This window comes from Pseudocalidococcus azoricus BACA0444 (assembly GCF_031729055.1).
Lineage (GTDB): Bacteria > Cyanobacteriota > Cyanobacteriia > Thermosynechococcales > Thermosynechococcaceae > Pseudocalidococcus > Pseudocalidococcus azoricus.
Genome location: NZ_JAVMIP010000012.1, coordinates 1 through 57,495 on the forward strand (window position 1 = coordinate 1; position 57,495 = coordinate 57,495).

Sequence of the window (57,495 nt, forward strand, 5' to 3'; positions counted from 1 at the left end):
GATCGCCTAATTGTCAAACCTTATTTGAGTGGAAATAGTCAGAATACTATTCAGTATATCAAAGGGATAAAGGCGATTCATCCCAATCGGAAAATCATTGTGATTTGGGATGGTGCAGCATATCATGACAGTGATAATTTCCGTAAATATTTACATCAAGTCAATGGAAATAAGCCAGAACAAGAATGGCCGATTTACTGCATCAAATTAGCTCCATAAGCACCGGAACAAAATCCGATTGAAGCAGTGTGGCTGCAAGTTAAAAACTTCTTAAGGAAGGTGTGGCACTTATTGAAGACGTTTAAAATTACAAAATATCTATTTGAACTGTTTTTAAGTCATTTTGTTCTCCATTCTTCTCATCTGACTATGTATGGTATTTTCTCATGAATAATTACTGTTTGCTATATATAATTTTCATAAAATGCCAAATACCGGTTTTATTAAGAACTATCTTACGATGTGGTTTCCGAAACTAGGGTCAAGCATCTGAGTTTGAAACTATGATGTTTAAGTTCTCAGTTCCTATTTCAGGTTTGGACTCTTAGGTTCGGAGCATTGCTAAGGCTGATATCTGGAAAACAAATTTTAAAGATGGTTTTTATCCGATTCTTCACCCATCAAATTAGAGCCATGACCAAACTCAGGGGAGAATATCTAGGGATGAACTGAGGAGAATCTGTGCCAAAACTTTTAATTGCTGCTAGCGGAACGGGTGGCCATTTATTTCCGGCTTTAGCGGTTGCCCAGGCCCTGACCGATTATGAAATTACTTGGCTGGGTGTCCCCGACCGCCTGGAGAATGAGTTAATCCCAGGCCATTTCCCCTTAATCACCATCAAAATGGGTGGATTTCAAAGCCGCAACCCCCTTAGTAAAGTTAAACCCATCGTCCAGTTGCTCAAAGCCATTCGGCAAACCCGGAAAATTGTGAAAACCGGAAACTATGTGGGTGTGTTTACCACAGGCGGCTATATTTCATCCCCAGCAATTCTAGCGGCTCGGAGTTTAGGGCTACCGGCCATTCTCCATGATTCCAATGCTCTCCCCGGAAAAGTCACCCGTTGGTTAACGCCTTGGTGTTCAACTGTGGCAGTGGGGATGGATGAAGCGGCCAAACGACTCAAGCAGGGTCAATCCAAAACTCCGATTAAAATCACTGGAACCCCTGTCCGCCCAGAGTTTTTGTATCGGACCACTAACTCAATGAGCCTCCAAATTGAGGATGTCAAAATTCCTGAGGATGTCACCTTAATTGTTGCGATGGGGGGCAGTCAAGGGGCTGTGGGCTTAAACCAGTTAGTTCGCGGTGCAGTCAGGGCCTGGTTACAGCGGGGGGCCTGGGTGGTGCATTTAACGGGCAGTAATGATCCCGAGGCCCAGGCCATACAGCATCCGCATTATTTAAGTCTGCAGTTCTATCACGATATGGCTCCTCTCTTGCAGCGGGCCAACTTAGCCATTAGTCGGTCAGGGGCTAGTGCTTTAACCGAATTAGCGATCACCGCAACCCCGAGTATTTTGATTCCCTACCCCTTTGCCGCCGAGGATCATCAATGGTTTAACGCCCAAGTCTTTGCCCAGGCCGGGGCCGCCTATACCCATCGGCAACAGGAGCTAACCAGCGCGCAATTGCAAGAAATTGTTTTAGATTTGCTCAAACATCCAGCCAAGCTAGAAAAAATGTCCAGCCAAGCTCAGTCTTTAGCCGTTCCCGATAGTGTGGATCAACTCGTGAGCCTGATTAGAAGTCAGTGTACTTAAGCGAATGAATTATTGCGATTGGCGACAGGACATTTTTGATACGCCGCCCAAGATTAACCCTCTAGTTTGGGAATTGCGAGATGAAACCTACTGCCTCTCCCCAGGCCAAACCTTAGACTTCATTGACCAGGCCCTAGTTGACCCAGAAATTCCTCAGCTTTTTACCAAAGAGCAAATTGGGATTGGCTTACAACTTCTGTTTTCTAACGCCTGTGGTAATGCTGTTTTCAGTTACTTAGAAACCCCGGATCATCAGCGCAAGGTCACAGCCATAGAAAACCTTAAATATCTTTATCAAAACTACTTTAATCCCCTCTGCCAGGCCCCGCTTAAATGGATTGGCCATGATCTGGATGATGGCCCCATTGGTTACCTTTGCTATATGTTCTGGGATATTTTTGTCCTGTACCCCGGCCATCAAAGCATCAGTGTAGAAATGACGGATGCTGCCCTAACAGTTATGGCAGAAGCCTTATGTTTTAAAAATGATCAGGTGATTGTTTCAGCCCTTCATGGCCTGGGACATTGGGTGAATTACGCTTCTAAAGCACAAGAGATCATTCATCAATGGCAACTGCAACCTACGACTGAAAATCAGGCCGTTTTAATCTACGCCCACCAGGCCTGGAGTGGTTGTGTCCAGTAGTCATTGCTCTGCCTTTTTAGATTAAACTCTGACAAAGTTCACGGATATTGATCACTTCTCCAATCACAATTAAAGTCGGTTTTTTCGTATTTTCCAGGCCCTCAAACTCTGCCCCCAAGGTTGTGATGATAATTTTTTCTTCGGGTTGGGTTCCGGCTTGAATTAAGGCCATGGGTGTATTAGGGTCTCGCCCTGCAGTTAACAAGGCCTGGCGAATTTGACTCAGGTTGTGCAGCCCCATATAAATCACGATCGTATCGGCAGCATGGGCCACCGCTTCCCAATTCACGTCCGGTTGATATTTCCCCGCCCCTTCATGGCCCGTCACCAACAGTACGGATGAACTTAGTTCCCGATGGGTCAGGGGAATATTTAACTTCGCTGGCACGGCAATTCCACTGGTCACGCCCGGTACAACCTCCACCGGAACTTTGGCCTGGGTTAAGGCGATCAACTCCTCCCCCCCCCGCCCAAAAATAAACGGATCGCCCCCCTTCAGTCGCACCACAATGGCGTGCTCCTGGGCCTGGTCAATCAGCAATTGAATTATTTCCTCTTGGTTTAAGGAGTGATTCCCCCGGCGTTTCCCCACATGGATCAGTTCTGCATTGGGGTTAATTAGCCTAAAAATCTCTGGGCTGATCAGGGCATCATACAAAACCACATCGGCACATTCTAAAAGGGTCTTACCCCGCACCGTTAACAGGCCCGGATCTCCAGGCCCCGCACCCACTAAATAGACTTTACCAACCGTAGAACTTTCACCCATAATTAATTAGAGCTTAAAACAAGAGTCTCGGAAAATCCCAGGCCATCCTGAACCAGATTGACTAATTCCGGGCCTGGGCGTAAACAATCGGTCAAATGCAGCTTTAACTGGGGATAGTCTTGATTCAGATCTTGTACCTGTTGAGTGATCAATTCCAAAAGTTTGCCTGCAAAAAGCAGATAGGGAAAAATTCTCATCTCGGTTATTTCTTGAGACACCCACTGCTCAATGGCTGCTTTAAGGCTTTCCGGTTTTGTCCAATAGGCCGGGATGGCCCCCAGTTCTCCAGCCAGATGATCAATCCAGGCCATCGCCTCTGGCCGCCGACTCCCATGGCCCAAAAATACCCAGGCCTGGTTTGCCTTCAGGATGGATTGCAAGAGTGGCATTAAACCCGGTTGTTGGCCTAGGTAAGGCAGCAAGGTAATCGGTAACGGACTGCGGGCCTGGGCAGTTTTGACCGCGGCAGGCACATCTTCACAGACATGAATACCGGGCAATAAAAATAATGGGAATACGTTAATGGCCGGGTAGCCGCAAATTTGGGCCTGGTCACTAAACTGCTGGATCTGTTCTGCCAAAGAAATCTCCGTTGCCTCTAGCATTCCACCTTCAATTAAGGCTGCTGGACAAGATGACCGTAATTGCCGTAATAGCTCTGTTAGTTCCAGGCCTGGCCTGGGGTCGCGGCTTCCATGAATCACTAAAAAAGTAGCAGTGGACATTAATGCCTAGAGGTAGTCTGAAGTAGGGCGATTATAACAATCCGTTTTAACTCCTGCCAGTCATCTTTTGGGTCAACGAAGACTTGAGCAGCACCCGCAGCGCAGCCGCAATTTAATTAACAAGCTCGACTGGTGAGGAGATTAAACAATATCGCTGTACTCATCTAGCAACGCAATTAAATCCTGCAATCGCTCACGATTTATGTTGGTGGGGTCAAGTTGGAATCGAAAGAGCGCAGCAAAGCATTGACCTTGGAGAGTAGCTCGCCTAGCCGCGCATAGTCTTTCTCGATTTGCTCGTTCTCTTTCTTGATCCGCTCGGTTTCGTTCTTGACTTGCAAGCTCTCGTTCTCGATTTGCTCGGTTTCGTTCTTGACTTGCAAACTCTCGGTCTTGATTTGCTCGATTTCTTTCTTGATTTGCAAGCTCTCGTTCTCTAGCTGCAAGCTCTCGATCTGATTCTGCTGCACGATCCTGTCGTATTTTGCGTTCTCTAGCTGCAAGCTCTCGGTTTCTTGCTTCAGTCTCACGATTTCTTCCTCGATGGAGAGTGTACCACTCAAGGCCGAGATTAGCCACCAAAGCCAATGCGGCCGCCACAAAGGTTGCAAAACTCCATTGGAGGTAGGTGAGGGGGAAGAATGGGAGGGGGATGGATTCGGTGTTTCCATAGAACCTCAAAAGTGCGGCTAAGGCAAAGAGAAACGTGGCTAAGGAGCGGGGCAGGACTTGGAGGAAACTAACCACAATCCCACCCCAACTCTAGCCTAAACTTCCGCCATGACCCGTTTTTCTTGATCTTGGGCCAGAAACTTCTCCAACTCCGTCAGGGCATCGGCATCCACCTTGGTTTGCATCGGACAGAACTTCGGCCCGCACATGGAACAAAATTCGGCGGTTTTATAGATGTCAGCCGGGAGGGTTTCATCATGATATTCCTTGGCCCGCTCGGGATCCAGGGAAAGCTCAAACTGCCGATTCCAATCAAAGTTATAGCGGGCAGTGGACAGTTCATCATCCCGATCGCGGGCCCCAGGCCGGTGGCGGGCAATATCCGCTGCATGGGCGGCAATCTTATAAGCAATTAAACCATTGCGGACATCTTCGGCATTGGGTAAACCGAGGTGTTCTTTGGGAGTGACGTAACACAACATGGCAGTTCCGTACCAGCCGGCCATGGCCGCCCCAATCGCAGAGGTGATGTGATCGTAGCCGGGCGCAATATCTGTCACTAACGGCCCAAGCACATAGAAAGGAGCCTCAGAGCATTCTTCCATCTGTTTGCGGACATTGAATTCAATTTGATCCATCGGCACATGGCCAGGCCCCTCAACCATCACCTGCACATCATGCTCCCAGGCCCGGCGGGTGAGTTGCCCCAAAGTTTTCAGTTCCGCCAGTTGGGCTTCATCCGAGGCATCGTGGGTACAACCGGGACGCAAGGAATCTCCTAAGGAAAATGAGACATCGTAGCGTTTGAAAATTTCGATAATGTCATCAAAGTGGGTATAGAGCGGGTTTTGTTTGTGATGATGCAACATCCAACGGGCAATAATGCCGCCACCGCGGGAGACAATTCCGGTGATCCGACTGCGAACCAAGGGCAAATGCTCAATTAAAATTCCGGCATGGATTGTCATATAGTCCACACCCTGTTGCGCGTGTTTCTCAATGATGTGGAGAAAATCATCAGGGGTGAGGTTTTCGATATTGCCGTGGACACTTTCCAGGGCCTGGTAAATCGGCACAGTCCCAATCGGCACAGGGGAGGCGTTAATGATGGCTGTGCGAATTTCATCCAAGTTGCCGCCGCCAGTGGAGAGATCCATGACCGTATCTGCGCCATATTTCACGGCCAGATGTAGTTTAGCGACTTCTTCATCCAAGTTGGAGGAATTCGGCGAGGCTCCAATATTGGCATTCACCTTACATTTCGAGGCAATCCCAATGGCCATCGGCTCCAGGTTGGGGTGATTGATGTTGGCAGGAATAATCATCCGCCCCCGGGCCACTTCATCCCGAATTAAATCTGGGGGTAAATTCTCTCGCCGGGCCACATAGTCCATTTCTTCGGTAATGATTCCTTGGCGGGCATAGTGCATCTGGGACACATTGGCCTGGCCCTGCCGTTTGGCAATCCATTCAGTTCGCATTCTAAAAACCTCAATAAACAGCTTCCCTCCGCCGGTATGACCCGGTTCAGGTTCTAAGGGTTTGTCTCAGTCTGATCCCCTGCGAGTAGTTGGATTAGACACCCCTAGCTTGTCCTTGATTTTATCATTTCTCCTTAGATCATAAATTCCGCCCCCAGGCCTGGAGACTTTTTTTTATTAAATTTATTTCTATTGAAAATTATCAAAATGGGACATAACGTTACTTTTCCTCATAGGGTTTGGGAGTGACAATTACCCAACCTTGGTTGTGCTCAATAGGTATGCCTGCAAAATTGTTATGGTTTCCGAACGATAGTCATTACCCTTAAGAAGGTAGCATCAGCCTTTTTGAAACCCTACGAGGCAACAGTTTTGAGTGTCTCATTTGGGCAAAAATAACGATATAAGGCTCGGCAAAGACTTCTGACTATAGGGTTACGCAGGTTGTTCTAAGTGAATCAAAATTCTCGCGAAGCTTTGGGAATATTTACACCGCCTTGACCCACAAGCATTTTCTAACTTGTCCGCACCTAAATCTTATATAGATCGGTCAGACCATCACATCCAAAAAAGCTACCGATTTATTCAATCTTGCCTAGGTATTAGTTTAGATGCTGAATAACAATCCCAGGCCTTTGGGACATGGTAGATTGTTTTTGTTAATGTGGGTAGGAGGTCAGTCTAAACAGTAATTTCCCCTTCCTAACCATACATAACCTTGGTATTACTCAAGCCTGAGTTTCCATCTCTTAACATAACCTTGGTGTTTTGATTAACTTAGCTTTACAGAACCAGCTTAAAGTATTGGGGAATACTCCTAGGCACCACCAATATGCCGAATTACACTCCCTCTCACTCCTTTGCAGATTCCCACATAGAATCTCTGGAAGCAATTTATCGGCATCAAGTCAGCACCAGTCCCCTCCCCCCTAAGTTACATAATTTTGCTGCAGGTGATTGTATTTGGCTGCACCCTGAGCGAATTTGGGTTGTTGGTCAGGGAATTGTCCAGTTAAATTTGCTCCACCCCAGTGGCGATGAAGTGATTTTAGGGTTGGCGGGGCCGGGGATGCCCTTTGGTTCAGCTTTAACCACATTGGAAGCCTACCAGGCCCGGGCGTTGACGGCGGTTGAATTGATGTCTTTTACCTTGACCGAAGTTGAGTCTTCCCCCAATCTAAACCAGAGTCTATTTCGGGGTTTGAGTCGGCGGTTGCGGCAAGTGGAAGCCATCCTAGCCATTTCTAGCCATCGCCGGATTGAGGATCGCTTGCGGCATCTATTATTTTTACTCCGGCAAGAAGTGGGACATCCCCATCCCCAAGGGCATCGTTTAGCAGTCCGCCTGACTCACCAACAGTTAGCCAGTGCCATTGGGACGAGTCGGGTGACTATCACCAGGCTATTGGGAAAACTGCGGGAAGAAAATTGGCTCAAGCTTGATCGGGATCGACACCTGATTCTGACCCCGGCACTTGCCCCCTTAAGCCTCTGATGTTTGGGGTTTAACGGCGTTGGGCCTGGATCAGTAGCAATATTCCAATCAAACCCAGGCCAATTTTGGGAGACCAACTGGCGACAAAAGGTGACAAAATCCCCCCCTGGCCAAAGGAGATAGTCACAAAGGAAACCAGATAGTAACTAAAAATCACGGCTACGCTCAGGCCAAAGGCCCAGGCATTATTACTACGAGGTGAGTTAATTCCCAATACTGATCCAATTAAGGCTAAAAGAAGGCATACCCAAGGAAGAGAGCGTTTTTCTTGGAGTTGCACCCGCCAAGTCCGAATTCGCTTTTGATCACCACTTTGGAGCAAGATGCCCAGAAAATCCTTGACCTCCCCACTACTCATAAACTCCGGTGTGCGAATTTCCTGGGCTAATTCGAGAGGGGTGCGGCGATAGGTGAAGGCTTGATGGGTAAAGGGGACAACCTCTTGATAGGCTTGGTTCCCATCCAGAAGGTAGCGCGTGCCATTGCTCAATTTCCAGGCCCGTTCTGGCTCGAACCACTCGGCCGACTCAGCGGCGATAATTTCAGACAATAGTCCCTGGCCAAAATTTAATATGGTCACCCCCTGCATCACCTGTCCATCAAATTCCTGGGCAAAGAAAATCTGCTGAAGATAGCGTTGGGCAAATTCCCGATAGAAAATGTTCCGTTCTTGAAAGGGCGTAACGGGCTGGTCAATTCCCGCTTTTAGCCTCAGATAGGCCTGGTAACTACTGGCTGGGACCACATACTCATTTAAGGCCCAGGTACTCGTCATTGCCACCAGACCCGCCAACAGGGCCGGAACTACTAAACGCCTCGCCCCAATCCCCACACTTTTGCAGGCAATAATTTCACTGCGGCGCGAGAGCCGACTGTAGGCCATAAGAGTGCCAAATAAAATTGCCATCGGAATCCCCAAGACAATAAAACTGGGGAGCCGCAGCAGAAACACTTGCCCAGCCTCAGCCACCCCCAGGCCAGAATCGAGGACACGCCGAATTAGTTCAAAAACAGTCCCAATCACCGCCGCAATAATCGTAAAGATACCCAGGCCCCAAATAAACGGAGCAATCATTTCCAGGAGCAAATAACGATCTAAAACCGGCAGCGAAATTGGTAGCCAAGGGCGAGTTGGGGCAACAGCCACATTTATTCTCCAGTAATGGCTAATCCGTCCACCCAGACAAGGGGGCAGAAACCACCTTGGGTAAATTGCGCAACCGGATCAAGGTGAACAATCTGTTTCAGGACGGCCCGAAAATCCCCCGCTACCGTAGCCGACTCGATACTAATTCTTTCACCGTTCTTCAGTAACCAGCCATCAAAGGGCAAAGAAAATGATCCTTGTAAAGCCTTCACCCCAGCATGGAGAGCATGGAGATCATCCACATAGACGACCCCGTCCACAGTTGCCAAATTATAACTGGAGTTAGCCTCCCGACCGGGCGAGACATCATAGAAATGGCTACTCACTGTTACTTTTGCCCCCATATTGGCATGGCCTGTAGGTTGGGCTTGGAGGCGTTTGGCGGTTCCGGCACTGTGGAGTAATCCGGTTAAAATTCCCTGCTCAATTAAGGGGGTGCGTTGGGTCGGTGTTCCTTCTCCATCAAAGGTTGTAGCCCCAATATGCTCAGGGTGACGGGCATCATCAAAGACATTTAATTCTGGAACGGCGAGGGCCAGGCCAAGGGAGTCGGGGGTGGAAAGGCTTTGGCCATCTAAAATACTTTGGGCGTTAAACAGGTTGGAAAATGCCGAGAGGAGACTTAAAAACGCTTCCGGAGAAAAGATGACGGGATAGTGGCCCGAAGCAATGGGTTGGTAGTCTAAATGGCTGGTGGTTTTTTCTATGGTTTCGGCAATACAACTGGCAATATCCAGGTCTTCCAGGCCATAGCTGAGACGAAAGGCTCCGGCACTGCGGGGTTTCCGACCGGCCACATCGGTTTTGCTATAGAGATAAATGGAGGTGTAGGTTCCCCCCTCTTGGCGCATGGCTCCCTCACTGTTGAGATAAAACCGCGAGATACCCCGTTGGGATAGTCCGTTATAGGGCACACTACTGATGGCCGGGTGAGCTTCAATGACGGCTTGTTCAGCAGCGACCAGTTTTTGAACTAATTCACTGGCGGGGGCGGGAGTGACTGGAGGAAGGTCAATGGGGGCTACAGGGGCCTGGGCCTGGGGACTGAAGTCGGGAATATGTTCTGTAACCCCAAAATGACTGGCATCGCGGGCCATTCCCAAGGCTAACTCCAAACCCCGCCGATCCAAATCCGTTGTACTGGTTACCCCCATTTGTCCCTGCTGATTCCAAACCCGCACCGTAATCCCTGAGCGTTGGGAAGCTTTGACCTGCTTGGGCTGGCCATTTTGAACTTGTACAGAGACCTCATCTATCTGAGAGCCACCGAGATCATATTTGTGAAGGCCCAATTGCTGGGCGGTTGTCTCCACAAGGGTCATTAAGCTGCTGACATCGGTAGTCATAAGTATTTGCCTTGATAAAATTAAGTGCCTGAGCCGCTGTCCTCCCAAGACGGATTGAGGGACTTCGCCTTTTGATCCTAATAGACCGCTGGCTGGCTTTTCAATGCAATAATTTTTAAATGTTTAGCCTAAAAATTCATTAGAAGAATTTATTACTTCTGCTTCTGGAGAATTTCTAAACACGAGCCTGAGGGGGATAGGGCTCAAATCATCCGTGATCTGCCCACTCCTCCATCACCTGATTGGAAATCACGCCGGCCATGCATGACTTGGGGAAGACTCAGTCGGCCTTGCCCTAAAGCTTGCTATCCAATCCTTGAAGAATCTGCACCCGATCAGTTTGGGGGGCATATCTCCAGGCCTGGGGAGGGACTGATGACACCGCATTTTGGGATAACATTTGACAGGCAATTCCAGATCACTTGAGTATTCGTACCATCAAGTAGTTCGATACAACTGAGGAATCTACTTAAGCGTTAGGAATAGCCCTATAGTAAACAGTAATGATTCGTGAGAATAGCCCAGAATTATCTATCCCTGCAAAGTTTTGGTTTCATCCTAGGCTCAACGAGGGGGGATTCTTTACCAAGGCTTCTGATGATCAGTCATTCTCACAAATGAAGACGGACTGCTATATTGCAGACTGAAGATTGAGAAATATTTTCTTTAAGGTTATCTCAGTCATCAACTATCGTGTTACACAGACTGTTCTGACGCGTAAAAATGTTCAAAGTTTCACCAGTGAGAGGTTTTCTGACTTGCTCTTAAGCAGCCCTAAATAAGTCACGCTATATCTATTTCAGCTACTTTGCTTAAAAAATTGAGATTGCTATTCACCCTTGAGTTGTCCTTGGAATTGTAAACACAGCCAACTGCCAAATAGGGCAAAAACAATCCAAAGCCAACCGTGGATGCTGAGGGAGGCAATTCCCCCCAAGAAAGCACTGACATTACAGCCAAAGGACAGTAAAGCACCAAACCCCATCATGAATCCTCCCATTCCTCTCATCAGAGCATCCGGCCAACTCAAAACAAGGCGAACTGTAAAGCGTCCAGCTAAAGCTGCCCCTAAAATTGCCCCTAAAATCAGACCAATATTCATGACAGAACTGACATCGGCAAAAATACTATGATTCAGGGCATATTGAGCCGGTTCACTTTGCCAGAAAGGGGACTGATCCGGTTGCCAGCCTAATTTTTGTGCGGCATGGGCGGCCCAAACCAGAAAGCCCCAGGTAATCCGCCAGGGCTGTCCTGATACAATCAAGGTTAAACAGGCCAGGAGAGCTAAAACTACTGCACCTGTTGCTAAAGACCAGGGGCCACGGATTATCTTCATCAGCCCACGCTCATCGGTATCATGAGCAGGAACTAGCTTCTTCTGAGGAGAATGATCCTCTGGTTGCAATGGATCTCGATTGAAGCAAATAATTACACCAGCCAGAATTCCGAGGAGAGTTAACTGTAAGGTAACGCCGCCAACCCAACCCAATGACTCATTCCAAGCAATGGGTGGCCAACTAGGTAATTGAGCCCAAAAGGGTCGGGTCAAGCTAGCGAGGAATGAACCGAGGCAAAAGGTTAAAATTGTCACAAGGGTTGAAAGATTCCCTTGTCCAAATCCGGCTAACGTACCACAGCCACAACCACCCCCTAATTGCATCCCAATCCCAAACAAAAAAGCTCCCAGCATCCCTGCAATACCAACTGGTGCCAACGCTCCCCGGATGGTTTCTCCAGCTACTTCACCAATAGCCAGCACGGGGGCAAACAAAAGTGTAGCCAGACCTAACAATAAGCATTGCGCCAGCAGTCCCCGTCCATCTCGTTGCAGCCACCATTTGCGATAGGCGGAACTAAAACCAAAGCGGGCATGATGCAACGTCAAACCAAGGCCGATTCCCAAAATAAATAAGATGCTCTGTCGCCAACCATAGACGGATAAGGCAACTGTGCTTAGGACTACCAGGCCAAGGGTAATCGCCAGAACCATTGAAGAACGAAATCCTTGGGAATACTCAGTCCGTTGAGAAAGGCTCATTTTTTCGGAGGTGTTTTTGTTTTGTTTTCAGAAGGAAGGGTACAAGCGGTAGCATCCAATTGGGGCAGTAGAACCAAAGCGGCTGCACTGATGAGTAAAGCACCAACAAGAACCGTAGAGCCTAATATTTTCATAGATAAATCCTGCAAAAGACGAGGCATAGATGAAAAAGGCGACAGCAGCAAAGTCACAGCCAAAAAGATTCAACTGTCGCCTGATGATAATCCTGAAAGACCATGACTTCAAGGTAATGATCTCAATTATCGCCAAAAGAGTTAACCGATGGGATCAGGGCCAGTTTGCACAGGCAAATCAGTGGCACTATATTCTGTCCAAGAACCTTCATAGATACGGACTTTGGGGTATTTGAGTAAGTGCTTCAGGACGATGTATTGCAAGGTAGCTTCTCGACCAGTGCTGCACGTGACAATCACATCTTGGCTGGGGTCAACTTTTTTGCTGGCTAAAATTGCCTTGATTTCGTCCAAAGACTTGAGTTTATGGGGGTTATCTGTAGTTGTGAACGTGGGCCAAGGGATATTCCGTGCGCCGGGAATGTGCCCATTACGGATAAACACATTTTCTTCACCGCTAAAGAGCTTTGGTGGCCGTGGATCAACAAAAACGACCCCAGGCTTACCAATCAGTTGCTTGACCTGAGCCAGATTGACGCGAATGTTTGGATTATCTTGCACTTTCGGTTGGGCGACTGAATACTTGGGATAAGCTTTGGTTACTTCGCCGTTACTCACTTTATAGCCCGTAAACCCACCATCCAGAACTGCAATATCCTGAAAGCCAAGTCGCTCTAGGATATAGGCCACCATCGTTGCACCGAGAACATCCCGAGCATCGGAATAGACCAGGACTTTACTATTGTTGCTAACTCCAGCATTGCCAAGGATTTGGGTGAGTTTAGGCTCAGACCAGTACTGGACAGGCAAGCGACCATCGGGGCCACGAAAGGCAGCATCGGCAATATTTACGGCATTGGGGAGGTGAGCGGAAATGTATTCCAGGGGGTTATTCCGCACGTCCAAGATGCGCAAGTTTGAATTATTGGCTTGAGACTTGACCCAATCTGGACTGACAAATTGGATCGTCGCTCCAGGGGCAGCATTGGCATTGACAATGAGGGTGACAGGCAACGCTACGACAGCCAATAAAAAGGCAATCGCTAAGAATAGTCGCGTGGATCGCCAGCCCAGACGAGATAAGGATCGTTTTAACGCTTTCATAAGACTAAAGTTCCAAAACTCTGCAAAACTGAAAGCCTGAATTAGTATCGTCGTCAAGTAGGCGAGAGATAATATACATCATAAAGCCTACGTCTTTTATGTAGATTATCAGGCTTCATGTAGCCTAGCTCATCCTTTAGAAAAATTCCAGGCCTGTCAGGAGAAAATAATAAGGTTAATTAATGGTCTGTATTGTCTGACTCAATGGTTGTAGCCGCAGTGGGGGTATTTTTGGACTTGGTGGGAGATTTCTTTTTCCGACCCTTGCCATAAATATGAATTTGATAGAGAGGAGCTTGCTTCATCCGCTTGACTCCGCTCAAAATCATCAAGGTCATTAATGTCCCGACTAAGCTGGTAATCCATAACCCACACCCAGCTGCAGTTCCCAGGCCAGCGGTTAACCAGAGAGCGGCGGCAGAGGTCAGACCCTTAACTTCTGGCTTCACTCCATGACTTGACTGTTGCAAAATTAGGCCGGCACCAATAAACCCCACCCCTGTAGCGACCCCCTGCACCGTCCGACTTAAGGCATTGGTGGAATTAAGATCAATCCCGGCCTGGAGGGGCAACATGACAAAAAGGGCAGAACCCACGCTCACAGCCATATAGGTGCGTAGGCCAGCGGGCCGGCCCGGTTGTTGTCGGTTCAAGCCAATCGCGCCACCGACAAAAAACGCCATCCCCAAACGCAACGAAATCGTGAATATATCATCCGGGCTGAAGAATAGGGTGTTTTCTAACGCCATCAGACATACCTCACTAAACCCTGTGAATAAGGGGATTATAGGATTTGAATCAGGTTAAGTAAAGTTTAGGGTTGATCACCATGTCGTCGAGTAGTCGAGGTTCCCACTGGAGAGAACAGATAAATATTCGGACGTTGAGACTGAGGTGAGTTACTTTTCTATGGCTCAGCTAAGGTGTGTTCATCTCTCGCCGCTTTCCAAATGGCCTGGGCCGCATCAAGATTCATAATCAATATCCCAATACCCACGATTAAATCTGGCCAACCGGATAACCAGAGGAGTGTGACCAGGCCGGCTCCAATGATGGCAATGTTGGCGAGAGCATCGTTCCGGGCTGAGAGAAAAGCAGCTTTAACTAAACTACCCTCATGATGGCGATATTGGGCAATCACAAAGGCACAAACCAGATTCACAACTAGCGCGCCTAGGCCAGTCCCAGATAATAACCAAGGTTCCGGTGGAGTTGGGGTCGCAAACTTCTGCCAGACGGCCCAAACGAGCGCAACAGCCGGAATCAACAGCACACCCGAGAGGAACATCCCCACAAATGCCCGTATTTTTGCCGGCCAGCCCAAGGCAATCAGAATTAAAAAATTAACGGCAGCATCTTCGAGAAAATCAATACTATCGGCAAATAGGGAAATGGAGTTGATTTGTCTGGCAACCCAAAATTCAACGAAAAAGTAACTGAGGTTGGCAACTCCTACGAAAAGAATGGCACGACGTAAGCCGATATTTTGGGCCATGATTCAACCTAGCGAGAGGATCTCAATATGTCAGGGTATAGCAAAAAACTCAGGCCTGGGATGAATAGGGGGGATAGGCTACTAAGGTCGTTTTCTGCCGGCCTGTTAGTTTTCGCCCCAAAGACCACAGCCCCAAATAGACTAAGCTGGCAAAAATCAGGGGTAAAAGTTTGGCCACGGTCAACAAGGATTGGAATGACCACCAAAACCGTCTTGGCCAACTCCAGGCCTGGTGAGTGATGGGAAGATACCGAAGCGTTGTAACTGGGCGAGACTGAGACATAAGATAACCTAATTAATTAAAATACTAAAAATCGAGTGAGTTACCGTAAATTAGTTTTTAATTTTGACATACTGGCTGAAGTTTATGCAATGGTTAAGTCTGGGCTAATTAAGAGATGGCTCCAGAAGTTACAGTGATTAAGGCTCTAAAACTGGCTTGAGGCAAGGTATGGGAACAATCCAAGGCATTTATGAAGTGGGGATTGGCACACCGGATTTACGCGCCCAGGTGCAGTATTGGCAGCAGTTGGGCTATCGGATCAGCGCAATGGGTCAATTATCAGCGAGAGAATCCCAGGCCTTGTATGGGGTAGATTCAGCTTTGCAGTCATTGCGCTTAGGGCATCAGGAGGCGGATCATGGCTTGGTACGACTCATGGCCTGGGAAAGCCCGACGGGGCCTGGCCTGGGGTTGGCTTCGATGAGGATGGTTGGTAATCGCTGGGGAACAACTTTAACTGCTGATCTGTTAAATCTTTTGAACCATCTGGAACTGCTCACTCAAGAATCACCCGAAACATACCGCTACACCGAACCCCTGTGGAGTCAAATTTATGCTGCTGCCAAGTCCGCCCGACCCTGGAGTGATCCATTACTGGGAGTGCGAGAAAGTTTGTGGCTGAACCCATTGACCCGTCATGTTTTCTTTCAGCGGTTTAATTACGAACTCCCGCACTATGGCACGGTTAATCCCCATTCATTGCTCCAAACCAGTCAAATTACCCATGTTGGCCTGGTGATTCAAGGGGACAGTGGGGAGGTGCTGAATTTTTATGACCAGGTATTAGGGCTGTTGCGCGCTCGGGATGGCCTGGTGGATCACTATGAAGACAATCCCGCGGCTCGGCCTATTTTGGCTCTGGGGCCTGGAGATTATTACTACACCACTGATTTTGATGATCCCCGCTCGAACATAACAGAATTGAGGCAAGTCAGATCTGGCCGGCTAAAGGTGATTCGCTTTCCAAAATCTTTAAATTTGGAGAATAAACTACAAAACTCAAAACCAGGCCAGCTGGGGATGTCCCTTTATACCTATCGCATCAAGCCTATCTTAGAATTTTGGCAACGAGTTAAAGCCAGTACAGCCACCCAAGTCACAGAGATTATCCTGAATGAATTTGATGAACCGAGCTTTTCCTTTGTGGCTCCCGATGGCTATTTCTGGACTTTAGTAAGTTAGCAACACTGGTAATTCTCAGCCTAGATTTCGATGGCTTCGGTAAACATCTGAGCTTCTGTAAATGGACAGGCCTGGGGTAAATCTCGGGAAAGGATTCAATTTCCGCGATCAGGTTTTCAAGATCGAGTTGGTCAAGCCGCCCCAGCCGAAGAAACTGCGCTTGCTGCTCTGTCCAGGCCAAAGAGTCTTGATCGTAAAGGACATTTACTTGAGTTGGAGTCGGCATAGTCATAGCCCTGTGATTGGTGTCTCCCCTCTGATGTCTATAAGTTTGGCATATTGGCCTTAAACAAAGCGGTTCGTGGGCCCATCCTGACTAGGTTTTAGTTGAATTAGCCTGGACTTTACCCGCTTCCGTGGCCTGGGTCACTTCAATCAACTGCCCCGTCTTCACATCGTAAATAAACCCGTAAATGGGAATATTGCTGGGGACTAGGGGGTGACGGCGAATCCGGCGAACATCAGCAACAACACTCGCGGCTAAATCTGTAAAGGTCAGCCAATCAATAAACTGAGCTTCTTCGGGAAATGCCGACTTAAACGCTTGCCCGACATCCCGCCAACCAGATTCATCAATCACCGCTGTTTCTAAACTTTGGCTGAGGAGTCCCCGAATCACTGCATCGGTAAAAAGCTCCATGCCGCAATTAGAGTGATGAATCACAAACCATTCCCGTGTTCCCAAAAGCTTGTAGGAAATGATCAAGGAGCGAATCGCATCATCACTGGCCCGTCCCCCAGCATTGCGAATCACATGGGCATCTCCTTCCGCCAGGCCAGCGTATTTAGCCGGATCAAGGCGAGCATCCATACAGGTGAGAATTGCAAAATGCCGGCCTGGGGGTAACGGTAATTCGCCCTTATCACCAAAATTCTCAACATAGCTCTGATTGGCTGCCAAAACCTCTGCTAAAACTTGGCTCATAGGGATAGCTCCTAAACATCCGATAAATCGATAGTGTTATGAGACTATATCATGAGTCATAGCCGAGATTGTGAAGATTCCAGGCCAGATAGCCAGCCATAACACTTACTCGAAAGTTGGCAGAAATCTCCTCAGGCCTGGGCAACATCAATCTGTGAGTTTTAGGGTTTACTCCAGGAGAATTGTGCCAATATCATCCAGGGGAGCGGCAAACACATAGTAAAAGACCCCCACCCCCAAAAGAATAATACTCAAACTGGAAATAATCACCCAGCGATCCGGCGGCTCATAAGTATCGTTTTCAATATCATCCCGCACCGTAAAATAATGTTGCATTGAAAGCAAGACAGTAAGCAAACCCACCACGGCAAAAGCCAAGCCCAACCGCCAACCATTCCCCGGAGGTTGAATTGCTAAAGGGGGCCGCAAAATCCGCAAGCGGACAATCAGCACCCCAAATCCCATCAGAGCGACCGCACTCCGCATCCAGGCCAGGTAGGTGCGTTCATTGGCCAGATGATCCCGAATCCGATTGAGATTCTTTTTCTTAGGGGTCTTGCTGTCCGATTCCGGCGACTTCAGTTCAAGGGAGTTATTCATAGACGCTTAAACATTCCAAAAGTCAAGAGTTGGAAATCGGATACCTCAGCCTAAGCATAGGAAACGGCCTGATGGGAAAAGTGTGTCTCTGGCCGCCATGACTGAGTTGGGAGTAGTCTAGCACCAGAATTTATCAAAATACATAAGCTTGACCGAAGTATCGTAGTTTGTATAAGATGTTGGACAATCTGACCTTGAGAAATCATCCCCTAGGTTAAATTAACCGGCCACCGCCCCAGAGTTGAAAGCCTTGATACAGCCTTGATCAGGGATTGAGTCGCAACGCATTAAAAATATTGCAAAGAGTAAATATGAGTCCTTCCTATCGCTTTGAAACGCTCCAAGTTCATGCAGGCCAAGAACCGGCCCCCGGAACCAATGCGCGGGCAGTCCCGATTTATCAAACCAGTTCCTACGTTTTTGATGATGCCGCTCACGGGGCCAGACTCTTTGCCTTAGAGGAATTTGGCAATATCTACACCCGGATCATGAACCCAACAACGGATGTGTTTGAAAAGCGGATTGCCGCCTTAGAAGGGGGAGTGGCAGCCCTAGCAACATCCAGTGGTCAAGCAGCCCAGTTTTTGGCGATTAGTAACATTGCCCAGGCCGGGGATAATATTGTCTCCACCAGCTATTTATACGGCGGCACCTATAACCAGTTCAAAGTGACGCTACCCAGACTAGGAATTGGGGTGAAATTTGTGGCGGGGGATGAAGCGGAGGATTTCCGAGCGGCCATTGATGAAAATACGAAAGCCCTTTATGTCGAGTCCATTGGCAACCCGCAGTTTAATATTCCGGATTTTGCCGCCCTGGCCCATGTCGCCCATGAAAACGGGATTCCTCTAATTGTGGACAATACCTTTGGTGCAGCGGGGTACTTAGTTCGACCGATTGAGCATGGGGCCGATATTGTGGTTCAGTCAGCGACAAAATGGATTGGCGGCCATGGGACTTCGATTGGCGGGGTGATTGTGGACTCCGGGAAGTTTGACTGGGGGAATGGTAAGTTTCCGCTCTTTACCGAACCGGCTCCGGGCTATCATGGTTTGAATTTTTATGATGCCTTTGGCCCCAGTAGCCCCTTTGGCAACATTGCCTTTATTATTCGGGCCCGAGTCGAAGGCTTACGGGATATTGGCGCGGCCTTAAGTCCGTTCAATGCCTTTTTGTTTTTACAAGGCCTGGAAACCCTATCACTGCGGTTAGATCGGCATTTATCAAACACTTTAGAACTGGCTCAGTGGTTAGAAACGCTGCCCCAAGTGGCCTGGGTGAACTATCCCGGCTTGCCGAACCATCCCTATCACGAGCGGGCGAAAAAATATCTCCAGCATGGCTTCGGCGGAGTGCTGAATTTTGGCATCAGGGGCGGTTATGAAGCGGGGCGGGCCTTTATTAATGCCGTCAAACTTGCCAGTCACTTGGCCAATGTTGGAGATGCCAAAACCTTGATCATCCATCCCACCTCCACCACCCATCAACAACTCAGCCCCGAGGAGCAAACATTGGCCGGAGTCACTCCAGATCTAGTGCGGGTTTCCGTCGGAATTGAACATATCGAGGATACAGCACTTTCGGCATCTATTTGGTACATTCAAGCCTTGAATCTAATTCAAAACAGGGGTGTAGCACCTTAAGCTGTACCAGTCCAATATCGAATCCGCTGTATTAAAGCCGACTTTACCCAGGCCTTTGCTGCCATTGAGGGGATTACAGGGGGATAGATGCGCTACCAGGCCCTCATTTCACCAGAGACTCAGTTCTATCAGCATCCACAGCCCTTGACTTTAGAGTTGGGGGGAACCTTAACGGGGGTGCAAGTCGCCTATCGAACCTGGGGGCAGCTTAATCAGAGTTGCAATAATGGGGTACTGGTTTGCCATGCCTTTACCGGATCAGCCGATGTCGAGCAATGGTGGGAACCGCTATTAGGCCCAGGCCACTGTCTTGATCCAACTCAGGATTTTATTATTTGCAGCAATATTCTCGGCAGTTGCTATGGGACGACTGGCCCGACTTCGATTAATCCGTTAACTCAAGCTCTCTACGGCCCTAATTTTCCAGCAATTACGATTCGGGACATGGTACATCTCCAGGCCGAGTTACTCAAAGCCTTGGGGGTAAAACAGTTACGATTGGTCATTGGCGGCTCCTTAGGCGGGATGCAGGTTTTGGAGTGGGCGGTTTTATATCCCGAAATGGTGGCGGCGATTGTGCCGATTGCGGTTTCCGGGCAACACTCGGCCTGGTGTATTGGGTTGCATGAGGCTCAACGGCAAGCGATTTATGCGGATCCCCACTGGCAAAACGGCTACTACACCCAAACTCCAGCCCGGGGCCTGGCGGTGGCGCGGATGATTGCCATGAACACCTATCGGTCTTGGGATAGTTTTCAAATGCGTTATGGACGGACTTACCAGGCCAATGATTTTCGGATTGCCAACTATTTGAACTACCAAGGGGAAAAGTTTGTCGAACGGTTTGATGCCAACTGCTATATCACCCTGACCCAGGCCATGGATCGCCATGATTTAACACGGGGCTACCAATCCTATACTCAGGTTCTTCAAAGCATTGCACAACCGACTCTAGTGATTGGCATTGATACGGATATTCTCTATCCCCCCAGTGAACCGGAAGAATTGGCAGAATTGATCCCTAATGCCCAACTCCACTGGCTGAACTCCCCCCATGGCCATGATGCCTTTTTGATTAATATGACCGAACTCAATCAGAGCGTATTGGAGTTTCGCCAGCGTCAAACCGATCCGTTTACCCCAGCCCTGGCCTGGCATTAAGTCCTGTCTTTTTCAGCCTTTTGAGAACTGTAAATCTGTTGCGGCAGAAATCCCAAAAATAATGCACCGAAGTTCTATAGCACTACGCAGACTGTTCTGGGTGAATAGAAACGGTCTCAGCCTTGACTAAAAAGTGCTTTCTGACTTGTCCCAATCAGAGCCCTAAATGAGTAACGCTATAGATAAAGCATGAATTGAGCGATGATCTACGGCATGGATCTACGAGTGCATGTCGTTAATGTTGTCCATTGAGGGAGCAGAGCAGTTGTAGGGTTGACGAACAGTGCCCAAAATCAGTTGAAATTGGTAGAATAATGTATGTAATGGTAGCGTCAAGCATAAATCCATGAGATTAGTCGAACGAACAAATATTCGTAAAAGCGAACCGTACTTTTCTGTAATTGATGACCTTGCCTGGAGAGCTAAGAATTTGTACAACTTGGCGAATTTCCATGTACGCCAAGAGTTTTTTAAGACTGGAAATTACATCGGCTTTTTCGATTTGTATCACCTCTTGAAAACCACGGATGCTTATTTGGATTTGCCTACGAAGGTTTCTAAACAAGTCGTGAAGCGTGTTGCAAAGACCTGGAAAGGTTTCATGGCAGCGCATCGTGACTGGCAAAAGAACCCCGGCAAATACTTGGGCGAGCCTCGTATCCCTCGCTACCTCGACAAAGAGCAAGGGAGATACTTGGTTCCATTTCCAGTGGACGCAATCAGCAAGCCCACTTTCAAACAAGGCTTTGTCAAACCTTCCATGACTGAAATGTTGATTCCAACAAAGGTCACTGGTCGGGTGTGCGAAGTCCGTTTTGTACCTGGAACTGATTGCTATGTCATGGAGGTGGTGTACGAAGTACCTGACACTGAGTTGACTGGAAGCAATGGAATTGTCGCTGGTATTGACTTGGGACTGAATAACCTCTGCACCGTTGCAATCAATAAGGCAGACATCGCCCCACTGATTGTGAATGGCAAAGGTTTGAAAGCCGTCAATCAGTTGTACAACAAGACTCGTGCGAAGTTTCAATCGAAGTTGACTGGCAAGCGTAAGTCCTCGAAGCGGCTGCGTCAGTTGACCCAAAAACGGAATCAGCGTATTGATTCGGCACTGCACCAAGCAAGCCGACTTGTCTTGAACTACTGCATGGAAAACAACGTCAGTGTCATCGTGGTTGGATACAACAGTCAATGGAAACAAAACATTTCCATCGGAAAGCGTAACAACCAACAATTCGTTCAACTGTCGCACCGCAAACTGGTGGAGCAACTGAAGTACAAAGCGTCCTTGCTTGGCATTGAGGTCATTGAAACCGAAGAAAGCTATACCAGCAAATGTTCTGCTCTTGATCTGGAGCCTTTGAAAAAACAAGCAACGTACCTCGGCAAAAGAGTGATGCGAGGCTTGTTCCAGACTGCCAAAGGCCTGAGAATTAACGCAGATCATAATGGGGCTATTAACATTATTCGCAAAGTATTCAGCGATGAGCTTGTCTCGGAGTTGATAGAGGCACTGCCGTTGTGCCCCAGAGTGGTTAATCCAGTCTGAAAAACAAATCACCATTTTCTACAGATTTGTTGAACGGTATTCGCTCTGGGCTGTCATCCGTCAGACTCCTCCATCAAAATGCTGATCATGGTTGAGTCTGATTCATGGCCTGGCTGCGGAACAAACGCTGATGGTGAGGGTGATAGAGTTGCGAACGGCTGCCCTGATCAGGTCGTAAGGCCGGAGTGACTAAATATAACGTTGTTCGATAAAGATGATGGGCCTGGGTGACGTTAGCCATCTCGGTAAGGGGAACCACATGAATCTGTTCATCAGGCCAGCCCAACCGAAAACAAATCGCCACAGGGGTATCAGGGGGATAGTGAAGGAGTAATTCCGCTTGGGCTTGTTCCACATGGCGGGCACTGAGGTATAGACAGAGGCTGGCCTGGTGGGCGGCAAGGTGAGCTAATGCTTCCTGGGCTGGAACTTGGGTGCGGCCACTGATCCGGGTGAGGATAATGGTTTGAACCAGTTCGGGAATGGTGAGTTCGACTTGGAGCTTGGCCGCTGCGAGTTGAAAGGCACTAATTCCAGGAATCACTTCTACCGGAATATTTGCCTGGGTTAGGGCTTGGAGTTGTTCGTGGAGGGTGCTGTAGAGGCATGGATCACCGGATTGCAAACGCAGCACTAATCGCCCCGCCTGGACGTGCTTAATCATCAGGGGCAGCACCGTTTCCAGAACCTGATCTGCGGTCGGGATGAGTTCACAGTCGGCCTGGGCTAAATGGAGAATCTCCGGGGGAATGAGGGAGTTGGCATAAAAAATTACATCGGCCTGGGAAATTAAGCGTTGGGCTTTGACTGTCAAGAGGTCAGGATCCCCAGGCCCCGCGCCAATTAAATAAAGTTTGCCTGTTTCCAAAATCTAGACCCTCGGCAATAACCGCACCGCCAAGGAAACCACGCCAAAACCGACCAATAGGACACCACTGGCTGGGGTAATCCAGGCCGACCATTGACGCAGGGCCAAGAGCTTTTTGATACTGGCTGTAAATGTACCCGCTATGACCAGAGGCAACACATAACCAACTGTATAGGCTAATAACAATCCGGCTCCGACCACAGGTTTTTGATTTGCTGCCACCCAGGCCAAGAGCGTTGCCAAGACGGGAGTACTACAGGGAGCCGCCACCAGGCCAAAACTTCCTCCTAGCACATAGGATCTCAATCCCTTGGGAACCCGCTCAGGAAGTTCCTCCAGGCCTGGCCAAGTGGGTAAAGTAATCGGCAAAGCATTGAGCAAATTTAAGCCCATGATGATCGCTACTAAACTGACCACAATGGTTAACCCCGGCCCCACTTGTCCATAGATTTTCCCTGCCAAGGCGGCAATGATCCCCAAGATCGCTAAGGTTGTGGCTAACCCCAAGGCAAACCAAGCTGATTGTTTTGCTGCTTGTAGGCGATTTTCGGCATTGTAGCCACCAATATAGCCAATGGTGATCGGCAACATCGAAAGAGTACAGGGGGTGAGGCTGGTGAGTAATCCGGCCATAAAAATAATGGCAATGCTAACAAGATTGAGGTCAGTGAGTTGAGCCACCACAATTTGATTGGCCCATTGCTCCAAGGCATAAAAAAGTTCTTGAACACTGGCCACAGGCTGCCTCAACCTTGGGATGTATTGTATATTGCCAAAGCTTTAACACTATAGCGTCACAGCCACCATTGGCGGCAACTGAAAACCCTGGAGATCAGACGGAGCCAACTGATTCTCACGCAACCCCGCACTTCTGATCTCGTTAGCCATTCAGAGGCCTAGTGGGTCATGTTTTGAAGTTTTATTTTCTCAGATTTTTTAATATTGTCCTCAGTTCCAAGGCCTGGACATTGACCGGCCTATTCTGGATTTAACAGTTACGGTCAATAATCACCTAAGGATAAAAAGCCAACTGCGGTAAACCGAGGGTTTCTGACCAGCCCGACATGAGGTTAAGACACTGCACCGCTTGACCAGCCTGGCCCTTCATCAGGTTATCAATGGCAGACATAATAATTACCCGTCCAGTACGCTCATCCACCTCAATGCCGATGTAGCAGAGATTTGTCCCACAGGCCCATTTAGTTTGGGGATAAATTCCCGGTGGTAAAATCTTCACCCAGGGAGAATGGCGATAAAAGGCTTGGAAAATAGTAATTAAATCTTCTCGCACCAGGCCGGGATCCCGCAGCGTTGCATAGACTGTCGCCAAAATCCCGCGAGGCATCGGGATCAGATGGGGAGTAAATTGGACTTTCACCGTTTGTCCCGCCAAGTCACTGCAAATTTGCTCAATTTCAGGGGTATGGCGATGGCGGGCGACACCATAGGCAGCGAGGGAGGCATCGGCCTCGGCTAAAAGGAGATTAATTTTCCCTTGCCGGCCGCCACCGGATGTCCCAGATTTAGCATCAATAATCACGGTTTCTGGGAGCACCAGGCCCTGTTTCAGCAGTGGGGAGAGGGCTAATAAGCTGGCCGTGGGATAACAGCCGGGACAACCCACTAACTGGGCCAGGGCAATTTTATCGCGATAGAGTTCGGGTAAACCATACACAGCCTGGGCTGCAAGCTGATCATCCTGACGCTCTGTACCGTACCACTGACGATAGGTGGCTAAATCGCGAAAACGATAATCTGCCGAAAGGTCGAGGACTTTACAGCCTTTTGCTAACAGCGGTTGGGCAAGTTCCAGGGCCAGGCCATTGGGTAGGGACAAAAAGACGACTTGGGCTTTGGAGGCAATGACATCCACATCCACCGCTTCCACGGTTAAGTCCAGACAATGCTGCAAATGGGGATAGAGATCGCTATAGGGTCGCCCCGCACTGCCCTCGCCCCCCAGGTAGGTAATTGTGGTTAAGGGATGCTCAAGGAGGAGCCGGACTAATTGCACACCACCATAACCAGAGGCCCCAACAATTGCGACTGATATGGCTTCCATTTGAGTCATGATTGTTGCCCCACTTTCCCCTGGCTGAGTTTTTGGCGATTTGACGATAACTCTGCTAAAGATAACAAAACCCACTCCGAAAACCGCTAAGATCAGATCAAGAAAGTTGTTAAGAAATTTTACGAATTCTCATTCCCACTGTGACTCACTCCTCTGAATCTGACTTTGAATTTGATTCCATTACCTCTGCTCTGACGGCATTAAAACAAGGCCAGGCCATTGTTGTCGTGGATGATGAGAGCCGGGAAAACGAAGGGGATGTCATTTGTGCGGCCCAGTTTGCTACCCCAGCCCTGATTAACTTTATGGCGGTCAATGCCCGGGGACTGATTTGTCTCGCCATGGAGGGAGAGCGGCTGGATCAACTGGATTTGCCCCTGATGGTAACCACCAATACCGATAGTAATCAAACCGCCTTCACGGTTAGTATTGATGCCGGGCCCCACTTGGGGGTTTCCACGGGAATTTCTGCCGAAGACCGAGCTAGGACGATTCAAGTTGCCATCCAGGCCCAGACCCAACCCAGTGATTTACGCCGACCGGGCCATATTTTTCCCCTCAGGGCGCGCGAAGGCGGGGTGCTGAAACGGGCGGGGCATACAGAAGCAGCGGTAGATTTGGCCAGGTTAGCGGGGCTATATCCGGCAGGAGTGATCTGTGAAATTCAAAATCCCGATGGCTCAATGGCCCGCTTACCAGAATTAATTCAATACGCCCAACAATACGACCTCAAAATTATTAGCATTGCGGATTTGATTAGTTATCGGCTCCAACATGAGCGATTTATTTATCGGGAAGCCATCGCCAAATTGCCCTCAGAATATGGGGAGTTCCAAATCTATGCCTATCGCAATGGCCTAGACCAGTCGGAACACGTCGCAATTGTGAAAGGCAACCCCGCAACCTTTAGTCAAGAGGCTGTTTTAGTCCGGGTACATTCGGAATGTTTGACAGGCGATGCCCTTGGCTCCTTACGATGTGATTGTCGGATGCAGTTACAGGCGGCCCTGAAAATGTTGGAAAGTGCCGGACAAGGGGTGGTGGTGTATCTGCGGCAGGAGGGACGGGGGATTGGGCTAGTCAATAAACTGCGGGCCTACTCCCTCCAAGATATGGGTCTGGATACGGTTGAAGCAAATGAGCATTTAGGGTTTCCGGCTGACCTGCGTAATTATGGGGTGGGGGCGCAAATCCTCAATGATCTTGGGGTTAAAAAAATTCGTCTGATTACCAATAATCCCCGCAAAATTGCTGGTTTGAAGGGCTATGGCCTGGAAGTTGTCGATCGAGTGCCGTTGTTAATTGAAGCCAATGATTTTAACTCCACCTACCTAGCCACCAAAGCCGAAAAACTCGGGCATATGCTCCTGCAAACTTATCTAGTTACGGTGGCAATTCAATGGCAGCAACCACCCGCAACCGTCACAGAACGCTATGAGCATTTAGAAAAACTACGTGATCTAGCCCAGGCCCAGCACTTACTGCTGCAAGAAGAAGCCCGTCCAGTGGCCCAGGCCCTATTTGGGGAGACAGATTTGGTTTTTCACCTGGGCCTGGATCAACCGGATGTGGCCGCTCCCAATTGGTATCAACAACCGGGCCACCCCTACCTCTTAGCGGTGCAAAACATGCTGGGGCAACTCACCAGCGGAAAATGGCTGAGTCAGTTAGAGTTTCTCATCTCCACAGGTGTCGATCCAATGCGTAGCTTACAGGTGGGCCTGGAACGGGAAACTTACGCCCTCTCGGCATCAGTCTCGGATACAGGCCAGGCCTGGCAACCACAAGTCATCTACACAGTCAACTTATAAATTCCAGCTTGGCTCCACAACGGAGAACTGACCTGACTAAGCACTTCGCAAGGCCACAATTGGGTCTAACTGAGCGGCACGACGAGCAGGAACAACCCCAAAGAATAAGCCAATTCCCCCAGACACTCCCACTGCCAGAGCAATAGCTGCCGGAGCCACGCCTGCTTCTAGGGGGGTAACTGCACTAATGAACAGGACACCGCCAACCCCCAGGCCTGTGCCAATCAATCCCCCCAATGCCGATAGAATAATCGCTTCAATCATAAACTGCCAGAGAATATCCTCTTGAGTCGCGCCAATGGCTTTGCGTAGACCAATTTCCTGGGTGCGTTCGGTAACGGAAACCAACATAATATTCATAATTCCAATCCCACCCACCAAGAGGGAAATACCCGCAATGGCCGCCAACATCAGGGTCAAAGCATTGGAGATATTCCCAATAATTTCCAGGGCTTCTTTTTGAGTTTGGATGGTAAAGTCGTCCTCATTAACAATTTGGTGGCGGAGGCGCAAGAGATTCGTAATTTGATACTTAGCGGCATCAATACTTTGTTGATCATTGGCCGCAATAGAAATAAACGTTAAGGGAATCCCATAGGGTGAGCGGGTTCCAACGACGCGGTTGGCCATTGTGGTGATCGGAATAAAGGCGGTTTCATCTTGGTTATTACCTAAGAAGGCACCTTTTTCCTTTAACACACCAATCACTTCAAAGGTGATGCCCTTAATCCGAATGGATTCCCCAATAGGGTCTTGGCGGACAAAGAGTTTATTGGCCATGTCCGAGCCAAGCACCACGACCCGATTTTGCCGAGCCAGATCTGCATCGGAAATAAATCGCCCTCGATCCACTTCAAAACTGCGCACCGTTAAAAAATTCGGCGTTGTTCCCACCACCAGGCCAGAAAGGTTCCGACTATCAAAGGTAATCCGCTGCTGACTTTGAATTTGGGGAGCCACCTCTTTCACCGAAGGCACTTGTTGAGCAATAGCTTTAGCATCGGCTAAGACCAAGGTTTGAGGCAGGTCAAAGGTACGATTACGAGCTTGAGGGGAACCAGGGACAACAAACAAGGTATTGGGGCCGAGAGATTCAAACTGACCCGCAGCATAGCGTTCCGCCCCTTGACCAACCCCGACCATAGCAATTACCGAGGCATTTCCAATCACAATCCCTAGCATGGTCAAACCGCTTCGGAGCCGATTTGCACTTAAGGTGGCCACTGCAATTTTGAGACTTTCCCAAATTTCCATGACAATTCCCCAGGCCTGGTGTGGCTAAATATCGGTGTGGAAAGAAAGCATCCCTATGTTCACTTTACTTAATTTATTGTTACAGTTGCTCCCTCATCCCCTGATCCGCCCCCACACTCCAAGGTAAAATACAATTGGTTTGAGAGACAAACTCCCCTCAGCCATCCTTACGACTACCCGCACATCTAGAGAACAATCTGTCATGGAAGGATTCTGGCAAAACGTCTTTCGTTATCAGCGCTATTTTGTCACAGTCTTATTGGGTGTTGTCTGGAATGTGGTTGAACCCCTAATTCCCCTCTTCAAAAAACCGGTCACCGCCGTTGCCTTGGTGGGATTATTAGTCGGGAGTTTAGCCTTTGTCACCTTGACGATGCGAGCCATGCTGGGCCTACCGGTGAGCTAAATCCCCAACCTTAGTCATAGCCAATTAAACTACCCACCCGCTCGTACCACTTCATCAACACTTGAGCCAACTTGGCCGAATCGTGACGGACTAACTTCTTGGCATGATTCTCCACCATGACATCGGCCAAAATTAGGCGGCAGCCCAGTTCCCTTAACTCCTCCCGATTAATGGTGACGGGTTGGGAATGATTGAGTTGATAACGGGATTGGGTAATTTGGCTAGGGGGTGTTTTTTGCATTAAGACCGCATCAAAAACCCGCTCCCCACACACATGATCTAAGACCCGGATATGATCCCCAACGCTATAGCCATCGGTTTCTCCAGGCTGGGTCATTATATTGCAGACATAAACACAAGGACAGTGGCGATTGAGGAGGGCGGCCGTAATATCGGGGACGAGCAGGTTCGGGGCAATACTGGTGAACAAACTCCCTGGGCCCAAAATAATGTAATCAGCGTCTTCAATGGCCTGGATTGCTTTCGGGAGGGCGGGGGGATGGGGGGGATGGCAACCAATTTGGATAATCCGGCCCCCGGCTTCAGTGATATTCGACTCACCTTGCACACATCGCCCATCGGCTAACTCAGCCCAGAGGGTCATATCCGTTAAACTAGCGGGTAAGACTTGTCCACGAATGGCCAACACCTGGGAACTGGCGGCAATGGCCTGCTCCAAATCACCCGTCACCTTTTCCATGGCGGTAATGAACAGGTTGCCAAAGCTATGCCCCTCCAGGCCTGCCCCAGACTCGAACCGATATTGAAACAGTTCTGTAATTAATCTTTCTTCATCCGCAAGGGCCGCCAAACAGTTGCGAATATCCCCTGGTGGTAATACGCCAATTTCCCGCCGCAACCGCCCAGAGGAGCCACCGTCATCGGCCATGGTCACAATTGCCGTAATGTTGGCACTATAAATTTTTAAGCCCCGCAATAAGGTGGAAAGCCCAGTCCCCCCCCCGATGGCAACAATTTTGGGCCCCCGTCCTAAACGCCGATGGGTCAAGAGGCGATCTACCAGTTCCCGATCCCCGTCCGGTAAAAGAACTTCCGTAATGGAGCCTAAGGTGCGCGATTGTCCCCACCAAATTAAAAACAGGCCGATCAAAATGGCAATCGGGCCACTGATGTAACTAGGAAAGACTTCAGCAAAGGCCTGGACTAACTTGCCAATGAATTGAAATGTAAAGAAAATGGGCGTGAGTTTGATGCTAATCGCCAGGCCGAGGCTAACTAAAATAATTCCGGCCGCACTGATCAGTAACCAGCGTTTGACCACCAGGCCGGGTTGCAACCATTTTGACCAACGATTAATCTGGCGGGTGGAACGGGGGCGGGGGGGTTTGCGGGAGAAGGGACGGGGCTGAGTGGAGGTCATGGGCTGTTGGCCAGGGGCATGAATTAAGAAACGTGAACAAGGGGGGAGATTCTTGAGGATCTAGAACAGAGCTAGAACCATGATCAGGCCTGGGATTTAGGAAAATACGCCATAATCTGCCCGGCAGCTCTAGCCCCCATCCTCCCAGTTCCAAAGAGCAAAGTTAAGAGATAGTAGAGTTTAGGAATGAATCTTGATGCTCTGCCACCTTACGTTACATCCTGCCATACCGCCTATGTTTCCAACCCATCGCCCCCGTCGCCTCCGTCAAACACCCCAATTACGGCGGATGGTGAGTGAAAATACGTTATCCACAGCCGATTTAATTTATCCCTTGTTTGCGGTTCCCGGTGAAGGGGTGGCCCAGGAAGTTAAATCCATGCCAGGGGTCTATCAGCTTTCGGTGGATAAAATTGTGGCTGAAGCTAAAGAGGTTTATGGCCTGGGGATTCCGGCGATAATTTTATTTGGCATTCCCGACGTTAAAGACAATGAAGCCACCGGGGCCTGGCATGATTGCGGAATTGTCCAAAAAGCAGCAACGGCGGTTAAGGCCGCAATTCCAGATTTGATTGTCATTGCTGATACTTGTTTATGTGAATACACCAGTCACGGCCATTGCGGTTATCTCCAAACTGGGGATTTAACCGGCCGCGTTTTGAATGATCCCACCCTCGAGTTATTGCAGAAAACCGCTGTGTCCCAGGCCCAGGCCGGTGTGGATATTATTGCGCCCTCTGGGATGATGGATGGGTTTGTCCAGGCCATTCGCCAGGGATTAGATGGGGCCGGATTTACAGAGATTCCAATTTTATCCTACGCCGCTAAATATGCCTCTGCCTACTATGGCCCCTTCCGGGATGCCGCAGAATCCACCCCCCAATTTGGCGACCGGCGCACCTATCAAATGGATCCGGCTAATTCTCGGGAGGCCCTCAAAGAAATTGAATTGGATATTGCTGAGGGAGCCGATATGCTGATGGTGAAGCCTGCTTTGGCCTACATGGATGTCATCTGGCAAGTCAAACAAGCCTCAAACTTACCTGTGGCTGCATACAATGTTTCCGGGGAATATTCAATGGTGAAGGCCGCGGCCCTAAATGGTTGGATTGACGAACGCAAAGTAGTTTTAGAAACCTTGATTAGCTTTAAGCGGGCTGGAGCCGATTTAATTCTCACCTATCACGCTAAGGATGCGGCCCGTTGGTTACAAGAGTAATCAGGGTTCTCGCCTATCTAGGATCACTCTTAAAATTTCCACAAACACCAGCCTCAATCAATGGAAAAATAGGCATGATTCCTATCACTGCCACGATTTAGGTTGGGCTGCATGATGCACTTTCTTTTCTTCACTCGGATTGCTGATATTTTCTCGCCCCTAACCTTACAGACCAAAAGCTTGGGTGGTACGGAAAGTTGCGTCTATTACTTAGCCAAAGCCCTGGCCAAATTGGGGCATCAAGTCACGGTGATTAATAACTGTCGTGCAGAGGCAGGAATTTATGATGGTGTAGAATATCGGGACTATCATCCTCGCCGGGGCCTGTGGGAAACCATTGACTACGCCCGTCAGCACCCCATTGATTATTTGATCATTGTCCGGGATTTTGCTGGCCCAGTTTTTCCCATCCCCGCCAAGCGGACTCTTTTTTGGGCCCATGACGACTTTTCAGCTTTAGGCATCTATCCTGAACAGGCCAATGGCTGGAAAAAAACGGCGGGGAAATTTGTCCTCCGGCTGTTGGGACTCTTATTTCGCCGGATTGATCGGGTAATCACGATTTCGCAATGGCAAGCTGAAACCTTTATTCACGGTATGGGACTCGCACCGGCAAAAATCCTAGTTTCTCCCAATGGGATTGATCTGGACTTGTTTGATGTCGAAAACTGGTCAAAATATCCCTGGCGGATCATCTATTCTTCCCGACCAGAACGGGGCCTGGAGGTACTGGTGAGCCAAATTTTTCCCAAGGTTAAACAGGCCTGCCCCGAAGCTGAACTGCATATTTTTAGCTATGTAGATTTAGCCGATTACCAACATTGGCAAGGAAACGGGATTATTTTCCGGGGCCAGGCCAGTAAAGCCCAACTCGCCCAAGAACTGATGCAAGCTAGCCTCTGGGTTTTACCCCAACTTCCCCATGAACCCTCGCCCCAGGCCATGTATTCCTTTAATGCCGAAACCTTTTGTATCGGAGCCGCTGAGAGCCAATGTGCCATGACCGTACCAATTTCTTCCTATCGTGGGGCTTTACCCGAAACAACCATCCCCGGAAAAACGAGTATTTTGGTGGACTGGGAGTATCCAATAACAGAGAAATTTATGGACGACTTTGCCCAGGCCATAATTGATCTTCTTAAAAATCCAGACAAACGCGCCAAAATGGCCCAGGCCGGGCGGACTTATGCCTTGGAACGCTTCGACTGGAACCGGATTGCCAGAAACATTTTAGCAAACCTCCAAACTTAATTGGGATTACACGGAGGAGCTAGGAAAAAATCGTCCGGTCTGGGGTTGGGTTTTGACAATCACATGGGTACCCACAGGGAGGGGGTGGGGCGTGACGGAGCGAGCATGAAGTTCACGACCAGAGGCCGTCTGGAGGCAATACCGATACTCCCGGCCTAAAAACTGGCGAGTCCGAATCACAATATCGGATTGGGCCACAGGTTCCAGAATCAGTTCCTCCTCCCGTAGCATGAACTCCCCAGGCCCATGACCCGACTCTTCTGGGGTGGTAAATTGTCCAACTTCAGTCTGGCAAGTAGACCCTTCGGCCTGGGCTGGGAGGAAGTTGGCCTGGGTAACAAATCCGGCCACAAAGCGGGAGGCTGGCTGGAGGTAGATGTCTTCAGGTGTCCCCCATTGCTCTAACTTCCCCTGCTGCATGACTGCCACCAGATCAGAAATTCCGAGAGCTTCTTCTTGATCATGGGTGACAAAAATAGCCGTCGTTCCCGCCGCCTTGAGAATCTGCCGGAGTTCTTCCCGGAGTTGGACACGGACAAGGGCATCCAGATTGCTGAGGGGTTCATCTAACAAAATTAAAGTCGGCTCAGGGGCCAAAGCTCTGGCCAACGCGACCCGTTGCTGCTGCCCACCAGAGAGTTGATGGGGATACCGCTGGGCCATACCCTCCAGGCCCACCAAGGCCAGACTAGATGCTACCTTAGCGCGGATCATTCCCGCTTTTAAACGCTGTTGTTGCAAGCCAAAAGCAATATTTTCAAAAACGGTTAAATGGGGAAAGAGGGCAAAATCCTGAAAAACCATCCCTAAGGAGCGCTGTTCGGGTGGGAGACCCCCTTTGGCGGTGGCAATCCGGTGCTGATTCAGGTAAATTTCCCCCTGGTCAATGGTCTCAAACCCCGCAATCAGTCGCAGTAGGGTTGTTTTTCCGCAGCCAGAAGGTCCGAGTAAACTTAAAATCTGACCTGATTGTAATTCGAGGGAGATGCTTTCAACTGCGGGGCGGGACTGGGGTTGATATCTTTTGGTCACTCTCGCAAGGCGCAAAATTGGTTGCCTAGTGCTTAGGGAACTGGGATCAGACGGGGCCTGGAGATCAGATGTCAGCATGGAGCAGTTAAAAAAGGGAGATAAGAATAATTCTCATTAGTATAATCTAACCATACCATTGCCCCAATGTCTCCACTCTAGTTATGTCTCCCGTTAAATTTCTCCGGGAAGTTGGGAGGTAATCCCTGGCTCAACTGAGGTTGTGGATATAGTTGCCCAAGGTTGTTTCCAGTTCACCCATGGAATATTTCTCAATGTCATACTCAATCACAATGCTACAGGCCTGGAGATTGACCCGCACATTTTTAACACCTTCCAAAGAAAAGAAGAACGACTCAAAGTGAACCCCATAGATCATGTTATTTTTCAAAACTGGAAATTTAAGCCGCAGCCGTCCCGGAATATGATGGGCCACTTGCAAATCAATATAGCCAAAGAGTTGGGCAAAAGTCAGATGATGTCTGGCCCGCCGCCGCTTAGAAACAGATACCGAAAAGCCCTCTTTTTCTTCCAGATAATTGACTAAGTCAACTAAATAGTTCTGCACCCGTACCAAACGTTGCCGCCCCGTAAAGTCTGCGGTGGGTTGAGCTTTATCTATGGCATGGAGGGCATCGCGAATATTCAGATAGAGGGCCGAGCGTTCATTCCGTTGATTCTTAATTTGTTCCTCAAAATCATAAAGAGAAATGGACTCAAAACTGGGAAACTGGGACTCGACTGGAGGTAAGTGGGTATTCAGATGGGCAGTGTTAGCAGCATGGGCATAGGCAATTGCAGTGGGCTTCACAAAGGTCAGACCGAGGGCTTTTTGTTCGGGGTATGAGAAGTAAAAGGCATCTTCTTCGGCTTCGCTAGCGTGGGTAATGTCGGAAAACATCTCTGAGACTTGGCGGGTGAGTTCAATCAGTTTTTCGTCACTGGTATAGGGGCCATAGCGATAGATCGTGAACGACCAACCAAAATAAATCACGATGGTATAGACAATTTCTAGGGCCGCTGCCGAAAACCCAGCATAGCCTTGACGGGTTTCTTCGCCGGGGAGTTTATGGTAATTGCCGCTGAGGTAGTTATAGAGAGCATCTTGAAGTTCTTCGGCGGCGAGAATAAAGGGATTGACATAGAGGGCAGCATTGCGATCTCGTTTCGCTTCTTCTTCCTTATCCTGCTGCTGTCGCCAGGTGAGCACAGTCCAGGCCGCGGTACAGACCCCTGAAAGGATCGAAGCAATTAAACCAAGTTGTATCGGATCCATCTATCGCATCGCTTAACGGCTACCCCCATATCCTAATTGACGCGCAGGAGTTCCTCATTTCCTCTGCCAGGCCCCTAACAAATACGTTCAACACTATGGCGCTGAAAGAGAATTTCGCCGCGGCGGGTGCATTTGTTAACGATACGGGGATGCATGAGTTCTCTTAAGGCAGTTGTGACATCAGTTCCTAACAGTTGAGTGGCATCTTCAAGGGTGAGCCATTCTTGCCCCAGTTTTTCTAGGATTGGCCCATCGGGGGTTTGTTCTAAGCGGTTAACTAACTCTAGGGTTAAGTACCAACAGGCCAGGGTATCTGCTTCGGCGCGATGAGAGGTATCTACAGGAAAATCAAAATGGCGGACGAGATCCGGTAAACGGCGGGATTTCAAATGGGCGAGTAAAATTCGGGAGAGCTTAACGGTACAAAATTGGGCATCTAAGGGGCGGCTGAAGGGGATATTTAGTTTTTTATACTCTGACTGGATGAAACCGTAATCAAATTCCAGATTGTGAGCCGTAAAAATACCGGTGTCGAGGAGGGGGAAAAATTCCGGCCAAACTTGAGTTGGATCAGGCGCATCAATCACCATCTCGGGCGTAATTCCGGTAAAGCGTTGAATATCTTGAGGAATTGGGATCGGTGGTTTGATCAGTTGTGTTCTGTGTTTGGTAATCCCGGCCCGGGGGCATCCCTGAAGAACAGAAATTTCAATCACCCAATTATGGTCGGGTTTACTCCCCGTTGTTTCCACATCTACAACGGTTAAATCACTGGTTCCCAGGTGCCGATATAAGGCCAGAATGTCTTGGGAGTGGAGCATCAAAAGAATCTCTGCTTAAGGCTTCGGTTGATCAGCGGGAGTCGGAACCGCGCGCAGGGCCTGGCGAAATCCGAGGACAACGAAAATATTGGCTACGGTCAAAAAGGCTTCTGCAGCCCCATGCAACCAATCCACATTCGCTAAGGAGGTATGATAAACCCGTAAGGCATAGAGTCCGGCTGGAATTGTGACGGCAACAAAGACTAAAGTGCCATAAAATCCCATTAACGCGAGCCGGGGCATGGTGGGGGTTTTGGTTAAAAAATAGAGAAAGCCAAGAAAGGGAAACAATGACAGGGCAAATAGGGTATTAACATCCATGGGATGGGTTAGGCTCGTTAAACAATTTTTGACGCAGGAAACCACGCTTTATATTATCCAACGCTTGGCCCAGGCCCTGCTGACCTTATTTTTAGCCTCTGCTCTCAGTTTTGCCATTATTCAGTTAGCCCCTGGTACTTATCTGGATACTCTCAAGGCGAATCCCCGCATTTCCCCGGAACGGTTAGCAGAGTTGGAGCAACAGTTTGGCCTCAATCGCTCGGCTGTGGAACAATATTTTCGCTGGCTCTGGCAGATTATTTCCCAAGGGAATTTTGGCACAAGTTTTGTCTATCAACGGTCGGTTGCGTCTTTGTTATGGGATCGGGTTCCGGCCACCTTGCTCTTGGCGTTTAGTTCCATTCTGGTGACGTGGGGGATTGGGATTCCCTTGGGGATTGTGGCGGCGGTGAATCAAAATCAGTGGGCAGACCGGGTCTTGCAGGTGGTAAGTTATCTGGCCCAAGGGTTTCCCAGTTTTGTTGCCGCGTTATTGTTATTATTCTTAGCTCAGAGTACGCCCTTGTTTCCTGTCGGGAATATGACCAGTATTGATTATGCGGACTTCACGGGCCTTGGCAAGGTGCTAGATATTGGCTGGCATTTGATTTTACCGACTTTAGCGTTGAGTATTACCAGTTTTGCCGGGTTACAACGGTTAATGCGGGGCAATTTACTGGATGTCTTGCGACAAAACTATATTCAAACGGCCCGTGCTAAAGGCTTACCCGAACATCGAGTCATTTATGTTCATGCCCTCCGCAATGCAATCAATCCTTTAATTACCTTGTTAGGGTTTGAATTTGCCGGATTATTGAGTGGGGCTTTTATTGCCGAATACTTTTTTAACTGGCCAGGCCTGGGGCGGTTGATTTTACAGGCGGTTCAGGTGCAAGATTTATATCTCGTCATGGCTAGCTTAATGATGGGAGCAGTGATGTTAATTGTCGGAAATTTATTGGCAGATTTATTACTGAAGTTTGTCGATCCCCGGATTCAACTTGGTCAAGGTTCCAACTAATTTAAAGTTAATTTACTGGGCTCAATACTATGCCTGAAGCAACATTCAACCCGACTGAAACCTATTTTTCCTACCTTGAACAGTATCAGGTCAAACTTGATTCAGACACCGAAGCAAAAATTAAAGCAATCATCGATTCTACAAATTGGGATGAGCCGATCACTGGCCTGGATTTTAATAACTGTGCTGTGATGGCCTTGATTGAAGCTGAAAATTCTGAGGAGAGCGAACTTAGAGAAACTTATATTGGCCTGGCAGTAGAGTATTTAGAAACTGGCTCAGAAAATCATCCACTTTGCTTAGCCCACGCCTTAATGATTGAGTTGCTCTTGCAGAAAACCAATTGGGAGACACTTTATCAAACCTACTTAGGCTTCCTCCAAAATGCTTATACCAAAACTGAATTACCCGGCCTGGTGTATTGCCCTTTATTTTTTGCACGTCATTCTCGGGAAATTCCAAATTTATATGCATGGAGCAACCAAAATGAAAATGGCTATTTACAGGGGATTTTAGTTTTATTTACCGCTTTGCAGAATCATATCGTTTTCTATAACCAGCTTGGTGTTCTACTATCCCAACTGAGGCAATTAGTTTCTGATTTTTCGGGTTTACTTTTCCGTTTAGGCGTTTCTTTGGCATTAAAGGCTCAAACTGAATCTATTGCCTATCTTCATGCAACCCAAACTAATAGTTCCAAAAATCCCCAAATTATTCAGTCACTTTATCTAGCTTATCGAGATTTAGGCAATCAACAACAGGCAGAGTATTGGTGTAAATTTGCTCAAGAACTTAGTAAGAATAGTCAGGATTTAAACTTGGCCTGGGTAAGAATTGATTCCTCAGCAGAGTTTACTTATCTTAAATTTGATCAGGATATTTGCTTGGCAGTTGAACCCAGTTTAAGAAGTATTGTTACCAGTGTTTTATTAGTGGAAGGGGACTGGTTTGAGAATGAATTAGATTGGTGGCGAGACTATCTCAGGCCTGGGATGACGGTGATTGATGTTGGAGCTAATGCTGGAGTTTACACCTTTAGTGCAGCAAAACGGGTTGGTTCTATTGGTAAAGTAATCGCGATTGAGCCTTTTAGTCCTTGTATTAAACTTTTAGAACAAACCAAAGCAATTAACCAGTTTGATCAGGTTGAAATTTTTGAAGCAGCCGCAAGTAATCATCCAGGCCAGGCCTATTTGTCCATCAGAGCTTCTAGTGAACTAAACGAACTAATTACTGTAAAACCAGGCCAAGAGATTCCAGCTAATGCAGTCACGATTAATTGTTTAACTCTTGATAGCTTATTAGATACAGATCAACTCAGTTCGGTGGATATTCTCAAAATTGATGCCGAGGGCCATGAATTGCAAGTTTTACAAGGTGCAGAGCAAATCATCACTCAATTTAAGCCCATAATTTTATATGAGAACATTTCTGGAACTAAATTAGCCAGTGCAGATGTGAGTGTTTTTTTGATTGAGCATAACTATGAATTATTTACCTACAATCCCTTGCTAAAAACCTTAATTCCAATTGAAGATCAGCCTATGTACCAATCCTTAAATATCATTGCCCAGGTCAAAATTAAGTAGTCCAAACAGGAGCTAAACCCATCACAAATCCAAGTAGAACCGCTTCTCCACTTAATTTGAGGATTTTCCAGAATTTCCACTCCTTGCCCAGTCCGGTAAATGTGAGCAGGTCTGGTGTCTGGGATAATCAACCAACCGAAACGCAACCCGTTCTCAAGATATTCCTGCATCTTGGCCTGGAGTAGCCTTTCATAAAGCATTTTCTGACTTGTCCCCATCTCACCCTAAATGACTAACGCTATAACGATTGCCAACGAGCCAAAGACAGCCAACTTAAATCCGGCGAACGGGCGGGGCCCCCTTGGGTAAAACGAACCCCGTAGATGAATCAAACACCTTGCCTAATCGAGTTTTGCGGTTCCAGTCCTAAAGTTGGCCAATTAACTCCGTATTGCGCGCCCCTGCTTCTCCCCCATCTGATGCCATAATTATCAACTCTCCCGTGGCAGACATCTCAAAGCGTAGGTCTCGACTGGCCTGGACGAGTTCCGTAAATTCTGCATTGCTGATATAAAACCCTTGGGTCAGTTGAGTATCGTGGTCATCCCTGCTCTCCAGGCCTGTCTACTTGCCTGACCTCCTTATCTTAATTCTCCAGCCCCCAAGTCAGAGTTAATCAGAACTGAGGGATCGACTTTTAAATGCTCTCTCTAGTGTTATAAAACAAGTAGTCAAGCCCTAGCCCGAGATATCCATCACCAGTCGCATAAAGAATATGTCAGCCCCCCACATTGTTGACCGGACTCAACCTTGGCTCAAATCCCTGGGACTGGAATTAGACCGGCCCCGCTGGTGGCTGGAGATTGCCGTGATTTCCCTTCTCTATACTGGTGCCTGCTGGCTTGTGCTCAAAAGACTTCCGATTCTGGATGCGATCAATGGTTCTCCCTTCTGGCCTGGGGCAGGGATTACGGTGGGGGGCTTACTGACCTGGGGGCGATCACGGTGGTTTGGAGTCACGCTCGGAGCTTTGCTGGTTAATTGGGGGGTTAAGGCCGATCCGCTCGGGAGCGCGCTCATCGGCACAGTGGGCATCACCTTGGGCGTACTGCTAACCGTGACTATTCTGCGACAATTGCTTGGCACTAACGAACCTTGGCGAACTGTGCGGAATGTGGTCATCTTTACCGTTTGCGCCTTATTTACTGGAACACTGATTCAATCCATTACCGGAGTTGGTTTAGTTTTGGGTTCTGGAATGATTGCAGTTGAGAATGTCCTCCAATTTTTTGCTAACTGGTGGATTGGGGATAGTATTGGAGTTCTCGTGATTGCGCCGGTTTTTTATACGTGGCTTTCTAAGAAATCCCAGGCCTGGCCTGCTCTCAACCTCTCGACGCGCATGGGTAACCTCAAAGAACTAGGGATGATCCTGATCTGCGAGGGCCTGATTCTTTACCTCGCCTTTGGCCTGGGACAGCCGCTTGAATATTTACTATTTCCGCCCTTAATTTGGTGTTCGTTTCGTTTCCCGGCTAGAGTAACCACCCTACTCGTTGCCCTGACTGCTACTGTTGCGGCTGTCTCCACCACCTATAAGTTGGGAACCTTTTATCGGCTTTTTGAGGAAAGTCAATCCCTGTTGCTGTTGCAGTTATTTATTGGCGTGATGGCAGTGACAGTTTTAGTGGTGTTGGGTGTCGTGGCTGAAAATCATCAAGCGGAATGGCGTCTCAGTCAACTCAATGAAGAATTAGAACAACGGGTTTTAGACCGTACCGATGCCCTCCAGACCAGTGAAGCCAACGCCAAAAATCTCGCTGCTAAAGCCGAAGCGGCCAACCAGGCCAAAAGTGCCTTTATTGCCAACATGAGTCATGAACTACGATCCCCCCTGAATGCGGTGTTAGGCTTTTCCCAACTGATGTTACGGAGCAAAGAACTCTCACCATCGCAATATGAAAATGTCGGAATCATCTATCGGAGTGGCGATTATTTACTCACATTAATCAATAATATCCTTGATCTCTCTAAACTTGAAGCCAACAAAGCCACCTTTAATCCCCAAAACTTTGACCTGATTCGCCTACTCAATGATCTTGAGGATATGTTGCACTTGCGCGCGACAAATGCTGGCCTGGACTTGGTTTTTTCACGGAGTCCGGATCTCGTCCGCTATGTCCAAACGGATGAGATGAAATTGCGCCAAGTCTTAATCAACCTCCTCAGCAATGGGATCAAATTTACCCCTGCCGGCCGCGTCTGGCTCCAGGCCACCAGTCAACCCACCCCCAGCCCCGAAACCTGGCAACTGACCATTACGGTTGGAGATACCGGAGTGGGCATTAGTCCTGAAGAATTGAGCCAACTCTTTGAACCCTTTACCCAAGGTCAAGCCGGCCGAGAAAAGCAGGAAGGCACTGGCCTGGGACTCAGCATTAGCCGCAAATTTGTCCAATTGATGGGGGGCGATATTCAGGTCAAAAGCCAAATCGGACTCGGGACACAGTTTCATCTGCAAATACCCGTCAAACTCGGGCAAGGCACCATTCGGGATAGTGCTGAAGGCAAAAAACAGGTCAAAGCCCTTGCTCCCGGCCAGGCCCAGTACCGCATCCTCGTTGTTGATGACCAAGAAGTCAACCGCAAGCTATTGATTAAACTGCTCGAGCCTTTAGGGTTTGCGATGAAAGAAGCCGTCAATGGCCAAGAAGCCGTAGCCATTTGGGATGTCTGGGAACCCCATCTGATTTGGATGGATATGCGGATGCCGGTCATGGATGGCTATGAAGCCACTAAGCAGATTAAAGCCACGACTAAAGGTCATGCAACCGCGGTCATTGCTCTCACCGCCAGCGTCCTAGAGGAAGAACAGGCAATAATCCTCTCGGCCGGTTGTGATGACTTTTTGCGGAAACCCTTTGCCGAACACACCATCTTTGATGCCCTGACGAAACATCTGGGAGTGACCTATATCTACGAAGACTCCACTCCCCCCCTCTCCCCGTCCTCCGATCAAACCCTCACCACAGAGAAACTCTCAGGACTAGCTTCAGAATGGTTGTCCCAGGTCTATACCGCCGCCCTTGAGGCCGATAATCAATCCATCCTGTCATTAATTGAGGAACTTCCCCCCCACTACCTGCATCTTCAAACCCCCTTAAGCTTGATTGCCCGGCAATTTCAGTTTGAAACCCTGATTGATCTGATTGAACCTTTGCTGCCCTCTCCCAGCTAATCCCAGTGAACATCTAAACTAAAATTGTCAGTCTATATCTGTCAAGACAAACCCAGCCCTAAATTTACAATGACTCTTGCTTATCCTCCCTTTGGGGCCAGCCCGATGAATTCTCCAACTGACCAGACATCCGAGAGTAAAGGGAATGTTTTATTAGTGGACGATATTCCCGAGAATCTGCAACTCCTGAGTGATTTACTCGTGAAATTAGGCTACACTGTCCGCAGTGTCACCAGTGGCAAAATGGCCCTGAAAACCATACGCGTCAAACAACCTGACATTATCTTGCTAGACATTAAAATGCCGGAAATGGATGGCTATCAAGTTTGCCAGGCCTTGAAAGCAGATGCAGACTTAAAGCATATTCCAGTCATTTTTATTAGTGCCTTAGATGATGTCTTTGACAAGGTAAAAGCCTTTAATGTGGGTGGTATAGACTACATCACAAAGCCCTTTCAAGTCGAAGAAGTCGTGGCTCGGATTGAAGGCCCCTTAACCATTCAACGGCAACAGAAACAATTACAAGAAGAAGTTAAAAAACGACAAGAAGCCGAAGAAGTTCTTTATCAATCCCGTTCCTTATTAGTCAGTGTTTTGAACTGCTCTTTGGATGGAATTGCGGCCATGCAAGCGGTGCGCGATCCGGCCACTGGGGACATTGGTGATTTTCGCTGTTTAGTGGTTAACCCCGTCATTGCCCGAATTCTCAACCGAGATCGCAATGAATTAGTCGGTAAAATGGGTTTTCGGAAATTCTTAGGCCAGTTCGATCCCCATCTGTTTACCAAGCTAGTCACCGTGGTGGAAACAGGCGAGGCTCTCTCGGAAGATATTTTTGTTTCCTCCCAATCCCAGGCCTGGTATCACTTATCGGCAGTGAAGTTGGGGGATGGCTTTGCCGTAACCTTACGGGATATTACCCATCGCAAACAAACCGAAGTTGCTTTACAAGATGCCAATCAAAAACTTGAACAACTAGCCAACCTAGATGGTCTGACCCAAGTGGCAAATCGGCGCTGTTTTGATCAACGGTTGCAACTGGAATGGCATCGCTCCCAACGGGAGGAAGAACCCCTGGCCGTGGTTATGTTGGATATAGATTCCTTCAAGGCCTATAACGACTTTTATGGCCACTTAGCCGGAGATGAATGTCTGATTGGGATCACCCAGGCCTTGGAACAAATTCTCAAACGCCCGACTGATCTCCTCGCTCGCTTTGGTGGGGAAGAGTTTATTATCCTTTTACCTAATACAAATGAAATTGGCGCGATTAAGCTGAGTCAAGAAATCCAGACTTTAGTGGACTCCCTCGCCATTCCCCATCATCAAACGATTGTGGAGGGCAAAGCAACCATTACCGTAAGCTTGGGCATCGCCAGCTTTATTCCCGACCCAGATTATCTCCCCGAAACCCTGGTTGCCCTTGCAGATCAAGCCCTCTACCAGGCCAAGGAACAGGGCCGTAACTGCTACGTGGTTGCACTGCCCCCAGCCTAAAGTATAAAAAAACTAGCCTAGGCCTGCACCCAAAAACTCAGATGATAGAGGGTATTTTTGGCTGGGTGGGCCTGGATTTCTTGGAGAACGGCTTGCCCCGCCCAGGAAATTTCGGGAATCGTCACGTCAACCACAGCCTTTTGACCCCGCGCATCCCGGACTAAAAACTCGGCCAGCTTAGTTTTAATCATTAGGGGCAAAGACTCACTGCCATTGTGGCCATAGAGAACCGCGGGGGTTAACCCGGACTGGCGCAGAGCATTGGGCTTACTATCCGCAGGGCGAACTTGACATTCAATAGCTAGGGACATAGTAGAACTCCTAAAAACAGAAATGAAAAATGAAAGACCAAGGGCAATCGGGTGATCGCAACTCCAACACAGGCTTATCTCAAAGGCGGGGGTGGGCCATTACTGCCATCTCCGTAAAGTAAGGCGCGCTTGGGTCCATGAATGGGATCCTCGACAATAATGGTTTGGCTGCGTTCGGCTCCCACGGAAATAATCGCAATCGGCACAGACATCAACTCGGCCAATACTTTTAAGTAATTCAGAGCCGCCGGGGGCAGTTCCGCTAAACTCCGACAATGACTGGTGGATTGCTGCCAGCCGGGGAGGGTTTCATAAATGGGCTGACATTGGGCAAAGTGATGGGCATTACTGGGAAAATCGGCGCACCGCGACCCCGCCACCTCATAGGCAACACAGACCTTAATTTCTGGTAGGTCATCTAAGACATCGAGTTTTGTAATTGCCAAGCAATCCAGGCCATTGATTCGGACTGCATAGCGACCAATCACGGCATCAAACCAGCCACATCGCCGCGCCCGTCCCGTGGTTGTCCCAAATTCTGCCCCCCGATCTCCGAGCAATTTACCGGTGTCATCCAGAAGTTCGGTCGGAAATGGCCCTTCTCCAACTCGCGTCGTATAGGCTTTGGCCACCCCAATCACCCGATCAATAATGGTTGGCCCGACCCCAGCCCCGACACAGGCCCCGCCCGCCACTGGATTCGAGGAAGTGACATAGGGATAGGTGCCATGATCTAAATCTAAGAGAGTCCCCTGGGCCCCTTCAAAGAGAATATTCCGCTTATGGGAAACCGCATCATAAATTCGCAGTGAGCCATCCACCACATGGGGTTGCAAGCGTTGGGCATAGCCGAGGTATTCATTGACAATGGCTTTGGCATCGAGGGGCGGTAATCCATAGAATTTTTCCAAGAGCACATTCTTAGACTCCACAGCCCACTGCACCTTGGCTTCGAGGTTAGCCGCATCAAGTAAATCCAACACCCTTAAGCCCGTCCGCTCCGATTTATCCGCATAGGTAGGGCCAATTCCACGGCCTGTGGTGCCAATTTTGTGAGTCCCGCGCCGTTCTTCCGAGGCCTGGTCAATCAGTCGGTGGTAGGGCATGGTCACATGGGCCGTCTCGGCAATGTGCAGATTAGCGGTACTAACGCCGGCCTGCTCCAGTTGATCCAATTCCTGAATCAATAATTGTGGATCAATCACCGTCCCTGTGCCGATAATACATTCGGTTTCCGGATAGAGGATGCCCGATGGAATCAGGTGGAGCTTGAGGGTCTGATCATTGACCACCACTGTATGGCCAGCATTGACCCCACCTTGATAGCGCACCACCACATCCGCCGACCGACTCAGCAGATCTGTGATTTTACCTTTGCCTTCATCGCCCCACTGAGCGCCGACTACAACTACGTTTGCCAAGGGTTTACCCCAGGATTGATATGCACACAAACCCCTATTATAGGCCTAGAATCACCTTAAGAAAATAGTCTGATTTAGGGTTACGGCACAACTAAGACTGGACAGGGGGCTAGGTTAATCACCCGGTTACTGACACTTTCATTGGCTCCTTCTTGGGTTAAACCAATCCCCCGGCAACCCATAACAATTAAATCGGCATTCAATTCATCGGCAATATCACAGATCACAAAGGCGGGAATACCTTGGCGTTGCAAAACTTCTGTCGTTAAACCCTGATTGGTAAAGCCCAGTTTTAATTGCTCTAAAAAACTATCAATGGCCTGGGTGGTTTCCGGGTCAGGTTCCCCTTCTTGAACCGCAAGCAACCATAACTGGCCTTGGCAAAACTGGGCTAACTGAATCAGAGTTTCAGCCGCATCTTGGGTATCACGACTCCGATCAACGGGAAATAAAATCCGCTTAAACATTGTCTTCGATCTCCTTTGGATTAGGTGGCAGGGTACGCACTTCGGTAAAATTGGTTACGGCAATTGGGCCAGATTTGGGATTAGCCACTACTGCCATTGTCTTACGATTGGATACCCTCCCAGGCCTGGGGTCGGGTGACATTGCCACACTTGCACACGCAACGCAGATTTAGGAGTCAATTACCGTGTCAAAAAAAACATTAGCAGATTTAACCGCCGCTGACTTAGACGGGAAACGGGTATTAGTTCGGGCGGATTTTAATGTCCCCCTCGATGGCACGGGCGCAATCACAGACGATACACGGATTCGGGCCGCACTCCCGACCATTCAAAATCTGACTAGCAAAGGCGCAAAAGTTATTCTCGTCAGTCACTTTGGCCGGCCAAAAGGCGTAGATGACACACTCCGGCTCAATCCGGTGGCCACCCGCCTAGGTGAACTTCTTGGGCAAGCCGTAAGCAAGCTGGATGATTGTATTGGGGATGCCGTGACTGCCCACTGCCAGGCCATGACTCCCGGTGCGGTGACGCTGTTGGAAAATGTCCGGTTCTACCCCGAAGAAGAAAAAAATGATCCAGCCTTTGCCGCAAAATTAGCCTCCGTAGCCGAAGTCTATGTCAACGATGCCTTTGGGACAGCCCACCGGGCCCACGCCTCCACCGCCGGAGTCACCCAATACCTGAGTCCCTGTGTCACCGGCCTGCTGATGGAGAAAGAACTGGAATATCTGCAAAACGCCATCGAAAATCCCCGCCGGCCCTTAGCAGCCATTGTCGGGGGGTCGAAAGTGTCCTCCAAAATTGGCGTGATTGAGACCCTCTTAGACAAGGTGGACATTCTGATCTTGGGGGGCGGGATGATTTTTACCTTCTTCCAGACCCAGGGTTTGAGTGTCGGTAAATCCTTAGTGGAAACTGACAAGTTAGAACTGGCCACCGCCCTCGAAGCCAAGGCCAAAGCACGGGGGGTGAAATTACTCTTGCCAACCGATGTGGTGGTGGCCGATGCCTTTGCCGCCGATGCCAGTGCCCAAACTGTTCCTGTCACCAATATTCCTGCTGGCTGGATGGGGTTAGATATTGGCCCCGACAGCATTGCCACCTTCCAAGCTGCTCTCAAAGATTGTAAAACCGTCATTTGGAATGGGCCGATGGGGGTATTTGAGTTTGATCAATTTGCTGCCGGAACGGAGGCCATTGCCCGGACGTTAGCGGAACTGACCCATACCGGCGTTTGCACCATCATTGGCGGTGGAGATTCCGTTGCGGCTGTGGAAAAAGTTGGGGTTGCCGAGCAAATGAGTCATATCTCAACCGGGGGGGGAGCTAGCTTAGAGCTTCTGGAAGGGAAAGTTCTTCCTGGTGTAGCCGCTTTAGATGATGCTTAATCCTCTCTGATTGATGCGACTCCTAAGTTCAGTGTTTGGGCTGGTGAAGACTTTCAACCGTCAGATCTGGCCTAGGCTGATATGTTGTGCAAGCCACTGACTGGAAATTGCTCCAGGTTTTTTTGGATAAAGGTTTTGGCCGTTTGGCGCGTCGTTTCTCCGTTAAGGGTTCCCAGGCCCCAGGCCCCTTGGGGAGATTGCCACAGTTGGGCATGGGTGACAGCAGGTTGGGCAAAAAAGTGATTTTGGTTCCCCCAGGCCTGGCTACAAACATCTGTAATCCAATCATGGCTAACCGTCACAAGCGGGAAATTGCCCCATAAGGGTACTCCCCAAGCATCAATCACCACGACCCCACCGACAATTCCACCCAATGCTTGCCAGCGTTCTGCCGCTCCCAGGCCCCCCACCACTCCAGCACTATAGGCCACCATCACTAAGGGTTGGGTCGGATCACAGTGGGCCTGGCAGAATTCAAGGACAGCCCCTGGAGAATAAACAGGTTCTAATCGGGGCAAACACCTCACCTGACTTGCTTCTATGGCCATCCCCCCTAGCCATTTACCCGTCCAGGCCGGCTCATGAAATCCCGGACAAATGATCAACGGATTGGGCATATAGCATTACGCAGACTGTTATAAGAGAATAGAAATGTCAAAAAGACGGCCCATAAAGCATTTCCTGGCTTGTCTCTGTCTTACCCTAAATGAGTAAAACTATATTTTCTGAGATAAAATATTCTCAAGTCAAAAAGTTATAAAAAATTTTTTTAAACCGATGACCATGCCCCTTAAATCAGGGTACTCAGTTGCGCAATGGCCTGGGTTGCAGAACTAAATCGAGCCGCAGGATTGGGATCAGTCAATTGATTAATCACATCGGCTACGGCTGAATCAAGGCGGGGAATGTCCTCGGCATACAGGCGATATTCTTTCACACCCCAGCGGAAATAGGCATCTGGCTCATAGCCTGTCAGCAAATAAACTAAGGTTGCTCCCAGTCCATACAAATCAGAGGCCGGTTGCACTTGGCCAGCCTGTTGCTCTGGAGGGAGATAACCCATATTACTCATCATGGTTCCCGTTTCCGCCGTAGTCACCACCACATGGCCCCACCCCACCAACACCCATTCCCCGGCCGGGCCATCAGGGGAGGTTCCAGGCCGAGGCAGTAAGGCCCTCACAAAGTTGCGAGGTTCAATTTGCTGATGAATGAGGGGCGGATGCTGGCGGTGGTTACGGTCGAGGAGTTCACAGATCGGTTCTAAGCGTTGGCAGACCTCGGCCAAATCCAAGGCCCCTGCTGCTTTAATCTGGGCTTCGAGGGTGGGGCCGTAAACCATTTCTGCCGATAAATAGGACTGGCCATCCACGGCAAAGGCTTCATAGAATTTGGGTAAGCTGGGGTGGTCAAGTTGACATAATTGCCGGGCCTGGTGGCGAAATGTGGCGCGATTAGCAATGCTGGCCTGGCGAGCTAAGGCTTTCAAGACAACGGTTCGTCCACCGCGCCAGGCCAAAAACTCCCCCTCTTCTGTCCATTCCCGAATCACTTTATAGGGGCCGAGAATCTTCTGCACTTGCAAGGGGAAGCCACAATCTGGACAGAACAGATCCCGCTCAGTCTTGTGGGGATGCTGGCATTCACTTCCCTGGTACTCCCCCAAAAACTCTAGGGGTAAATCACCGACAACATGGAATTTTCGGTCACTTTCCTCATCATCCTCTTCCCCGGTTTGGGACTGCCCTATACCCTGGGGGCGGGTTTCAGCCTCGGTTTGGACACCACCAATGGTCATCTTAGCCGGATCCACATATTGCTCAGGGACTGTTCCTCGTTCTGGCATCGTATCCATGCGGGCATTGGGGGGCGGCGGCTGGCTAGAAGTACCAATCCGAATTTGAATATTGGGCCCCGATCGGGCTAGGCGGAGGATGCCACCGTCATTTAGGGAGGCTTGTTGAACCCGTTTTCCATCTAAGTACGTCCCATTTGTGCCCAGATTGACCACTTCCCAATGCAACCCACTCCGGCGGAGTTCCACATGGTGACGAGATACAACTGCGCTGTACAGCACCACATGATTATCTACGGCTCGACCGATGCGAACAACAGACTCATGCTCAAATGTCCAGCTTTGTACGGGAGTGGCCTGGACGGGATGGAGAAGAGTAAGAGTGATCACGATATTAACCAGGGGGACATAGTGAAAAAACGTTAAAAATGGGACTCTGATGCAAGCCGGACAAGAGCCTAAAATACTTGCCTAGGGACAGAAAACTTAACCTCATCTCTAAGATTAAGTCATAGATCAGGGCATGGAGTGAGGCAAACATGATTGAATGACTAAAAGAACAAAAAAAGACCGGCTTAGATCATGATTTGAAAGATAAACGTCACCAAATCTCCTTTGCCGAAGGCAATCCGATCGCCGTTCTTAAGGGAGTAACGATTCCCAGGGGGTAGGGGTTGATTATTCACATAGGTACCATTGGCACTACCCACATCTTCTAAGAGGATTGTTTCTCCATCTAAGCAGAGATCAGCATGAATCCGGGAGACAATTTCGGAATTGGGAAAACCAGACAGATCAATGTTGGGGGGAATGCGGTCGTTGGGCTTGCCGATGTGGATAACCGCCAGGCCAGTGGGAATGGGGACAGGAATTTTGGTTTGGATGTGGTAAAGCTGCGCCTTGATCTGAGCCAAGGGGGTGGAAGGCACACTAAACACTGAGGGCGGGGGTGGGATCGGGGGGCGGGGCAAGGTAGAAACAGGGGTCAGGGATTCTGGTGCACCTAACTCAGGAATATCAGTTAACTCGGGAATATCGGTAAAGGGAGGTGTGAGGGGAACTGATAAATCCGGTAAGGGGGGCATATCTGGTGGGGGGGGAGCCATGATCTGACGCAGATTAAAGCCACACTGGCCACAAAAGCTGGCATCGGCCTGGACAGGAGCTTGGCAATTAGGACAAGTATTCATTTGGGGTAGCGCCGAAAAGCAATTCTCGCATTGCACTGCATGGTCAGGGTTTGGGTGTTGGCAAGTAGGACAAATAATCATAGGAACATCGTAGCCCCAAACAAGTTTGGCCAATTAGCCCACTTCTAAACTATCCCGAAAGGTGACTCGGAATTGATCACTATGGACAGTTATCCGGCTATTTTATAGTGAATCATGCAGAAATCAGGGAGAAATTTGCGGAAATTTGCGGCTAAGATTATTCGTCACTCCAACCCAGGCCAGCCTCTTGATCCAACAACCAAATCAAGGTTTCATCCGGTTGAATTAGCCGGGCCGGATAGGCCTGTGGATCACCCGTTTTCGTTAAGACTTGTCCAAGGGCTGCTTGCTTGTTTGCTCCAGCCACCAGAAACAACACGCAACGGGCCTGGTTAATGACTGGAACCGTCAGGGTTAAGCGGGGTTGTCCCTCTTTCTCTCCCACAGTGACAAATTGATCAGTTACATTGAGGGCGGGGGTATGGGGAAACAAAGAGGCTGTATGTCCATCCGGGCCCATCCCCAACAGAACAAGATCAAAGTCTGGCGTTGGTTTATCCAAGGACTGAAAGTAGACTAGAAGCTCTTGGTGATACTGCGCTGCGGCCTGGTGAGGGTCAGGTAAAAAGGTCGGCATTGGATAAATTTGCGCGGCGGGAATCGGAATGTGATCTAACCAGGCCTGGCGGGCCATCCCTTCATTGCTATCGGGGTGATCTGGAGGCACATAACGCTCATCTCCCCAAAAAACATGAAACGCTGACCAGGGTAAGGCCTCTTGAGATAGTCTTTCATAGAGACTTTTGGGTGTGCTGCCTCCCGCTAGAACAATATTAAACCGACCCCTCGCCGCCAGGGCCAACTCCATTTGCTCAACGGTAATTTCGAGGGCCCGCTGGCTCAGGCTCTCCAAATCGGGCAAGACTTCAATCCGTTGTTCAGCAGGCATACATTTAACCAAGGATCAGCAACAGAGGTCTAGTCAACAATAGCTTATTCCCAGCCGAGTCAGGATAATTCCTCAAGCCCCATGCAACCTCCATAAAAAAGCCATAAAAAAACAGTGCCTAGGAAGACACCGTTAGAATTATTTTGACAGTAAATTATTAGTAGCGGAGATTTAGTCAGCAGTTGGCGGTGAGAAATCTTTTATTCCATAACTTCGATGCGGACTGAACCAACTCCACTACTGACCAGGCCAATCACTTCAGCAGCCCCTCGGGACAGATCAATCACTCGACCTGGGGTAAAGGGGCCACGATCATTAATTCGCACTAAGACCGAGCGACCATTGTTCAGGTTAGTGACTCGAACCATCGTGCCAAAGGGTAAGGTTTTGTGAGCCGCCGTCATGGCATATTGGTCAAACCGTTCACCACTGGAAGTCCTTGCCCCATGAAATCCTGGCCCATACCAAGAAGCCATCCCCGTAAAGAGGGAGCGCGCGGCCCCAGAGTTGAAATTACTGGTTGCCACTCGAGTTTGGGTGGGATAATTTCGTCCCTCTGCAGTTGTTAAAGCCGGGGCATTACCCAGTTGTCGCCGAATCAGGTTGGTAATTTGGAGTGCATCCCTAGAGAGATTTTTACCGCCTTGAGGAAAGATAATACTACCATTGACAGTGACCAGGGCATCCTGACGTGGATCTTGACCTGCATAAATGCGATAGCTGTTAATGTTCGGATTCCAGGCCAAGCGGATTGTTTTAGCATCAACCCCACTGGTGTGAAGCTGGTTTAGCCGTTCAGCTAACTGATTGGCCTGGACAACCGCGGTTATTGGAGCTGCATTGCGAGCAATCCCAAGATTTGCCGCTGAAGCAACTTGCACACCGCTGGGAGGAGAAGCCTGAGACCCCAAAAAGGTCATAGCCGGAATTCCCCGCAGATAGAGGGTGACAACTTCTCGGCCATTCAAGTCATGGATCAAGGTTGTGGCAATAGGGCGGATGGTCGTAGCTGTGGAGGCAGAGTTGTCAAAAGCTTGTTGGGCAGATTGACCCGAGGTTGTGGCGGCGGTGGGGGCAGAGTCTGCAATGGAATTGGCTGCAGGTGTAACTGAGGCGGAAGCAAGAGATTGAGACGGTTGGGAGTCAGCAGAGCGTTCTGGGGTAGCCTCACTCCAAGGTAAGAAGCCCAAGACAGCGAGAACCGTAGTCGCCATCCCCAAAATAAGGTTTTTTTGATTCATACACTACGTCCGTTAAACATAGGCTTGTGGTGAACATTGCGGCCAGCACTAGCAACAAGCTTGAAAACTGGGTTCGCAGACAACTCGAAGTTGAGCCGAGTTTGCCCTCAACAAGCGGGACTGTTTTAACGTACCACGAAGCTTTGGAGGGCCGGGATCGCTTGATCGGCCAGGTTTTATTTGATTTTTTCAGGATAAATTATAGGTATATTTCCCCAATCCCAGGCCCCAAAAAGTTTTTATCAGGCTGCAAAACTTCGGAGAATGATAAACAATCTTAATGATTGCCTACAAAAATTTTTCAATTCCAAAATTAATTCGTGATCTAAATCACAAAGATTTTGCTGAGATTTCGAAATAGTCAAAATTCTCTAGGCTGTCATAAAATTAAGGCGAGGGTTCGATGGCTAATATTTTGATATTTTGGCTCAAGAAGTTTTATTTCCCTTGGGGACGATCAGGGTAAAAAAATAGAGTAAAGAAAATTATGTTTTGTTTTTATCCAAGTATTTTTCGGAAGTAACTCCCTGGGAAGTTGTGCTTCGCATTACATTCAAACCTACTCACTGGGCCAGAAAACCGTCAGGAAAGTGTGCCAATTTGTGTGCCGGTACATTAGATATGGAGGAAGATAATTTTATGAGGGAGATTGCCTTGAATATAAAATTTTTTCGGAATTTATTGTTATTTTTCATCAAAGCCCAATAAAATCTTCCTCAAGGTTCACTAATGTGGATCTATTATGTCTCTATATATATGTCTTAGGTCTAGATCTCTCCTCTGCGCTTTTGCATCTACTGGTAGGCAAGGTTTAAGACGTTAAAACCACTATTCTTGGTTCCAGATGGCATTGGTGGTTATCCCCATGTTGGCTTGGGCAATTGTGAGGAGGGTCTAGGCCCCGATATGATTGCTAACGCGAGTACTGACACGAGGAAAACGATGGACTACCGGGAAGCAGGGGTAGATGTCCAGGCCGGGCGGGATTTTGTCCAACAGATTCGGGGCTTAGTGGCCAAGACCCAGCGACCTGAGGTTTTAGGGGGACTGGGGGGGTTTGCTGGATATTTTGAATTGCCCAGTGGCTATCAGCAGCCTGTTTTAGTCTCGGGAACCGATGGGGTCGGCACCAAGCTGAAAATTGCCCAGGCCATGGGTCAACATCAGACGATTGGCATTGATTTAGTCGCCATGTGTGTCAATGATGTCCTGACTTCTGGAGCCAAACCCCTCTTTTTTCTTGATTACTTGGCAACGGGAAAACTTGACCCCCAGGCCTTGGTGGATGTGGTGGCCGGCATAGCTCGCGCCTGTGAGGAAGTTGGTTGTGCCTTGTTGGGGGGAGAAACGGCGGAAATGCCGGGATTTTATGCACCAGGGGAGTATGACTTGGCCGGTTTTTGTGTCGGAATTGTCGAAAAGGCACGGTTATCAATAGAGGTGAATCTGGGGGATGTGGTGATTGGCCTGGCCAGTAGTGGAGTCCATAGCAATGGCTTTAGTTTGGTGCGGCGGATTATGGAAACCAAGGGCTGGGCCTGGACTGATCAGGTTTTGGAATTAGGGAAAAAATCCTTAGGGGAAATTTTCTTAACTCCGACCCAACTCTATGTTGCCCCTGTTCAAGCGGCCCTCCAAGCTGGCCTGGAGATTCATGGCATGGCCCACATTACTGGGGGGGGCTTACCGGAAAATTTACCCCGTTGCCTCGGGTCTGATCAAAGTATTGCCATTGAGTCGGGGGCCTGGGCGGTTCCAGAATTATTTGACTGGTTACAATTTCAAGGCGAAGTCAGTCCCGCGGCCATGTATGAGACCTTTAATATGGGGATTGGGTATTGCCTGATTGTCCCCCCAGCCGAAGCCCAGGCCGCCCAAGCATTTTTCCAGGTCCAGGGTCTTAGGAGTGACATCATCGGCAGCGTGATTTCTGGCAATGGTGAATTACTCGGTTTGCCCACTTAAGGGATTCAGCATCTAAGTATTTTTTGGCCTTGTCTCTGTCATGCCCCGCAATCCTAGCCAACAGGTTTCATTCACCACAGAACTTGCCCAAGTCAATACCCGCTTAAAAGTGGCGCGTCTTGGCCTACAACTGGAACAACGGGGACAGAAACTTAATCTCCGGGGCATTTTTCCGCCTAAGCCCGACAGTCATCGCTTAGTTCCCCATCAGCAACGCCTCAGTTTGGGCCTTCCCGCAACCCCCCCAGGCCTGGAAATGGCGGAACGAAAGGCGATGGAGATTGCCCTACTCCTGATCCAAGGTCGTTTTGATTGGCAGCCCTATCTTTCCCCCATTAAGCACTTAGGCCCAGATGCCACCGTTGCGGATCAAGTTTTCGCATTCCAGGCCCATTTTTTTAACCAGCCCCCCACCCTCGGACAACGCTCCACCTGGTCAACGGCCTACCGTCCCTATTTTCGGAAACTGGAAGCCCTCGCCGCTACCCGCAAAAATATTTCCCTTGTCGAACTGATTTATGCCACGATTCAATCCACCCCTGCCAATTCCCGCAGTCGCCAGGCCTGTTGTACCGCGATGCAAGCCCTGAGCCAATTTTTAGAAATCAAACTCCCCTTACCCCTGGCCAACTTTGCTGGACATTACAGCCCCACCCGCACCCAACGCCGTCAACTGCCCAGCGATACGGAAATTCTCCATTACTACAAGCAAATCCCCAACCCGGCCTGGCGTTTTGTCTATGGCATTATGGCCACCTATGGGTTACGCAACCATGAGGTCTTTTTTTGCGACTACAGCGGCCTGCGAGATCAGGAACCCGAAGCCGTCATTGAAGTTCTGGATACGACTAAAACCGGGGGGCATCAAGTTTGGCCGTTTTTGCCGGAGTGGGTTGAAACCTTAAAGCTATACGATATTAACTTGCCAACGGTGAATACGGATCTAAGAACGACTACTCTCCAACGGATTGGCCAACGGGTAACTCAACAATTTAGCCGCTATCAAATTCCCTTTAGTCCCTATGATCTCCGCCATGCCTGGGCCGTGCGCACGATTCATATTGGTTTACCGGATACCGTCTCAGCCCGGATGATGGGCCATTCCGTAGCCATTCACACCCGCACCTATCATCGTTGGATTACAAGACGGGATCAACAACAGGCCGTTACCGCAGCCCGCCAACGCTGGGGAGTTTTACAGGGGAATTGATCACAGTCATATCCTCGCTTGATTTATATTTTAGGACTGCTTTTGCTGGCTCAACTTCACTAAAAATTCCGGTGAAACTAACTCCTCAATGGTTTGGGTCAAGCTCCAGGCCTGGGGAAATGCCACGTTAGGATAATTTGCGTTGACTTCTTCAAGGGCATCCGTCCAAATCTCCGGGAATTGCGCGTGGGCATAGTTTTTTAGGCTGGGGGAATCTTTCAGGATTTGCCGGAGTTGTCGTTGTTGTTCCCGAATCGTCGCGTCCCAACCTCGGTAATCTTGTCTAGACGGAACATAAAGACGCTTGAGATAATGGCAGACTAGGACAAACAGACGACTTTTTAACTCCCGCCGCTCTCGATTCGCCAAGCTTTCAATTTCCTCAATTAAGTTCTCAATATCTAAGTCATTAAAGTCGTGTTGCTTGAGGCGGGTGATCGTTTCTTGATACCACAGCATTAAATCCTGGTCATAGAGATCCTGGGAAATTTTAGTGGGGGTAAGCGTCATAAGGACTGGCCTGGGTCATGTCTGAAATGTACTGGAAAGCTACGAACTCTATAAGTTAACCAAACGCTGGATGATTATGGCTGTGTTTGCTGGTTTAACTTCACTAAAAATTCCGGTGAAACTAACTCATCAATAGTTTGGGTCAAGCTCCAGGCCTGGGGAAATGCCACGTTAGGATAATTTGCGTTGACTTCTTCAAGGGCATCCGTCCAAATCTCCGGGAATTGCGCGTGGGCATAGTTTTTTAGGCTGGGGGAATCTTTCAGGATTTGCCGGAGTTGTCGTTGTTGTTCCCGAATCGTCGCGTCCCAACCTCGGTAATCTTGTCTAGACGGAACATAAAGACGCTTGAGATAATGGCAGACTAGGACAAACAGACGACTTTTTAACTCCCGCCGCTCTCGATTCGCCAAGCTTTCAATTTCCTCAATTAAGTTCTCAATATCTAAATCATTAAAGTCGTGTTCCTTGAGGCGGGTGATGGTTTCTTGATACCACAGCATTAAATCCTGGTCATAGAGATCAGTGGAAATTTTAGTGGGGGTAAGCGTCATAAAGACTGGCCTGGGTCATGTCTGAAATGTACTGGAAAGCTATCAACCATCATAAGGCAGGTACTATCGTGTTACTCATTGAGGGTGAGAGGGAGACCAGTCAGACAATGCTTGATGGGCAGTCTTTTTGACATTTCTACTCTTTCAGAACAGCCTGCGTAACGCGATAACTTTGGGTCTTTTAGGATTAAGTCACCGGACGCATAAACTTCAGAGATAATCAAAAGAACCCCAATTTAGCGGTTACTGGCCCCCTACTGTTTTCCCCTATGTCTCCAACCCTCACTTCTGTGTCCCTCACCGCCAACGTGCTTAAAACTGAACTGGATAATGGCCTGGTGGTGCTGCTTAAGGAAATTCGGACAGCCCCAGTGGTGAGTTTGCAGGTGTGGTATCGGGTTGGTTCCGCTCAAGAAGCCCCAGGCCAGAATGGGATTGCCCACCAACTCGAACATTTAATGTTTAAGGGAACCCAAAGCCGGCCAATTCAGTTTGGGCAGTTATTTAGTGCGATTGGCAGCCAGACGAATGCCTTTACCAGCTATGACATGACGGCCTATTTCCATACCGTGCGGGCGAGTCAGTTGGAGCCGTTGTTGATCCTCGAAGCCGACCGGATGGTAAACACAGATATTTCCCCCAATCAACTCAGCAGCGAAAAACGGGTCGTGATTTCGGAACTCCAAGGCTATGAGAACAGCCCGGAATATCGCCTCAGTCGCACCTTAATGAATACGCTCTATCCCAATCATGCCTATGGCTTACCTGTGGGGGGAACCGTTGCTGATGTGGAGAGTTTTAGTTTAGAGGCTGTGCAGAGTTATTACCGCCAGTTTTATCGCCCCGACAACGCTGTGATTGTGATTACCGGAGATATTGAAGCGGAACCGACTTTGCAACTGGTAGAGGATATTTTTGGGGCAATTCCCAGGCCAGGTTTACCCTTAGCCAATTTCACCCCGACCCCGCCCACCCCAGGCCCCGTTCCCCAACAGCCAATCACTCTTTCAGAACCCGGCAGCGCGCCCCTGTTACAGATTTTGTATCCCCTCCCGGCCTGGACAGATCCCGATTTTGCCGCCATTGAAGTTTTGGATGCGATTTTGACCGCCGGCCGCAGTTCGAGGTTATATCAAGCCCTAGTCGAAACCGGATTAGCCAGTTCAGTCAGTGCCTATGCTGCCGGATTACAGGCCGGGGGCTGGTATGAAGTGGATGCGGTGGCCACCTTAGAAACCAGCCTCGAAGAAATTTTAGAGGTTCTCCAGGCCGAGATTAGCCAAATTCAAAGCGAACTCGTCTCAGCTGCCGAACT

54 protein-coding genes, 1 pseudogene and 1 riboswitch (1 of these 56 only partly in view) are annotated in these 57,495 nt (G+C 49.0%); of the genes and pseudogenes, 21 read left to right on the top strand and 34 right to left on the bottom strand.

The genetic code is table 11. The annotated features are described in order from the left end of the window. The 3 genes and pseudogenes from RIF25_RS11320 to RIF25_RS11330 all read left to right on the top strand — a co-directional run. Positions 1 to 219: pseudogene (locus RIF25_RS11320) on the top strand (IS630 family transposase); the annotation flags it as partial. A gap of 462 nt (positions 220 to 681) precedes the next feature. Then, the gene (murG, locus tag RIF25_RS11325; RefSeq protein WP_322878650.1) at positions 682 to 1,764 is read left to right on the top strand and encodes an undecaprenyldiphospho-muramoylpentapeptide beta-N-acetylglucosaminyltransferase; all 1,083 of its coding nucleotides are present in this window, start codon (positions 682 to 684) and stop codon (positions 1,762 to 1,764) included. A 4-nt stretch (positions 1,765 to 1,768) separates the two neighbouring features. Continuing rightward, positions 1,769 to 2,410, top strand: a complete 642-nt coding sequence (locus RIF25_RS11330) for a hypothetical protein (RefSeq protein ID WP_322878651.1) — start codon at positions 1,769 to 1,771, stop codon at positions 2,408 to 2,410. A gap of 16 nt (positions 2,411 to 2,426) precedes the next feature. Here the strand turns inward: RIF25_RS11330 and cobA are convergent, their stop codons facing one another. The 4 genes from cobA to thiC form a co-directional block, all read right to left on the bottom strand. Continuing rightward, positions 2,427 to 3,179 carry a uroporphyrinogen-III C-methyltransferase gene (cobA, locus tag RIF25_RS11335; protein ID WP_322878652.1) on the bottom strand — a complete coding sequence of 251 codons (753 nt, stop codon included), beginning with the start codon at positions 3,177 to 3,179 and terminating at the stop codon, positions 2,427 to 2,429. Positions 3,180 to 3,181: 2 nt separating this feature from the next. Continuing rightward, complete coding sequence (locus RIF25_RS11340) at positions 3,182 to 3,904, bottom strand: sirohydrochlorin chelatase (RefSeq protein WP_322878653.1); 723 nt, start codon at positions 3,902 to 3,904, stop codon at positions 3,182 to 3,184. A gap of 200 nt (positions 3,905 to 4,104) precedes the next feature. After that, entirely contained in the window at positions 4,105 to 4,575 is a 471-nt protein-coding gene (locus RIF25_RS11345; RefSeq protein WP_322878654.1) for a hypothetical protein, read from the bottom strand. 96 nt (positions 4,576 to 4,671) lie between these two features. Next, a complete protein-coding gene (gene thiC / locus RIF25_RS11350; RefSeq protein WP_322878655.1) occupies positions 4,672 to 6,057 on the bottom strand; it encodes a phosphomethylpyrimidine synthase in 1,386 nt (461 codons plus the stop codon). Between the two features lie 6 nt (positions 6,058 to 6,063). After that, positions 6,064 to 6,173, bottom strand: a riboswitch (TPP riboswitch). Between the two features lie 716 nt (positions 6,174 to 6,889). On the opposite strand from thiC, the gene RIF25_RS11355 reads away from it, so the two are divergent. After that, positions 6,890 to 7,552: a Crp/Fnr family transcriptional regulator gene (locus RIF25_RS11355; RefSeq protein WP_322878656.1), complete on the top strand. Its 663-nt coding sequence runs from the start codon at positions 6,890 to 6,892 to the stop codon at positions 7,550 to 7,552. 10 nt (positions 7,553 to 7,562) lie between these two features. On the opposite strand, the gene RIF25_RS11360 is transcribed toward RIF25_RS11355, so the two are convergent. From RIF25_RS11360 to RIF25_RS11395, 8 genes are all read right to left on the bottom strand, one after another. Further along, on the bottom strand, positions 7,563 to 8,699 hold the full coding sequence (locus tag RIF25_RS11360) for an LptF/LptG family permease (RefSeq protein ID WP_322878657.1): 1,137 nt from the start codon (positions 8,697 to 8,699) through the stop codon (positions 7,563 to 7,565). A gap of 2 nt (positions 8,700 to 8,701) precedes the next feature. Next, positions 8,702 to 10,045 (bottom strand): TldD/PmbA family protein, encoded by a 1,344-nt coding sequence (locus RIF25_RS11365; protein WP_322878658.1) that lies wholly within the window; start codon positions 10,043 to 10,045, stop codon positions 8,702 to 8,704. Positions 10,046 to 10,874: 829 nt separating this feature from the next. Continuing rightward, the gene (locus RIF25_RS11370; RefSeq protein WP_322878659.1) at positions 10,875 to 12,086 is read right to left on the bottom strand and encodes a YeeE/YedE family protein; all 1,212 of its coding nucleotides are present in this window, start codon (positions 12,084 to 12,086) and stop codon (positions 10,875 to 10,877) included. Beyond that, entirely contained in the window at positions 12,083 to 12,283 is a 201-nt protein-coding gene (locus RIF25_RS11375; RefSeq protein ID WP_322878660.1) for a hypothetical protein, read from the bottom strand. The genes RIF25_RS11370 and RIF25_RS11375 overlap by 4 nt, the downstream gene beginning before the upstream one ends. Before the next feature lie 78 nt (positions 12,284 to 12,361). Further along, the gene (locus tag RIF25_RS11380; protein WP_322878661.1) at positions 12,362 to 13,324 is read right to left on the bottom strand and encodes a sulfurtransferase; all 963 of its coding nucleotides are present in this window, start codon (positions 13,322 to 13,324) and stop codon (positions 12,362 to 12,364) included. A 179-nt stretch (positions 13,325 to 13,503) separates the two neighbouring features. Continuing rightward, on the bottom strand, positions 13,504 to 14,073 hold the full coding sequence (locus tag RIF25_RS11385) for an MgtC/SapB family protein (RefSeq protein WP_322878662.1): 570 nt from the start codon (positions 14,071 to 14,073) through the stop codon (positions 13,504 to 13,506). A gap of 158 nt (positions 14,074 to 14,231) precedes the next feature. Then, the gene (locus tag RIF25_RS11390) at positions 14,232 to 14,819 is read right to left on the bottom strand and encodes a cation transporter (protein WP_322878663.1); all 588 of its coding nucleotides are present in this window, start codon (positions 14,817 to 14,819) and stop codon (positions 14,232 to 14,234) included. Between the two features lie 49 nt (positions 14,820 to 14,868). Further along, complete coding sequence (locus tag RIF25_RS11395; protein WP_322878664.1) at positions 14,869 to 15,102, bottom strand: hypothetical protein; 234 nt, start codon at positions 15,100 to 15,102, stop codon at positions 14,869 to 14,871. 168 nt (positions 15,103 to 15,270) lie between these two features. Between RIF25_RS11395 and RIF25_RS11400 the strand changes: the two genes are divergently transcribed. After that, positions 15,271 to 16,284, top strand: coding sequence for a VOC family protein (locus tag RIF25_RS11400; RefSeq protein WP_322878665.1), 1,014 nt, complete (start codon positions 15,271 to 15,273; stop codon positions 16,282 to 16,284). On the opposite strand, the gene RIF25_RS11405 is transcribed toward RIF25_RS11400, so the two are convergent. The 3 genes from RIF25_RS11405 to RIF25_RS11415 form a co-directional block, all read right to left on the bottom strand. After that, on the bottom strand, positions 16,208 to 16,516 hold the full coding sequence (locus RIF25_RS11405; protein WP_322878666.1) for a DUF29 family protein: 309 nt from the start codon (positions 16,514 to 16,516) through the stop codon (positions 16,208 to 16,210). The two genes, RIF25_RS11400 and RIF25_RS11405, sit on opposite strands and share 77 nt — an antisense overlap. 84 nt (positions 16,517 to 16,600) lie before the next feature. Further along, positions 16,601 to 17,209 carry a beta-class carbonic anhydrase gene (locus RIF25_RS11410; RefSeq protein WP_322878667.1) on the bottom strand — a complete coding sequence of 203 codons (609 nt, stop codon included), beginning with the start codon at positions 17,207 to 17,209 and terminating at the stop codon, positions 16,601 to 16,603. Between the two features lie 168 nt (positions 17,210 to 17,377). Continuing rightward, a complete protein-coding gene (locus RIF25_RS11415) occupies positions 17,378 to 17,809 on the bottom strand; it encodes a YidH family protein (RefSeq protein WP_322878668.1) in 432 nt (143 codons plus the stop codon). A 311-nt stretch (positions 17,810 to 18,120) separates the two neighbouring features. On the opposite strand from RIF25_RS11415, the gene RIF25_RS11420 reads away from it, so the two are divergent. The 3 genes from RIF25_RS11420 (at position 18,121) to RIF25_RS11430 (ending at position 22,165) form a co-directional block, all read left to right on the top strand. Beyond that, the gene (locus RIF25_RS11420) at positions 18,121 to 19,452 is read left to right on the top strand and encodes an O-acetylhomoserine aminocarboxypropyltransferase/cysteine synthase family protein (protein ID WP_322878669.1); all 1,332 of its coding nucleotides are present in this window, start codon (positions 18,121 to 18,123) and stop codon (positions 19,450 to 19,452) included. A gap of 87 nt (positions 19,453 to 19,539) precedes the next feature. Further along, on the top strand, positions 19,540 to 20,613 hold the full coding sequence (gene metX / locus RIF25_RS11425; RefSeq protein WP_322878670.1) for a homoserine O-acetyltransferase MetX: 1,074 nt from the start codon (positions 19,540 to 19,542) through the stop codon (positions 20,611 to 20,613). Positions 20,614 to 20,959: 346 nt separating this feature from the next. After that, positions 20,960 to 22,165, top strand: a complete 1,206-nt coding sequence (locus tag RIF25_RS11430) for an RNA-guided endonuclease InsQ/TnpB family protein (protein WP_322878671.1) — start codon at positions 20,960 to 20,962, stop codon at positions 22,163 to 22,165. 85 nt (positions 22,166 to 22,250) lie between these two features. Here the strand turns inward: RIF25_RS11430 and cobM are convergent, their stop codons facing one another. The 3 genes from cobM to argC all read right to left on the bottom strand — a co-directional run bounded on the left by cobM (position 22,251) and on the right by argC (position 25,104). Beyond that, positions 22,251 to 23,033 carry a precorrin-4 C(11)-methyltransferase gene (gene cobM / locus RIF25_RS11435; protein ID WP_322878672.1) on the bottom strand — a complete coding sequence of 261 codons (783 nt, stop codon included), beginning with the start codon at positions 23,031 to 23,033 and terminating at the stop codon, positions 22,251 to 22,253. 3 nt (positions 23,034 to 23,036) lie between these two features. Continuing rightward, positions 23,037 to 23,771: a cytochrome c biogenesis protein CcdA gene (locus tag RIF25_RS11440; protein WP_322878673.1), complete on the bottom strand. Its 735-nt coding sequence runs from the start codon at positions 23,769 to 23,771 to the stop codon at positions 23,037 to 23,039. 274 nt (positions 23,772 to 24,045) lie between these two features. Continuing rightward, on the bottom strand, positions 24,046 to 25,104 hold the full coding sequence (gene argC, locus RIF25_RS11445) for an N-acetyl-gamma-glutamyl-phosphate reductase (RefSeq protein ID WP_322878674.1): 1,059 nt from the start codon (positions 25,102 to 25,104) through the stop codon (positions 24,046 to 24,048). Between the two features lie 140 nt (positions 25,105 to 25,244). Here argC and ribBA point away from each other — a divergent pair, with 140 nt between their 5' ends. Next, positions 25,245 to 26,915, top strand: a complete 1,671-nt coding sequence (gene ribBA, locus RIF25_RS11450) for a bifunctional 3,4-dihydroxy-2-butanone-4-phosphate synthase/GTP cyclohydrolase II (RefSeq protein ID WP_322878675.1) — start codon at positions 25,245 to 25,247, stop codon at positions 26,913 to 26,915. 36 nt (positions 26,916 to 26,951) lie between these two features. Here the strand turns inward: ribBA and RIF25_RS11455 are convergent, their stop codons facing one another. After that, positions 26,952 to 28,169: an ABC transporter permease gene (locus RIF25_RS11455; protein WP_322878676.1), complete on the bottom strand. Its 1,218-nt coding sequence runs from the start codon at positions 28,167 to 28,169 to the stop codon at positions 26,952 to 26,954. A gap of 202 nt (positions 28,170 to 28,371) precedes the next feature. On the opposite strand from RIF25_RS11455, the gene RIF25_RS11460 reads away from it, so the two are divergent. After that, a complete protein-coding gene (locus RIF25_RS11460) occupies positions 28,372 to 28,575 on the top strand; it encodes a DUF751 family protein (RefSeq protein WP_322878677.1) in 204 nt (67 codons plus the stop codon). Positions 28,576 to 28,585: 10 nt separating this feature from the next. Here the strand turns inward: RIF25_RS11460 and RIF25_RS11465 are convergent, their stop codons facing one another. Continuing rightward, positions 28,586 to 29,956 carry a gluconeogenesis factor YvcK family protein gene (locus tag RIF25_RS11465; protein ID WP_322878678.1) on the bottom strand — a complete coding sequence of 457 codons (1,371 nt, stop codon included), beginning with the start codon at positions 29,954 to 29,956 and terminating at the stop codon, positions 28,586 to 28,588. Positions 29,957 to 30,191: 235 nt separating this feature from the next. Here RIF25_RS11465 and hemB point away from each other — a divergent pair, with 235 nt between their 5' ends. Further along, on the top strand, positions 30,192 to 31,175 hold the full coding sequence (hemB, locus tag RIF25_RS11470; RefSeq protein ID WP_322878679.1) for a porphobilinogen synthase: 984 nt from the start codon (positions 30,192 to 30,194) through the stop codon (positions 31,173 to 31,175). 111 nt (positions 31,176 to 31,286) lie between these two features. Continuing rightward, positions 31,287 to 32,426, top strand: a complete 1,140-nt coding sequence (locus RIF25_RS11475; protein ID WP_322878680.1) for a glycosyltransferase family 4 protein — start codon at positions 31,287 to 31,289, stop codon at positions 32,424 to 32,426. Between the two features lie 6 nt (positions 32,427 to 32,432). Here RIF25_RS11475 and RIF25_RS11480 read toward each other — a convergent pair whose 3' ends face one another. From RIF25_RS11480 to RIF25_RS11495, 4 genes are all read right to left on the bottom strand, one after another. Beyond that, the gene (locus RIF25_RS11480) at positions 32,433 to 33,536 is read right to left on the bottom strand and encodes an ABC transporter ATP-binding protein (RefSeq protein WP_322878681.1); all 1,104 of its coding nucleotides are present in this window, start codon (positions 33,534 to 33,536) and stop codon (positions 32,433 to 32,435) included. Positions 33,537 to 33,666: 130 nt separating this feature from the next. Continuing rightward, entirely contained in the window at positions 33,667 to 34,731 is a 1,065-nt protein-coding gene (locus RIF25_RS11485; RefSeq protein WP_322878682.1) for an HMA2 domain-containing protein, read from the bottom strand. 74 nt (positions 34,732 to 34,805) lie between these two features. Next, positions 34,806 to 35,552, bottom strand: coding sequence for a 3'-5' exonuclease (locus tag RIF25_RS11490; protein ID WP_322878683.1), 747 nt, complete (start codon positions 35,550 to 35,552; stop codon positions 34,806 to 34,808). Between the two features lie 15 nt (positions 35,553 to 35,567). Continuing rightward, a complete protein-coding gene (locus tag RIF25_RS11495) occupies positions 35,568 to 35,873 on the bottom strand; it encodes a DUF3593 domain-containing protein (RefSeq protein WP_322878684.1) in 306 nt (101 codons plus the stop codon). Between RIF25_RS11495 and RIF25_RS11500 the strand changes: the two genes are divergently transcribed. The 4 genes from RIF25_RS11500 (at position 35,872) to RIF25_RS11515 (ending at position 43,158) form a co-directional block, all read left to right on the top strand. Beyond that, complete coding sequence (locus RIF25_RS11500; RefSeq protein WP_322878685.1) at positions 35,872 to 36,894, top strand: ABC transporter permease; 1,023 nt, start codon at positions 35,872 to 35,874, stop codon at positions 36,892 to 36,894. The genes RIF25_RS11495 and RIF25_RS11500 overlap by 2 nt on opposite strands. Before the next feature lie 29 nt (positions 36,895 to 36,923). Next, positions 36,924 to 38,483: an FkbM family methyltransferase gene (locus tag RIF25_RS11505; RefSeq protein WP_322878686.1), complete on the top strand. Its 1,560-nt coding sequence runs from the start codon at positions 36,924 to 36,926 to the stop codon at positions 38,481 to 38,483. Between the two features lie 715 nt (positions 38,484 to 39,198). Then, the gene (locus RIF25_RS11510) at positions 39,199 to 41,661 is read left to right on the top strand and encodes an MASE1 domain-containing protein (RefSeq protein WP_322878687.1); all 2,463 of its coding nucleotides are present in this window, start codon (positions 39,199 to 39,201) and stop codon (positions 41,659 to 41,661) included. Between the two features lie 69 nt (positions 41,662 to 41,730). After that, positions 41,731 to 43,158, top strand: a complete 1,428-nt coding sequence (locus tag RIF25_RS11515) for a diguanylate cyclase domain-containing protein (RefSeq protein WP_322878688.1) — start codon at positions 41,731 to 41,733, stop codon at positions 43,156 to 43,158. Between the two features lie 17 nt (positions 43,159 to 43,175). Here RIF25_RS11515 and rplY read toward each other — a convergent pair whose 3' ends face one another. The 3 genes from rplY to RIF25_RS11530 all read right to left on the bottom strand — a co-directional run bounded on the left by rplY (position 43,176) and on the right by RIF25_RS11530 (position 45,357). Further along, the gene (gene rplY / locus RIF25_RS11520; protein WP_322878689.1) at positions 43,176 to 43,469 is read right to left on the bottom strand and encodes a 50S ribosomal protein L25; all 294 of its coding nucleotides are present in this window, start codon (positions 43,467 to 43,469) and stop codon (positions 43,176 to 43,178) included. A 74-nt stretch (positions 43,470 to 43,543) separates the two neighbouring features. Continuing rightward, positions 43,544 to 44,890 carry an adenylosuccinate synthase gene (locus RIF25_RS11525; protein WP_322878690.1) on the bottom strand — a complete coding sequence of 449 codons (1,347 nt, stop codon included), beginning with the start codon at positions 44,888 to 44,890 and terminating at the stop codon, positions 43,544 to 43,546. Between the two features lie 80 nt (positions 44,891 to 44,970). Next, positions 44,971 to 45,357, bottom strand: a complete 387-nt coding sequence (locus RIF25_RS11530) for a universal stress protein (protein WP_322878691.1) — start codon at positions 45,355 to 45,357, stop codon at positions 44,971 to 44,973. A 50-nt stretch (positions 45,358 to 45,407) separates the two neighbouring features. On the opposite strand from RIF25_RS11530, the gene RIF25_RS11535 reads away from it, so the two are divergent. Together RIF25_RS11535 and RIF25_RS11540 are read left to right on the top strand one after the other, a co-directional pair. Continuing rightward, a complete protein-coding gene (locus RIF25_RS11535) occupies positions 45,408 to 45,530 on the top strand; it encodes a hypothetical protein (RefSeq protein WP_322878692.1) in 123 nt (40 codons plus the stop codon). A 12-nt stretch (positions 45,531 to 45,542) separates the two neighbouring features. Next, complete coding sequence (locus RIF25_RS11540; protein WP_322878693.1) at positions 45,543 to 46,745, top strand: phosphoglycerate kinase; 1,203 nt, start codon at positions 45,543 to 45,545, stop codon at positions 46,743 to 46,745. A 71-nt stretch (positions 46,746 to 46,816) separates the two neighbouring features. Here RIF25_RS11540 and RIF25_RS11545 read toward each other — a convergent pair whose 3' ends face one another. The 5 genes from RIF25_RS11545 to RIF25_RS11565 all read right to left on the bottom strand — a co-directional run bounded on the left by RIF25_RS11545 (position 46,817) and on the right by RIF25_RS11565 (position 51,941). After that, on the bottom strand, positions 46,817 to 47,362 hold the full coding sequence (locus tag RIF25_RS11545; protein ID WP_322878694.1) for a hypothetical protein: 546 nt from the start codon (positions 47,360 to 47,362) through the stop codon (positions 46,817 to 46,819). Between the two features lie 173 nt (positions 47,363 to 47,535). Further along, a complete protein-coding gene (locus RIF25_RS11550; protein ID WP_322878695.1) occupies positions 47,536 to 48,930 on the bottom strand; it encodes an FHA domain-containing protein in 1,395 nt (464 codons plus the stop codon). 185 nt (positions 48,931 to 49,115) lie between these two features. Continuing rightward, positions 49,116 to 49,811 (bottom strand): FHA domain-containing protein, encoded by a 696-nt coding sequence (locus RIF25_RS11555; protein WP_322878732.1) that lies wholly within the window; start codon positions 49,809 to 49,811, stop codon positions 49,116 to 49,118. Between the two features lie 157 nt (positions 49,812 to 49,968). Then, a complete protein-coding gene (gene pgl, locus RIF25_RS11560) occupies positions 49,969 to 50,700 on the bottom strand; it encodes a 6-phosphogluconolactonase (protein ID WP_322878696.1) in 732 nt (243 codons plus the stop codon). Between the two features lie 200 nt (positions 50,701 to 50,900). Further along, complete coding sequence (locus RIF25_RS11565; protein ID WP_322878697.1) at positions 50,901 to 51,941, bottom strand: septal ring lytic transglycosylase RlpA family protein; 1,041 nt, start codon at positions 51,939 to 51,941, stop codon at positions 50,901 to 50,903. 942 nt (positions 51,942 to 52,883) lie between these two features. Here RIF25_RS11565 and purM point away from each other — a divergent pair. After that, on the top strand, positions 52,884 to 53,906 hold the full coding sequence (purM, locus tag RIF25_RS11570; protein ID WP_322878698.1) for a phosphoribosylformylglycinamidine cyclo-ligase: 1,023 nt from the start codon (positions 52,884 to 52,886) through the stop codon (positions 53,904 to 53,906). A gap of 40 nt (positions 53,907 to 53,946) precedes the next feature. Next, positions 53,947 to 55,116, top strand: a complete 1,170-nt coding sequence (locus tag RIF25_RS11575) for a site-specific integrase (protein ID WP_322878699.1) — start codon at positions 53,947 to 53,949, stop codon at positions 55,114 to 55,116. Positions 55,117 to 55,146: 30 nt separating this feature from the next. Here RIF25_RS11575 and RIF25_RS11580 read toward each other — a convergent pair whose 3' ends face one another. Beyond that, positions 55,147 to 55,626 carry a DUF29 domain-containing protein gene (locus RIF25_RS11580; RefSeq protein ID WP_322878700.1) on the bottom strand — a complete coding sequence of 160 codons (480 nt, stop codon included), beginning with the start codon at positions 55,624 to 55,626 and terminating at the stop codon, positions 55,147 to 55,149. Positions 55,627 to 55,700: 74 nt separating this feature from the next. Then, positions 55,701 to 56,180, bottom strand: a complete 480-nt coding sequence (locus tag RIF25_RS11585; protein ID WP_322878701.1) for a DUF29 domain-containing protein — start codon at positions 56,178 to 56,180, stop codon at positions 55,701 to 55,703. Positions 56,181 to 56,449: 269 nt separating this feature from the next. Between RIF25_RS11585 and RIF25_RS11590 the strand changes: the two genes are divergently transcribed. Further along, on the top strand, positions 56,450 to 57,495 hold the start of the coding sequence (locus tag RIF25_RS11590; protein WP_322878702.1) for a M16 family metallopeptidase. Its footprint extends 1,627 nt past the window's final position; only the first 1,046 of its 2,673 coding nucleotides appear in the window; it begins with the start codon at positions 56,450 to 56,452; its stop codon lies beyond the right edge, outside the window.

Excerpts from the sequence above, each read along its gene's own strand:
- cobA (WP_322878652.1), bottom strand. The coding sequence starts at position 3,179 with ATGGGTGAAAGTTCTACGGTTGGTAAAGTCTATTTAGTGGGTGCGGGG.
- RIF25_RS11430 (WP_322878671.1), top strand. The coding sequence starts at position 20,960 with ATGAGATTAGTCGAACGAACAAATATTCGTAAAAGCGAACCGTACTTT.
- RIF25_RS11340 (WP_322878653.1), bottom strand. The coding sequence starts at position 3,904 with ATGTCCACTGCTACTTTTTTAGTGATTCATGGAAGCCGCGACCCCAGG.
- rplY (WP_322878689.1), bottom strand. The coding sequence starts at position 43,469 with ATGTCCCTAGCTATTGAATGTCAAGTTCGCCCTGCGGATAGTAAGCCC.
- RIF25_RS11355 (WP_322878656.1), top strand. The coding sequence starts at position 6,890 with ATGCCGAATTACACTCCCTCTCACTCCTTTGCAGATTCCCACATAGAA.
- RIF25_RS11530 (WP_322878691.1), bottom strand. The coding sequence starts at position 45,357 with ATGTTTAAGCGGATTTTATTTCCCGTTGATCGGAGTCGTGATACCCAA.
- RIF25_RS11485 (WP_322878682.1), bottom strand. The coding sequence starts at position 34,731 with ATGGATCCGATACAACTTGGTTTAATTGCTTCGATCCTTTCAGGGGTC.
- RIF25_RS11365 (WP_322878658.1), bottom strand. The coding sequence starts at position 10,045 with ATGACTACCGATGTCAGCAGCTTAATGACCCTTGTGGAGACAACCGCC.
- RIF25_RS11490 (WP_322878683.1), bottom strand. The coding sequence starts at position 35,552 with ATGCTCCACTCCCAAGACATTCTGGCCTTATATCGGCACCTGGGAACC.
- RIF25_RS11405 (WP_322878666.1), bottom strand. The coding sequence starts at position 16,516 with ATGACTATGCCGACTCCAACTCAAGTAAATGTCCTTTACGATCAAGAC.
- hemB (WP_322878679.1), top strand. The coding sequence starts at position 30,192 with ATGTTTCCAACCCATCGCCCCCGTCGCCTCCGTCAAACACCCCAATTA.
- RIF25_RS11465 (WP_322878678.1), bottom strand. The coding sequence starts at position 29,956 with ATGACCTCCACTCAGCCCCGTCCCTTCTCCCGCAAACCCCCCCGCCCC.
- argC (WP_322878674.1), bottom strand. The coding sequence starts at position 25,104 with ATGACTCAAATGGAAGCCATATCAGTCGCAATTGTTGGGGCCTCTGGT.
- RIF25_RS11385 (WP_322878662.1), bottom strand. The coding sequence starts at position 14,073 with ATGGCGTTAGAAAACACCCTATTCTTCAGCCCGGATGATATATTCACG.
- RIF25_RS11390 (WP_322878663.1), bottom strand. The coding sequence starts at position 14,819 with ATGGCCCAAAATATCGGCTTACGTCGTGCCATTCTTTTCGTAGGAGTT.
- RIF25_RS11495 (WP_322878684.1), bottom strand. The coding sequence starts at position 35,873 with ATGGATGTTAATACCCTATTTGCCCTGTCATTGTTTCCCTTTCTTGGC.
- RIF25_RS11510 (WP_322878687.1), top strand. The coding sequence starts at position 39,199 with ATGTCAGCCCCCCACATTGTTGACCGGACTCAACCTTGGCTCAAATCC.
- RIF25_RS11370 (WP_322878659.1), bottom strand. The coding sequence starts at position 12,086 with ATGAGCCTTTCTCAACGGACTGAGTATTCCCAAGGATTTCGTTCTTCA.
- RIF25_RS11400 (WP_322878665.1), top strand. The coding sequence starts at position 15,271 with ATGGGAACAATCCAAGGCATTTATGAAGTGGGGATTGGCACACCGGAT.
- RIF25_RS11515 (WP_322878688.1), top strand. The coding sequence starts at position 41,731 with ATGACTCTTGCTTATCCTCCCTTTGGGGCCAGCCCGATGAATTCTCCA.
- RIF25_RS11460 (WP_322878677.1), top strand. The coding sequence starts at position 28,372 with ATGGAAGGATTCTGGCAAAACGTCTTTCGTTATCAGCGCTATTTTGTC.
- pgl (WP_322878696.1), bottom strand. The coding sequence starts at position 50,700 with ATGCCTGCTGAACAACGGATTGAAGTCTTGCCCGATTTGGAGAGCCTG.
- RIF25_RS11585 (WP_322878701.1), bottom strand. The coding sequence starts at position 56,180 with ATGACGCTTACCCCCACTAAAATTTCCACTGATCTCTATGACCAGGAT.
- RIF25_RS11480 (WP_322878681.1), bottom strand. The coding sequence starts at position 33,536 with ATGCTGACATCTGATCTCCAGGCCCCGTCTGATCCCAGTTCCCTAAGC.
- RIF25_RS11580 (WP_322878700.1), bottom strand. The coding sequence starts at position 55,626 with ATGACGCTTACCCCCACTAAAATTTCCCAGGATCTCTATGACCAGGAT.
- RIF25_RS11330 (WP_322878651.1), top strand. The coding sequence starts at position 1,769 with ATGAATTATTGCGATTGGCGACAGGACATTTTTGATACGCCGCCCAAG.
- RIF25_RS11565 (WP_322878697.1), bottom strand. The coding sequence starts at position 51,941 with ATGAATCAAAAAAACCTTATTTTGGGGATGGCGACTACGGTTCTCGCT.
- RIF25_RS11455 (WP_322878676.1), bottom strand. The coding sequence starts at position 28,169 with ATGGAAATTTGGGAAAGTCTCAAAATTGCAGTGGCCACCTTAAGTGCA.
- metX (WP_322878670.1), top strand. The coding sequence starts at position 19,540 with ATGCGCTACCAGGCCCTCATTTCACCAGAGACTCAGTTCTATCAGCAT.
- purM (WP_322878698.1), top strand. The coding sequence starts at position 52,884 with ATGGACTACCGGGAAGCAGGGGTAGATGTCCAGGCCGGGCGGGATTTT.
- RIF25_RS11500 (WP_322878685.1), top strand. The coding sequence starts at position 35,872 with ATGGGATGGGTTAGGCTCGTTAAACAATTTTTGACGCAGGAAACCACG.
- RIF25_RS11420 (WP_322878669.1), top strand. The coding sequence starts at position 18,121 with ATGAGTCCTTCCTATCGCTTTGAAACGCTCCAAGTTCATGCAGGCCAA.
- RIF25_RS11575 (WP_322878699.1), top strand. The coding sequence starts at position 53,947 with ATGCCCCGCAATCCTAGCCAACAGGTTTCATTCACCACAGAACTTGCC.
- RIF25_RS11410 (WP_322878667.1), bottom strand. The coding sequence starts at position 17,209 with ATGAGCCAAGTTTTAGCAGAGGTTTTGGCAGCCAATCAGAGCTATGTT.
- RIF25_RS11555 (WP_322878732.1), bottom strand. The coding sequence starts at position 49,811 with ATGATTATTTGTCCTACTTGCCAACACCCAAACCCTGACCATGCAGTG.
- RIF25_RS11545 (WP_322878694.1), bottom strand. The coding sequence starts at position 47,362 with ATGCCCAATCCGTTGATCATTTGTCCGGGATTTCATGAGCCGGCCTGG.
- RIF25_RS11415 (WP_322878668.1), bottom strand. The coding sequence starts at position 17,809 with ATGAATAACTCCCTTGAACTGAAGTCGCCGGAATCGGACAGCAAGACC.
- RIF25_RS11475 (WP_322878680.1), top strand. The coding sequence starts at position 31,287 with ATGATGCACTTTCTTTTCTTCACTCGGATTGCTGATATTTTCTCGCCC.
- RIF25_RS11395 (WP_322878664.1), bottom strand. The coding sequence starts at position 15,102 with ATGTCTCAGTCTCGCCCAGTTACAACGCTTCGGTATCTTCCCATCACT.
- thiC (WP_322878655.1), bottom strand. The coding sequence starts at position 6,057 with ATGCGAACTGAATGGATTGCCAAACGGCAGGGCCAGGCCAATGTGTCC.
- RIF25_RS11505 (WP_322878686.1), top strand. The coding sequence starts at position 36,924 with ATGCCTGAAGCAACATTCAACCCGACTGAAACCTATTTTTCCTACCTT.
- RIF25_RS11380 (WP_322878661.1), bottom strand. The coding sequence starts at position 13,324 with ATGAAAGCGTTAAAACGATCCTTATCTCGTCTGGGCTGGCGATCCACG.
- RIF25_RS11345 (WP_322878654.1), bottom strand. The coding sequence starts at position 4,575 with ATGGAAACACCGAATCCATCCCCCTCCCATTCTTCCCCCTCACCTACC.